This window comes from Nonomuraea sp. AD125B (assembly GCF_041402765.1).
GTDB lineage: Bacteria > Actinomycetota > Actinomycetes > Streptosporangiales > Streptosporangiaceae > Nonomuraea > Nonomuraea bangladeshensis.
In genome coordinates, this window is record NZ_JBGLOU010000015.1 from 1 (window position 1) to 53,818 (window position 53,818).

Annotated in this window: 62 protein-coding genes and 2 pseudogenes (1 of these 64 cut by a window edge); 45 read left to right on the forward strand and 19 right to left on the reverse strand. The window is 69.9% G+C overall.

Going from position 1 to position 53,818, the window contains the following annotated elements:
- Positions 1–127 precede the first annotated feature (127 nt).
- The 9 genes and pseudogenes from ACBR40_RS33905 to ACBR40_RS33945 all read left to right on the forward strand — a co-directional run bounded on the left by ACBR40_RS33905 (position 128) and on the right by ACBR40_RS33945 (position 5,500).
- Complete coding sequence (locus tag ACBR40_RS33905; RefSeq protein ID WP_371251347.1) at positions 128–325, forward strand: hypothetical protein; 198 nt, start codon at positions 128–130, stop codon at positions 323–325.
- Complete coding sequence (locus ACBR40_RS33910; RefSeq protein WP_371251348.1) at positions 322–738, forward strand: type II toxin-antitoxin system VapC family toxin; 417 nt, start codon at positions 322–324, stop codon at positions 736–738. The genes ACBR40_RS33905 and ACBR40_RS33910 overlap by 4 nt, the downstream gene beginning before the upstream one ends.
- 16 nt (positions 739–754) lie before the next feature.
- Positions 755–859 (forward strand): annotated as a pseudogene (locus ACBR40_RS33915) (peptide-methionine (S)-S-oxide reductase); the annotation flags it as partial.
- A 56-nt stretch (positions 860–915) separates the two neighbouring features.
- Positions 916–1,224, forward strand: a complete 309-nt coding sequence (locus ACBR40_RS33920) for a type II toxin-antitoxin system prevent-host-death family antitoxin (RefSeq protein WP_371251349.1) — start codon at positions 916–918, stop codon at positions 1,222–1,224.
- Between the two features lie 3 nt (positions 1,225–1,227).
- Positions 1,228–1,746 (forward strand): type II toxin-antitoxin system RelE/ParE family toxin, encoded by a 519-nt coding sequence (locus ACBR40_RS33925; RefSeq protein ID WP_344208256.1) that lies wholly within the window; start codon positions 1,228–1,230, stop codon positions 1,744–1,746.
- A gap of 247 nt (positions 1,747–1,993) precedes the next feature.
- On the forward strand, positions 1,994–2,590 hold the full coding sequence (locus ACBR40_RS33930; protein ID WP_371251350.1) for a hypothetical protein: 597 nt from the start codon (positions 1,994–1,996) through the stop codon (positions 2,588–2,590).
- Positions 2,587–3,051 carry a HEPN domain-containing protein gene (locus ACBR40_RS33935; protein ID WP_371251351.1) on the forward strand — a complete coding sequence of 155 codons (465 nt, stop codon included), beginning with the start codon at positions 2,587–2,589 and terminating at the stop codon, positions 3,049–3,051. The genes ACBR40_RS33930 and ACBR40_RS33935 overlap by 4 nt, the downstream gene beginning before the upstream one ends.
- A 415-nt stretch (positions 3,052–3,466) precedes the next feature.
- Positions 3,467–4,657 carry an IS256 family transposase gene (locus ACBR40_RS33940; protein ID WP_371251352.1) on the forward strand — a complete coding sequence of 397 codons (1,191 nt, stop codon included), beginning with the start codon at positions 3,467–3,469 and terminating at the stop codon, positions 4,655–4,657.
- A gap of 441 nt (positions 4,658–5,098) precedes the next feature.
- Positions 5,099–5,500: a DUF3592 domain-containing protein gene (locus ACBR40_RS33945; protein WP_371251353.1), complete on the forward strand. Its 402-nt coding sequence runs from the start codon at positions 5,099–5,101 to the stop codon at positions 5,498–5,500.
- Between the two features lie 26 nt (positions 5,501–5,526).
- Here ACBR40_RS33945 and ACBR40_RS33950 read toward each other — a convergent pair whose 3' ends face one another.
- Together ACBR40_RS33950 and ACBR40_RS33955 are read right to left on the reverse strand one after the other, a co-directional pair.
- The gene (locus tag ACBR40_RS33950) at positions 5,527–6,180 is read right to left on the reverse strand and encodes a response regulator transcription factor (protein ID WP_364459063.1); all 654 of its coding nucleotides are present in this window, start codon (positions 6,178–6,180) and stop codon (positions 5,527–5,529) included.
- Complete coding sequence (locus tag ACBR40_RS33955; protein WP_371251354.1) at positions 6,158–7,309, reverse strand: sensor histidine kinase; 1,152 nt, start codon at positions 7,307–7,309, stop codon at positions 6,158–6,160. Before ACBR40_RS33955 ends, ACBR40_RS33950 begins: the two co-directional genes overlap by 23 nt.
- A 165-nt stretch (positions 7,310–7,474) precedes the next feature.
- Here ACBR40_RS33955 and ACBR40_RS33960 point away from each other — a divergent pair, with 165 nt between their 5' ends.
- Complete coding sequence (locus tag ACBR40_RS33960) at positions 7,475–9,319, forward strand: serine hydrolase domain-containing protein (protein ID WP_371251355.1); 1,845 nt, start codon at positions 7,475–7,477, stop codon at positions 9,317–9,319.
- Positions 9,320–9,472: 153 nt separating this feature from the next.
- On the opposite strand, the gene ACBR40_RS33965 is transcribed toward ACBR40_RS33960, so the two are convergent.
- From ACBR40_RS33965 to ACBR40_RS33975, 3 genes are all read right to left on the reverse strand, one after another.
- Entirely contained in the window at positions 9,473–9,919 is a 447-nt protein-coding gene (locus tag ACBR40_RS33965) for an SRPBCC family protein (protein WP_364459072.1), read from the reverse strand.
- A gap of 41 nt (positions 9,920–9,960) precedes the next feature.
- Complete coding sequence (locus ACBR40_RS33970) at positions 9,961–10,365, reverse strand: DUF6069 family protein (protein ID WP_371251356.1); 405 nt, start codon at positions 10,363–10,365, stop codon at positions 9,961–9,963.
- A gap of 287 nt (positions 10,366–10,652) precedes the next feature.
- On the reverse strand, positions 10,653–11,963 hold the full coding sequence (locus tag ACBR40_RS33975) for an FAD-dependent monooxygenase (RefSeq protein WP_371251357.1): 1,311 nt from the start codon (positions 11,961–11,963) through the stop codon (positions 10,653–10,655).
- A 70-nt stretch (positions 11,964–12,033) separates the two neighbouring features.
- Here ACBR40_RS33975 and ACBR40_RS33980 point away from each other — a divergent pair, with 70 nt between their 5' ends.
- Both ACBR40_RS33980 and ACBR40_RS33985 read left to right on the forward strand, forming a co-directional pair.
- Positions 12,034–12,672 carry a TetR/AcrR family transcriptional regulator C-terminal domain-containing protein gene (locus tag ACBR40_RS33980; RefSeq protein WP_344208241.1) on the forward strand — a complete coding sequence of 213 codons (639 nt, stop codon included), beginning with the start codon at positions 12,034–12,036 and terminating at the stop codon, positions 12,670–12,672.
- Between the two features lie 390 nt (positions 12,673–13,062).
- On the forward strand, positions 13,063–14,055 hold the full coding sequence (locus ACBR40_RS33985) for a nuclear transport factor 2 family protein (protein WP_371251358.1): 993 nt from the start codon (positions 13,063–13,065) through the stop codon (positions 14,053–14,055).
- On the opposite strand, the gene ACBR40_RS33990 is transcribed toward ACBR40_RS33985, so the two are convergent.
- Positions 14,048–16,735, reverse strand: coding sequence for an AAA family ATPase (locus tag ACBR40_RS33990; protein ID WP_371251359.1), 2,688 nt, complete (start codon positions 16,733–16,735; stop codon positions 14,048–14,050). The genes ACBR40_RS33985 and ACBR40_RS33990 overlap by 8 nt on opposite strands.
- Before the next feature lie 161 nt (positions 16,736–16,896).
- On the opposite strand from ACBR40_RS33990, the gene ACBR40_RS33995 reads away from it, so the two are divergent.
- Positions 16,897–17,316 (forward strand): hypothetical protein, encoded by a 420-nt coding sequence (locus ACBR40_RS33995; protein ID WP_371251360.1) that lies wholly within the window; start codon positions 16,897–16,899, stop codon positions 17,314–17,316.
- A 31-nt stretch (positions 17,317–17,347) separates the two neighbouring features.
- Here the strand turns inward: ACBR40_RS33995 and ACBR40_RS34000 are convergent, their stop codons facing one another.
- Both ACBR40_RS34000 and ACBR40_RS34005 read right to left on the reverse strand, forming a co-directional pair.
- The gene (locus ACBR40_RS34000; protein WP_371251362.1) at positions 17,348–18,538 is read right to left on the reverse strand and encodes a CU044_5270 family protein; all 1,191 of its coding nucleotides are present in this window, start codon (positions 18,536–18,538) and stop codon (positions 17,348–17,350) included.
- Entirely contained in the window at positions 18,531–19,115 is a 585-nt protein-coding gene (locus ACBR40_RS34005) for an RNA polymerase sigma factor (protein ID WP_371251363.1), read from the reverse strand. The genes ACBR40_RS34000 and ACBR40_RS34005 overlap by 8 nt, the downstream gene beginning before the upstream one ends.
- Positions 19,116–19,574: 459 nt before the next feature.
- Between ACBR40_RS34005 and ACBR40_RS34010 the strand changes: the two genes are divergently transcribed.
- From ACBR40_RS34010 to ACBR40_RS34020, 3 genes are all read left to right on the forward strand, one after another.
- Positions 19,575–19,760 carry a hypothetical protein gene (locus ACBR40_RS34010; RefSeq protein WP_371251549.1) on the forward strand — a complete coding sequence of 62 codons (186 nt, stop codon included), beginning with the start codon at positions 19,575–19,577 and terminating at the stop codon, positions 19,758–19,760.
- Complete coding sequence (locus tag ACBR40_RS34015; protein ID WP_371251364.1) at positions 19,757–20,056, forward strand: multiprotein-bridging factor 1 family protein; 300 nt, start codon at positions 19,757–19,759, stop codon at positions 20,054–20,056. The genes ACBR40_RS34010 and ACBR40_RS34015 overlap by 4 nt, the downstream gene beginning before the upstream one ends.
- A gap of 597 nt (positions 20,057–20,653) precedes the next feature.
- Positions 20,654–21,598, forward strand: a complete 945-nt coding sequence (locus ACBR40_RS34020) for a hypothetical protein (RefSeq protein WP_371251365.1) — start codon at positions 20,654–20,656, stop codon at positions 21,596–21,598.
- On the opposite strand, the gene ACBR40_RS34025 is transcribed toward ACBR40_RS34020, so the two are convergent.
- Positions 21,599–22,207, reverse strand: a complete 609-nt coding sequence (locus ACBR40_RS34025) for a DUF1707 domain-containing protein (RefSeq protein WP_371251367.1) — start codon at positions 22,205–22,207, stop codon at positions 21,599–21,601.
- A gap of 21 nt (positions 22,208–22,228) precedes the next feature.
- Positions 22,229–22,435: a response regulator transcription factor gene (locus ACBR40_RS34030; RefSeq protein WP_371251550.1), complete on the reverse strand. Its 207-nt coding sequence runs from the start codon at positions 22,433–22,435 to the stop codon at positions 22,229–22,231.
- Between the two features lie 382 nt (positions 22,436–22,817).
- On the opposite strand from ACBR40_RS34030, the gene ACBR40_RS34035 reads away from it, so the two are divergent.
- From ACBR40_RS34035 to ACBR40_RS34055, 5 genes are all read left to right on the forward strand, one after another.
- Positions 22,818–23,420 carry a hypothetical protein gene (locus ACBR40_RS34035; RefSeq protein WP_371251368.1) on the forward strand — a complete coding sequence of 201 codons (603 nt, stop codon included), beginning with the start codon at positions 22,818–22,820 and terminating at the stop codon, positions 23,418–23,420.
- 54 nt (positions 23,421–23,474) lie between these two features.
- Positions 23,475–23,870 (forward strand): hypothetical protein, encoded by a 396-nt coding sequence (locus ACBR40_RS34040; protein WP_371251369.1) that lies wholly within the window; start codon positions 23,475–23,477, stop codon positions 23,868–23,870.
- 37 nt (positions 23,871–23,907) lie between these two features.
- Positions 23,908–25,011 carry a DUF6461 domain-containing protein gene (locus ACBR40_RS34045; RefSeq protein ID WP_371251370.1) on the forward strand — a complete coding sequence of 368 codons (1,104 nt, stop codon included), beginning with the start codon at positions 23,908–23,910 and terminating at the stop codon, positions 25,009–25,011.
- Positions 25,012–25,090: 79 nt separating this feature from the next.
- On the forward strand, positions 25,091–25,531 hold the full coding sequence (locus ACBR40_RS34050) for a MarR family winged helix-turn-helix transcriptional regulator (RefSeq protein ID WP_371251371.1): 441 nt from the start codon (positions 25,091–25,093) through the stop codon (positions 25,529–25,531).
- A 128-nt stretch (positions 25,532–25,659) separates the two neighbouring features.
- Positions 25,660–26,136: a hypothetical protein gene (locus ACBR40_RS34055; protein WP_371251372.1), complete on the forward strand. Its 477-nt coding sequence runs from the start codon at positions 25,660–25,662 to the stop codon at positions 26,134–26,136.
- A gap of 37 nt (positions 26,137–26,173) precedes the next feature.
- Here ACBR40_RS34055 and ACBR40_RS34060 read toward each other — a convergent pair whose 3' ends face one another.
- Complete coding sequence (locus ACBR40_RS34060; RefSeq protein ID WP_371251373.1) at positions 26,174–26,893, reverse strand: MerR family transcriptional regulator; 720 nt, start codon at positions 26,891–26,893, stop codon at positions 26,174–26,176.
- Positions 26,894–26,956: 63 nt separating this feature from the next.
- Between ACBR40_RS34060 and ACBR40_RS34065 the strand changes: the two genes are divergently transcribed.
- Positions 26,957–27,619, forward strand: coding sequence for a hypothetical protein (locus ACBR40_RS34065; protein WP_371251374.1), 663 nt, complete (start codon positions 26,957–26,959; stop codon positions 27,617–27,619).
- Here ACBR40_RS34065 and ACBR40_RS34070 read toward each other — a convergent pair.
- Positions 27,570–28,094: a hypothetical protein gene (locus tag ACBR40_RS34070; protein ID WP_371251375.1), complete on the reverse strand. Its 525-nt coding sequence runs from the start codon at positions 28,092–28,094 to the stop codon at positions 27,570–27,572. The two genes, ACBR40_RS34065 and ACBR40_RS34070, sit on opposite strands and share 50 nt — an antisense overlap.
- Positions 28,095–28,511: 417 nt before the next feature.
- Between ACBR40_RS34070 and ACBR40_RS34075 the strand changes: the two genes are divergently transcribed.
- Positions 28,512–29,609: a helix-turn-helix domain-containing protein gene (locus ACBR40_RS34075; protein ID WP_371251376.1), complete on the forward strand. Its 1,098-nt coding sequence runs from the start codon at positions 28,512–28,514 to the stop codon at positions 29,607–29,609.
- Between the two features lie 458 nt (positions 29,610–30,067).
- The gene (locus ACBR40_RS34080) at positions 30,068–30,445 is read left to right on the forward strand and encodes a VOC family protein (RefSeq protein WP_344208224.1); all 378 of its coding nucleotides are present in this window, start codon (positions 30,068–30,070) and stop codon (positions 30,443–30,445) included.
- A 15-nt stretch (positions 30,446–30,460) separates the two neighbouring features.
- Here ACBR40_RS34080 and cpt read toward each other — a convergent pair whose 3' ends face one another.
- From cpt to ACBR40_RS34095, 3 genes and pseudogenes are all read right to left on the reverse strand, one after another.
- A complete protein-coding gene (gene cpt, locus ACBR40_RS34085; RefSeq protein ID WP_371251377.1) occupies positions 30,461–30,994 on the reverse strand; it encodes a chloramphenicol phosphotransferase CPT in 534 nt (177 codons plus the stop codon).
- 27 nt (positions 30,995–31,021) lie between these two features.
- Positions 31,022–31,702 (reverse strand): NAD(P)-binding domain-containing protein, encoded by a 681-nt coding sequence (locus ACBR40_RS34090; RefSeq protein WP_344208222.1) that lies wholly within the window; start codon positions 31,700–31,702, stop codon positions 31,022–31,024.
- Between the two features lie 165 nt (positions 31,703–31,867).
- A pseudogene (locus tag ACBR40_RS34095) lies at positions 31,868–32,050 on the reverse strand (cellulose binding domain-containing protein); the annotation flags it as partial.
- Positions 32,051–32,544: 494 nt separating this feature from the next.
- Between ACBR40_RS34095 and ACBR40_RS34100 the strand changes: the two are divergent.
- Complete coding sequence (locus tag ACBR40_RS34100; protein WP_344208221.1) at positions 32,545–32,964, forward strand: VOC family protein; 420 nt, start codon at positions 32,545–32,547, stop codon at positions 32,962–32,964.
- Positions 32,965–33,153: 189 nt separating this feature from the next.
- Here ACBR40_RS34100 and ACBR40_RS34105 read toward each other — a convergent pair whose 3' ends face one another.
- A complete protein-coding gene (locus ACBR40_RS34105; protein ID WP_344208220.1) occupies positions 33,154–33,543 on the reverse strand; it encodes a hypothetical protein in 390 nt (129 codons plus the stop codon).
- Between the two features lie 175 nt (positions 33,544–33,718).
- Here ACBR40_RS34105 and ACBR40_RS34110 point away from each other — a divergent pair, with 175 nt between their 5' ends.
- The 9 genes from ACBR40_RS34110 to rfbD all read left to right on the forward strand — a co-directional run bounded on the left by ACBR40_RS34110 (position 33,719) and on the right by rfbD (position 41,114).
- Positions 33,719–34,060 carry an MmcQ/YjbR family DNA-binding protein gene (locus ACBR40_RS34110; RefSeq protein ID WP_371251551.1) on the forward strand — a complete coding sequence of 114 codons (342 nt, stop codon included), beginning with the start codon at positions 33,719–33,721 and terminating at the stop codon, positions 34,058–34,060.
- Between the two features lie 46 nt (positions 34,061–34,106).
- A complete protein-coding gene (locus tag ACBR40_RS34115; protein WP_371251378.1) occupies positions 34,107–34,502 on the forward strand; it encodes a hypothetical protein in 396 nt (131 codons plus the stop codon).
- A gap of 55 nt (positions 34,503–34,557) precedes the next feature.
- On the forward strand, positions 34,558–35,484 hold the full coding sequence (locus ACBR40_RS34120; protein ID WP_371251379.1) for a DMT family transporter: 927 nt from the start codon (positions 34,558–34,560) through the stop codon (positions 35,482–35,484).
- A 16-nt stretch (positions 35,485–35,500) separates the two neighbouring features.
- Positions 35,501–36,121, forward strand: coding sequence for a GntR family transcriptional regulator (locus tag ACBR40_RS34125; protein WP_344209077.1), 621 nt, complete (start codon positions 35,501–35,503; stop codon positions 36,119–36,121).
- Between the two features lie 76 nt (positions 36,122–36,197).
- Positions 36,198–36,548 carry a hypothetical protein gene (locus ACBR40_RS34130; RefSeq protein WP_344208216.1) on the forward strand — a complete coding sequence of 117 codons (351 nt, stop codon included), beginning with the start codon at positions 36,198–36,200 and terminating at the stop codon, positions 36,546–36,548.
- 267 nt (positions 36,549–36,815) lie between these two features.
- Entirely contained in the window at positions 36,816–38,273 is a 1,458-nt protein-coding gene (locus tag ACBR40_RS34135; RefSeq protein ID WP_344208214.1) for a sugar transferase, read from the forward strand.
- 2 nt (positions 38,274–38,275) lie between these two features.
- A complete protein-coding gene (locus ACBR40_RS34140) occupies positions 38,276–39,343 on the forward strand; it encodes a glucose-1-phosphate thymidylyltransferase (RefSeq protein ID WP_371251381.1) in 1,068 nt (355 codons plus the stop codon).
- Positions 39,340–40,266, forward strand: a complete 927-nt coding sequence (gene rfbB / locus ACBR40_RS34145) for a dTDP-glucose 4,6-dehydratase (protein WP_371251383.1) — start codon at positions 39,340–39,342, stop codon at positions 40,264–40,266. Before ACBR40_RS34140 ends, rfbB begins: the two co-directional genes overlap by 4 nt.
- The gene (rfbD, locus tag ACBR40_RS34150) at positions 40,263–41,114 is read left to right on the forward strand and encodes a dTDP-4-dehydrorhamnose reductase (RefSeq protein ID WP_344208210.1); all 852 of its coding nucleotides are present in this window, start codon (positions 40,263–40,265) and stop codon (positions 41,112–41,114) included. Before rfbB ends, rfbD begins: the two co-directional genes overlap by 4 nt.
- On the opposite strand, the gene ACBR40_RS34155 is transcribed toward rfbD, so the two are convergent.
- Positions 41,096–41,674 (reverse strand): dTDP-4-dehydrorhamnose 3,5-epimerase, encoded by a 579-nt coding sequence (locus tag ACBR40_RS34155; protein ID WP_344208209.1) that lies wholly within the window; start codon positions 41,672–41,674, stop codon positions 41,096–41,098. The two genes, rfbD and ACBR40_RS34155, sit on opposite strands and share 19 nt — an antisense overlap.
- 56 nt (positions 41,675–41,730) lie before the next feature.
- Here ACBR40_RS34155 and ACBR40_RS34160 point away from each other — a divergent pair, with 56 nt between their 5' ends.
- From ACBR40_RS34160 to ACBR40_RS34195, 8 genes are read left to right on the forward strand one after another with little or no spacing between them, the layout of a single operon-like run.
- The gene (locus ACBR40_RS34160; RefSeq protein WP_371251384.1) at positions 41,731–42,951 is read left to right on the forward strand and encodes a methyltransferase domain-containing protein; all 1,221 of its coding nucleotides are present in this window, start codon (positions 41,731–41,733) and stop codon (positions 42,949–42,951) included.
- A complete protein-coding gene (locus ACBR40_RS34165; protein ID WP_371251385.1) occupies positions 42,948–43,724 on the forward strand; it encodes a glucose-1-phosphate cytidylyltransferase in 777 nt (258 codons plus the stop codon). Before ACBR40_RS34160 ends, ACBR40_RS34165 begins: the two co-directional genes overlap by 4 nt.
- Positions 43,703–44,374 carry a PIG-L deacetylase family protein gene (locus ACBR40_RS34170; RefSeq protein ID WP_371251386.1) on the forward strand — a complete coding sequence of 224 codons (672 nt, stop codon included), beginning with the start codon at positions 43,703–43,705 and terminating at the stop codon, positions 44,372–44,374. Before ACBR40_RS34165 ends, ACBR40_RS34170 begins: the two co-directional genes overlap by 22 nt.
- Before the next feature lie 2 nt (positions 44,375–44,376).
- Complete coding sequence (locus tag ACBR40_RS34175) at positions 44,377–45,396, forward strand: SDR family oxidoreductase (RefSeq protein WP_344208205.1); 1,020 nt, start codon at positions 44,377–44,379, stop codon at positions 45,394–45,396.
- Positions 45,397–45,407: 11 nt separating this feature from the next.
- On the forward strand, positions 45,408–46,661 hold the full coding sequence (locus tag ACBR40_RS34180; RefSeq protein ID WP_371251387.1) for a DUF4910 domain-containing protein: 1,254 nt from the start codon (positions 45,408–45,410) through the stop codon (positions 46,659–46,661).
- Positions 46,661–47,605, forward strand: a complete 945-nt coding sequence (locus tag ACBR40_RS34185) for a hypothetical protein (protein ID WP_371251388.1) — start codon at positions 46,661–46,663, stop codon at positions 47,603–47,605. The genes ACBR40_RS34180 and ACBR40_RS34185 overlap by 1 nt, the downstream gene beginning before the upstream one ends.
- 19 nt (positions 47,606–47,624) lie before the next feature.
- Positions 47,625–49,073: an oligosaccharide flippase family protein gene (locus ACBR40_RS34190; protein WP_371251389.1), complete on the forward strand. Its 1,449-nt coding sequence runs from the start codon at positions 47,625–47,627 to the stop codon at positions 49,071–49,073.
- Positions 49,074–49,967, forward strand: a complete 894-nt coding sequence (locus tag ACBR40_RS34195; protein ID WP_371251390.1) for a glycosyltransferase family 2 protein — start codon at positions 49,074–49,076, stop codon at positions 49,965–49,967.
- Here the strand turns inward: ACBR40_RS34195 and ACBR40_RS34200 are convergent.
- Positions 49,930–51,072, reverse strand: a complete 1,143-nt coding sequence (locus ACBR40_RS34200) for an acyltransferase family protein (protein ID WP_371251391.1) — start codon at positions 51,070–51,072, stop codon at positions 49,930–49,932. The two genes, ACBR40_RS34195 and ACBR40_RS34200, sit on opposite strands and share 38 nt — an antisense overlap.
- 132 nt (positions 51,073–51,204) lie before the next feature.
- Between ACBR40_RS34200 and ACBR40_RS34205 the strand changes: the two genes are divergently transcribed.
- Positions 51,205–52,032, forward strand: a complete 828-nt coding sequence (locus ACBR40_RS34205; RefSeq protein WP_371251392.1) for a hypothetical protein — start codon at positions 51,205–51,207, stop codon at positions 52,030–52,032.
- 4 nt (positions 52,033–52,036) lie between these two features.
- On the opposite strand, the gene ACBR40_RS34210 is transcribed toward ACBR40_RS34205, so the two are convergent.
- A complete protein-coding gene (locus ACBR40_RS34210; protein WP_371251393.1) occupies positions 52,037–52,837 on the reverse strand; it encodes a 2OG-Fe(II) oxygenase in 801 nt (266 codons plus the stop codon).
- A 153-nt stretch (positions 52,838–52,990) separates the two neighbouring features.
- Between ACBR40_RS34210 and ACBR40_RS34215 the strand changes: the two genes are divergently transcribed.
- A complete protein-coding gene (locus ACBR40_RS34215; protein ID WP_371251394.1) occupies positions 52,991–53,704 on the forward strand; it encodes a hypothetical protein in 714 nt (237 codons plus the stop codon).
- On the forward strand, positions 53,701–53,818 hold the start of the coding sequence (locus tag ACBR40_RS34220; RefSeq protein ID WP_364459216.1) for an O-antigen ligase family protein. It continues 1,250 nt past the right edge of the window; the window shows 118 of its 1,368 coding nt (coding positions 1–118); it begins with the start codon at positions 53,701–53,703; the stop codon falls past the right edge of the window. Before ACBR40_RS34215 ends, ACBR40_RS34220 begins: the two co-directional genes overlap by 4 nt.

Here is a 53,818-nt window from a genome sequence, read left to right on the forward strand (position 1 = left end):
CCGCCTGCACTCAGCCATCGGACACCTCCCGCCCGACGAGTTCGAGGCCATCTACTACGCCCAGCACCACCCCAACGAAGCCCTAGCAATCAACCGCTGAGGTCTCCATCGAACCCGGGGCGATTCAATGCGCGAGGAGCTTCATCATCTGGTGGACCGGCTGCCTGAGGAGAAGGTCGCGCCTCTGCTTCGCCTGGTCCGGGATCAACTCGATGAGCCGCAAACTGTTCGCGACTTGCCGTTCATCGGCATGCTGGATGCGGAGCCCGATTTTGCGGAACGTGCCGAGGAGATCTTGCGGTCGGAGGACAATCACTCTTTGTGATCGTTCTTGACTCAGGGCCGCTGGTCGCGGCGCTCAACGGCCAAGACAAGCACCACGATGCGTGCGCACGGCTTCTGAGGACTTACCCTGGCTCGCTGCTCGTCCCCTCCACAGTTGTCACGGAGGTGTGCCAGTTGGTCGAGAGGCGACAGGGCAGCAAAGCGGAGGCGGCCTCCTTGCGGACCTTCGGGTCAGGTCTGACACTGGTCGATCTCACCGAGCAGGATGTGGACCGGATGAGCGACTTGGTTGAGCTGTACGCGAGTCTTCCTCTGGGCGCGGTCGACGCATCCGTGATCGCGGTTGCTGAACGGCTCAACGTTTCGGAGGTCGCAACGCTTGATCGCCGTCACTTCACAGTAGTCCGTCCGAGCCACACCAGCGCGCTTCTCCTCCTGCCAGAGACCTTGTGAATTGCGACCTGAAGTTGAGTGCTACCACCAGCAGTATCTGTACAAAGTGCCTAATGGGTACTGCGGGATCGGCGGCACGGGCGTGGCCTGTCCGGTCGGCTTGACCTCCGGCGAGGCATGAACCGATGCTCCGCCAAGACCGCTGCGGTTCTGAACAGAAACCTGTACAGTTGATGCATGACTGTTCTGCGCGACGCCACTGAACTGAGCGTCACAGAGGCGGCCCAGCGAGGCGTTGCCCGCCTGGTGGCTGATGCAGAGCAGGGGACCGATCTGGTGGTCACCCGTCGGCATCAGCCAGTGGCGGCGGTGGTGAGCATTCGCCGGCTCAATGAGTTGGAGGAGGCGGCGGCTGATCTTCGTGATCTGGCGCTGGTGCTCGCTCGGTCGGTCACGGATACGGGAGAGCGGGTCTCGTTCGACGAGGTGCTTGCCGCTTTCAGGCATACTCGAGAGTCGCTGTCCGCCCTCCCGGACGATGAGTGAACCGTGTCGGACGTCGTCTTCACCGCGCCGGCAGTCGACGACCTCCGGCGCATTGGCCCAGACGCGGTACCCAAAGTGCTCAAGAAGATCCTCCTCCTGGTGGACAATCCTGAAGCTGGTTACCCACTCGGCGGGGAGCTGACCAGCTTCCGGAAACTGGTTGTCGGTCGCAACACCTGGCGTGTCGTCTATCGCGTCACTGAGGACAAGTCAGTGGAGATCTGCGAGGTGTGGGCTGTCGGTGAGCGTGCCGACGCGGAGGTGTACGCGGAGGCGACGGCGAGGGTCCGCGAGGTGGGTGCAGGCCGTCCCGAGATCATCCAGCTCGGTCAGGTGATCGAACGCCTTGGCAGGCTGGCCGATCACATGAGGGTGGAGAACGCACCTCCTAGAGAACCGGTTCCGGATTGGCTCGCGGACCGGTTGATCTTCACGGCCGGGATGGCGCGTGAGGCCGTTGCCGCTCTTGACCTTCAAGAGGCGGTCGACAGGTGGGCTGAGTACCGGTCCAAGGCTCATTAGGTCGTGCATCTATTGCCTGAAGCGAAGCGCCACCGCCAGCAGTACCTGTACAAAGTGCCCAATGGGTACTGCGGGATCGGGGGCACCAACGTCAAGCTGGGTGACCCGTCCACGGATGTCTGCCAGATGGAGTTTGCAACCCGCATCTGAACTCCGCTGAGACCGTTCGCGCGGCACGCGGACGCGGATGTCGATTCCGGCGCGCGGACGCTGGGACTTGCGTAAGCTGCAAGCTATGTTTCAGGTTATGAAACAGCCGCCATCCGTCTTGCTTCCGCTGCTGCGCTCTCCATTTCAGGGGGAGCTCCTGGCCTGGCTCTTTCTGCACCCAGGTGAGGAGTACCCCCTAATTGAGCTGGCGAAGAGGTTCGGCGTCTCGGCCCCTACGGTGACTCGCGAAGTCGATCGTCTCGCTGCTGCGGGTTTGCTCATCGAGCGCAGGATCGGCAACCTGCGGATGGTCCAGGCGGACACCGACGTGGTCGTGGCCCGCCCGCTGACCGAGTTGCTCGCCTTGACGTATGGCCCGGTGGCGGTGCTCGGTGAGCGGCTCTCCGAAATCGCTGCTGTTGAGGAGGCGTACATCTACGGCTCCTGGGCCGCGCGCTACTCGGGCGAGCCGGGAAGAGTACCGAAGGATGTGGACGTCCTGGTTGTCGGAGCCGCCGATGAGGACGATCTTTACGAGGCCGCCAGGGCCGCGGAGCGGCAACTCGGCAGAGAGGTGAACATACGTCGGCTCAGCCGCGACGACTGGGAGGCATCTGGCGGCGACCCCTTCCTGGAAACGGTCAGATCTCGGCCGCTTGTCCGACTCAAGATTGAGAAGAGGGAGAGCCGGTGAGATGGGAGCAGGGGCGCGCTGCCCTTGAAGGCATGCTCGGCCGTGGTGAGATCGAAAAAGTGGCGGCGAGCCGCGCACAGGCGGAGGAACTGCTGACTCAGGCCCGCAAACACATGGCGACGGCTCGCCTTGCAATGGAATCGGATCCGATCGGCGCCTACCAACTGCTCTACGACGCGGCTCGCAAGGCTCTGTGCGCCGTACTGGAGAACCAAGGTCTTCGGGCCAGTAGCCGAGGCGGGCACATCGCCGTGTATGAGGCGGTCAGTGCACAGCTTGATCCACCGCTGGGGCAGAGTCTGCGGTCTTTCGACCGGATGCGGCGGCGACGGAACGAAGCAGAGTACCCGCGCCTGGGCTCCCCCCGTTTCAGTGCCGATGACGTCAGAGCCGACTTGGCCAAGGTCGAGGTGATCGTGGAGATCTCGACGAAGGTGATCGATCAGATGCAGCCTTTCTGACGGCGGTTTCTCGCTACACCAGCAAAGCGCTGCCATCGGCCACGGTTCTGAGGCAGGAACGGGTACTGCGGGATCGGGGGCACCGACGGCAAACTAGGTGACCCATTCGAGTGGGGCGCCTGCCAGACGGGCCTGATCCCGGCCGAGGAGTAGCTCCGCACCTCTCGCTGTACGGCTCCTCCCCAGCCATGGGAACGAGCCGTCCCGCTGCCCGGACTTCATTCGGTTCCTACAGTCCGGCGGCGGATCAGCCGGTGGTCCAGATGCCTGCCGTCGGACAGTTCCACATCCGCCGGTTGCGTCCACGGGAGTAGTGTACGAGTTTGGCCTGGTCACAGGCGTGGCGTCGTGAAATGAAGACGGCCATCGAGTGATCCTTCGAGTAGCAAGTTCAAGATCGAAGGAGAACCAGACGATGGCCGTCGACAACAGTGTGACGCCCGCCCAGTGGCTGGCGCGGCAGATCGAGACCGACGACCCGGATCTGTTGCGATCCATGGTGAAGACCATGGCTGAAGCGTTGATGTCGGCCGAGGCCGACGGCCTGTGCGGGGCCTCTTACGGACAGCGCAGCAGCGAGCGGACCAACTCCCGCAACGGCTACCGGGCGCGCGAGTGGGACACCCGCGCCGGCACCATCGAGCTGGCCATCCCAAAGCTCCGGTCCGGCTCGTACTACCCTGACTGGCTGCTGGAACGCCGGCGGCGAGCCGAGCAGGCGCTGATCAGCGTCGTCGCCACCAGCTACCTCCTCGGGGTCTCCACGCGCAGAGTCGACAAGCTCATCGAGCAGCTCGGCATCAAACACATCTCTAAAAGCCAAGTCAGCCAGATGGCCGGCCCGTATACGTTCGTCTGGCTGGACGCGCTGACGCAGAAGGTGCGCGAGGGCGGGCGCACCATCAACGTCCACGCCCTGGTCGCCACCGGCGTGAACGCCAACGGTCAGCGCGAGGTGCTCGGCTTGGAGGTCACCTCCGCTGAGGACGGCGCCGGCTGGCTCGCTTTCCTGCGCAGCCTCGTCGCACGCGGCTTGTCCGGCGTCCAGTTGGTCATCTCGGACGCCCACCGCGGCCTGGTCGAGGCGATCGGCGCCAGCCTGCCCGGCGCGGCCTGGCAGCGCTGCCGCACGCACTACCTGCGCAACCTGCTCACCTGCGTCCCGAAGTCAGCGCAGCCGTGGGTGGCCACGTTGGTGCGCACCATCTTCGATCAGCCCACCTCCGAGCAGGTCCGTGCCCAGCACGCCTGGGTCATCGACGCTCTGGAGGCCAAGTATCCAGCCGCGTGCGAGCATCTGGACGCCGCCCGGGAGGACCTGCTGGCCTTCGCTGCCTTCCCCCGTGAGACCTGGCGGCAGATCTGGTCGAATAATCCGCAGGAGCGGCTGAACAAAGAGATCCGCCGTCGCACCGACGTGGTCGGCATCTTCCCCGACCGGGCCGCGATCATCCGCCTGGTCGGTGCGGTGCTGGCCGAGCAGACCGATGAATGGACCGAAGCCCGCCGCTACATGGGCCTGGACGTCCTCGCCAAAGCCCGGGTCCGACTCATCACCAGCGACACACCGACCGCCAACCCGATTCCGCAGACACTTACCGCTTAACCTGCAGAAACAGGATCACTCGAAGATCGATTCATACACCACGTTCGTGGACGTGACCCATCCGCCACCCGGATGTCGAGCCACGGGCCGGTGCAGAGGCGTAGACCTCTGTACGGCGAGCCACTCGGCGAAGGCGGCGCGTCCCGCCGCCGCGAAACGGTCAGGCATCCTGCAGCAAGATCCAAGCCGTTTGCAATCGTGGCCCGGAATCCTACTGCCGTGAATCACACCGGGCCGTCGCGGAGAAGCGTGATGCGCCGGGACATGAGAGCACCAGTGCGGTCCATGCCGGGGAATCGCAAGGACCACAAGGCGTCCGGCAAGCTGCCGCGATCCCATCGCTCCTTCTGATGGCTTCCGGTGACGCTGTCACCGGCAGGTGATCGACCGGGTCGGGCTTCGGCGGTGCAGGCCCTCGGACGAGATGGGGAGGCAGTGGACATGAGCATCGTGCCATTGTTCGGGATCGTGTTCGGAGCGGTGTTCATCGGGACGAGCGTCCGTGTCATCACCGTCGGGCAGTGGCTGCGGCGGCACGGGACGCGGGTGCCGGGCGTCGTCGTGAGACTGCGCCGGTCCGGCGGCCACCGCGTGTACTACCCCACACTGCGGTTCCGGACGTTGCAGGGCTTCGTGGTGGAGACCGAGTCGGACCTGGGCTTCAACCCGTCGCCGGTTCGCGTGGGCCAGCAAGTCATGGTGGTCTACGACCCTGGGCGACCCCAGCGTGTCCGTCTGGACGGGGCGGTCGGCAGTGGCGTGCTTCACAGCGTGCTGTTCCTGATCGTTGGAGCGGTCGTCCTGGTGGTCTCCCTTGTCTTCACGGCCAGTTCCTGGTTGTGAGGACGGCTACTGCGGCATCGGAGTGGTCAGTCGACCAGGCCGGCGCGGTAGGCGGCGATGGCCACTTGTACGCGGTTCGTGACGGCGAGCTTGACGAACAGGTGGGAGATGTGGCTCTTGACCGTGGCCTCGCTCATGTTCAGGCGGGCTGCGATCTCGGTGTTGGAGTGGCCGAGCCCGACCTCGACGAGCACCTCGCGCTCGCGTCCGGTCAGGGTCTCCAGCCGGGCGAGCGCGTCACGGCGGCGCCGGATGGGTTGGTCGGTGGTGAGCCGGTGGATCAGCCGCCGAGTGATCCGCGGAGACAGCATCGAGTCGCCGCCGTGCGCGAGACGGATGGCCTGGATCAGGTCGTGCGGCGAGGTGTCCTTGAGCAGGAACCCGCAGGCCCCCGCCTCCAGGGCGGTGAAGACGTGCTCGTCGCTGTCGAACGTGGAGAGGATGATCACCGCGGGTGTCCGTGCGAGCCGGCGGATGGCCCCGGTGGCGGCGAGGCCGTCGTACCGGGGCATCCTGACGTCCATCAGGACGACGTCGGGCCCCAGGCGGCGGACCGCGTCGACGGCCTGGTTGCCGTCCTCGGCCTCGCCCACGACCTCCACGTCGGGTGCGGACTCGATGATGAACCGCAGTCCCGCGCGGATCAGCGGCTCGTCGTCAACCAGCAGTGTCCTGATCATGTGATTCCCTCGGCGATGCGTCCGTGGCGTGCCACGGCAGCCGGCCCTCCAGACGCCAGCCTCCCGCATCGTCCGGCCCGCCGCGCACCGTTCCGCCGATCAGCCGGAAGCGCTCCGCCAGGCCCACCAGACCGACCCCGGCGCCGGTCTCCAGACTCGGCTGGAGCGATGGTCCGTTGGTGACCGCGATCGTGACGCCGTCTTCCCTGCTCCCGGTCGCCGTGACCGTGACCGGGGCCCCGTGGGCGTGCTTGTGCGCATTGGTCAGGCCCTCCTGGACGAGGCGATGCGCGGCTCTGGCCGTTTCCGATGGCCACGTGCCGATGTCGCCGTGCAGGGTGACGGTCCCGCCGGCCGATCGCCAGGAGTCCACCAGCCGCCGCAGGTCGGGGAAGCCGTCGTCGTCATCGTCGGGCCCGGCGCGCAGCACGCCAAGGATCTTGCGCAGCTCTTCGAGGGCCTCCTGCGCGCTGACCCTGATCAGCGCCGCCTCCCGCTCGATGCGCTCCGGCCCTGCGCTCGCGTTCACCTCGAGGCCGCCGGCATGCAGCGAGATGAGCGTGACCTTGTGCGCGAGCACGTCGTGCATCTCCCGGGCGATCCGGCCGCGCTCGGCGGACCTCGCCTGTTCGTTGCGCAGACGCTGTTCGGCCTCGGCGCGTTCGGCGCGCTCGCGCAGCGATCGGGTCAGCTCGCGGCGGGTGGTGGCGTACGCCCCTGCCGCCAGCGTGACCCCGGTCGCGGTCGCCGCCGAGATCAGCGCGTCCGGGCCCAACCGGCCGCCGTCCACCCACTGCTGGGCCAGGAACCCCGCCATGCCGATCGCCGCCAGCGCCGCGAAACGCCTGCCCGCGCCGGAGAACAGGCTGATCAGCAGCGGCCCCGGATTGCCCGACAGCACGTACGCGCCCGCCCCGGTGACGGCCACCGCCACCGGCCAGCGGCCCCGGAACCAGACCGCACCCGTGCCCGCCAGCCCGGCGACGGCGATGACGGGTCGCGGCAGCGGCGCCCACGGCGTCTTGACCGCCAGGACGGTGAGGAACAGGCAGAGCGCCACGGAGGCCGCGTTGATCGCGTGTGGCCCGAGCGCGGACATCCGCCGCAGCGCCGCGCGTAACGACAGCATCGGTCCAGCGTAGCCAGGGCGGCGGCGCACCACCTCATACCGGCGTCGGCGCTGGACGCCGGGCGTCTCCGACTTTCGTCGGAGACGCCCATGGCCGCGATGGCGATGCGGCCGCGCCCTCGCCGGCCGCATCGTGGATGGCCTCGACAAGGTCAGGAGCCGCCCGTGTATGTCTTCCGTTCGATGCTCGTCGCGGTGTGCGCGGCGCTGATGATCCTCGTGCCGCGTCCCGCCGCGGCAGCTGCCGAGATTCCGGACGAACGCGCTCTGGCCGCCTTCTTCGACGCCGCGGTGGCGGACGGGCTGGCGGCCGACCACGTGCCGGGCGCGGTCGTCTCTGTGGTGGGCGGCGGGAAGCTGCTCTTCAGCAAGGGGTACGGGCTGGCCGACGTCGAGAACCGCAGGCCCTTCGACCCGGCCACCTCCATGGTCCGGATCGCCTCGATCACCAAGCTTTTCACCTGGACCGCGGTGATGCAGCAGGTTCAGCAGGGCAAGCTGGACCTGAAGGCGGACCTGAACCGCTACCTCACCGCGTTCCGGATCCCTGTGACCTACCCCCGGCCGATCACGCTGCAGGACCTGATGGACCACACGGCCGGGTTCGAGGACCGCACGATCGGCGTGGGGTCGCGGAGCAAGGACGACGTGCCGCCCTTGGCGGACTATCTCGCCGACAACATGCCCGCGCGGGTGCGTCCGCCCGGCGAGGTGTCGGCGTACTCGAACTATGGGGCGGCGCTGGCCGGACACATCGTGGCGCGGGTGAGCGGGCAGCCGTATGACGAGTACGTGCGCGACCACATCCTCGACCCGCTCGCGATGCGGCACAGCACGGCCGCCGAGCCCGTTCCCGCCCCCTTGGCCGCGGATCTGGCGCGCAGCTACGACTACGAGGACGGGGCGTATCGGCGCAAGCCGTTCGTCTTCGACAACCTCGCCCCCGACGGGTCGATCAGTGCCACCGCGAACGACATGGCCCACTTCATGATCGCTCACCTGCTGGACGGACGCTTCGGCGACCGGCGCATCCTCGACGAGCCGACGGCCCGGCTCATGCACCGGCGGACGTTCGCGGCCGATCCGCGCATCGACGGGTACGCCCACGGGTTCAAGGAGCAGACACTCAACGGGCATCGCGTGCTCATGCACGACGGCGGCTGGGAGGGCTTCCAGAGCGCGTTGCTGCTGGTGCCCGACGCCGGCCTCGGCCTGTTCGTCTCCACGAACAGTCTCGGCGGGGCCGACGCCATGACCAAGATCATTCCTGCCTTCTTCGACCGTTTCCTGCCTGGGGAGCGCGCCGTGCCCGACGGCGGTGCTCCCGTCGTGCCTGTCGAGGGCTTCTACAAGCTCACCAGGTCCGCGGAGTCCAGCATCGAGAAGGTGGTCGCCCTGACCAGTTCCACCCGGCTGCGGGTGGAAGGCGGGAAGCTCATCTTCGGAGGCTCGACGTGGAGCCCGCTGGGGCCTGGGCTCTACCAGCAGAACGGCGGCACGCAGCGGCTGGCGCTGGTGACCGGCGGGAGCGGTGTCGCGTACGTGGCCACGGACGGCCCCGCCTACCAGCGCGTCCCCTGGTGGGACACCCCGCCGGTCAATGCCGTCGTCGTCCTGCTGTTCGCCGTCACCGCACTGACCGCCGTGCTCGGCCTGCCGGTGGCCGCTGTGGTCCGTCCGGCCAGGAAGCGTGCCGTTTCGCGGGTCTGGCGCGCCGGGCGTGTCCTGACTGGGCTCGCCGCCGCGGCCGGGCTGGTGTTCGTGGTGCTGTTCACGCTGGTTCTGACCGGCGACACGAGCATCCTGTACGGCGTGCCGACCAACGTCCAGGTCCTGCTGGTGCTGCCGCTGCTGGTCCTCGCCCTCACCGTCGCCGCGGTCGCCATGACCGTGAGGGCTTGGCGGCGCGCGGGCGTCCTGGCCCGCGGCCATCAGGTGCTCGTACTGGCTGGGCTGCTGGCCCTCCTTTGGTTCTGCCAGCACTGGAACTTGCTCGGCTGGCACCTGTGATCACTCAACCGCCTGGGGCGGTGAGCTGCCCGGCCGGGCTGACCGCCGGCGCAGCCGGATCAGGCGCCCGGCAGCCCGCCGTGCAGATCGAGGGAGGCGCGATGCCTCCGGAGAGCAGCGTCAGCGACTCTCCGCTCTCCACGATCGCTGTCGTCACGTACGGCTGTTCTGCTGGCCGGCGTGCGCGGCGAGGTCGTCGGCCAGCCGCTGTACGAGGCGCTGCAAGAAGCGCTGCGCGAACCAGCGCGACCACCACGACGTGGTGTACTGACCCTGCCAATGGATGAGAGTCCCACCGTCAGTGGGCTTCAGTTCGACCCGGGCCCGGTAGTCACGGATGATCGGCAGGAACTCTGCCTCGTAGGCGAACAAGGCCGGCTCCTGCAGTTCCGTGATCTGCTCCCGGCTGACGTTCTTGCCCTTGCGGAATGCGCGAACCGCTCCCACCTGATCACGGCCGGCCGGATCGAGGTCTGCCGAGCGCTCTCGATCCAGGTCGCCCAGTGACGACCACCTCGGCCACGACTCGGCATCGACAAGTAGCGCCCAAATCGCTTCCCGGGGCGCTGCGGAGAAGGCAGAAACGGCGTAGTGAAGCATGGTGTCCTCTTGTTCATCACGTAGGTTGCGGGGAGCCGACGTCACCGGGTCTCGGGCAGGGGCAGGAAGCGCCGGAAGGTCGCAAGAGCGACGAAGAGGACCGCGAAATGCATGAGGCCCAAGGCGATGCCGCCGACCGAATCCAGGGACAGCGCGATCAGCACATCGGGGATCAGCGAGATGACCATGACCAGCGGCACCAGCCAGGACAGGATCCTGGCGGGGTCTTCGGCGAAGCGGCGCACGATCGTCCATCCCGTAGCACCCAGGATGACGCCGATCAGGGTCAACGAAAGGTAGGCAGGTGGGGTCAGACCTGGAACGACAGCAGAGTCCGCACCGAGAGCCTGCGCGGCGAGCGCGATCAGGGCGTTGAGTAGGCCGGCACCGCCGGTGGCGGTCAGCACGGCAAAGCCGAATCCGCGGGCGATGGACTTGGTGATCACGAAGGTTCCTTCGGGTCAGCGGCTGACGGCCGCAACGGGTAGCGATCCGATGGCCGATCCCCGCCGACGAGTGACGGCTGTTCCCCGATCAGGAAGCCTCGGTCGCTGGCCGGACAACTGGCTGCTGACCGGACTTCTTCGCCGGCAAGGCGTCGTCGACGCCCACGGCCAGACCCCGCCCAGCCAGACGCAGATGAAATGCGACTACTGCGATCAACGTGAGGATGCGGAACATCAGCCGTCGCCGTGGCTGCCTCTCCGGGACCGGCCTCCCGCAGTGGATGTCGTCACCGAGCCGTGCCGGACACGATCGGAGCCGGACGTTCAGACGACTCGGCGACGAGCCGCCGGTGAACGATCCTGCGGGCAACACCGAGGACGAGCGCGCGCAGCGCCGCTGCCGGCTTGCTCGAAGGGACGAACCTCTGCTGCTTGATTTTCGCGGTGCGCTGTTGCTCGGTGATGAACGGACGAAGCCCGGCCTCCCACGCGTTCAGAGCGTCGTCGAGATCGTCGGGGTGCTCCTGCACGGCCTTGCCGAGAGCAGCGCCGCCACACAGCGAGGCCGAAGCGCCCATACCCGAGTAGGTGGTCAGGCACCACGCCGCATCACCGAGCAGGACCACCCGGCCCGAACTCCACCGCGGCATCTTCACCTGGTGAACGGAGTCGAACAGGACGTCGGGGGCATCCTCCAGGGAGTCCAGGATGTGGCGCACCACCGGGTCGTCCATTCCCGAGTAGACCGACCGCAGCTGCTCGATCCGCGGCCCGCTGAACTGCTTCTGGATGTCATCGGTCCGGTACGTCAGCAGCGTCGTGGGCGCGTGATCAGCGAACCCGAACACCCACGCCGCGCGCCCGGCGCGCGGGACGACGACGGTGTCGGTCGGAGCGAACGAGGGCACGTGCTCCTTGAGTTGGAAGGCGCACACCATCGCGTTCCAATCCATCATGTAATCCTCGTCCGGGCCGAACACCATCCGGCGCACGGTCGAGCGCAGCCCGTCCGCTCCGACCACAAGATCGAACGTTTCGCGGTGCTGCGCGCCGGAACCGGCGTCTTCGAGCAGGACCTGTATTCCGTCGACGCCCTGGATGATCTCGATCGGGGTGGTGGCGAACCGCACCTCGACCGGGTCCTCAACGCCATCGTCGGTGATGCTCTGCCACAGCGCGGCCTCGATGTCGCCACGTAACACCGCCGCCGGACCAGGCTGGTCCAGGAACCCCAGTTCCGGCTTCGGATTGCCGCGACGATCCAGCGCCCAGGTGTTCCCGCCCTCCTTCCATGCCGGGTTGCGGGTGTGCAGGTGGTCGGCGATGCCCAGGTCGGCAGCGGCCTGTCGGCCCTCCGGGAACAGGAAGATGAAGTAGCCCCCAGTTCGACGCTCGGCAGCCCGCTCGATGATCACGGGCGTCCATCCCGCTCGGCGCAGCCCGATCGCCGCGGACATTCCCGCGATTCCCAGACCGACGACCAACGCACGCTTCTGCATGGTGTTCCCCTCTTCCTGATCTGGCTGGTTGTTCCGATGACGGAGGCGAGGCTCATGACGCTTGGCAGGCAGCCGCTCCGTCGCCTCCGGGAGCCGCATGGCCGCAGTTCCTTAACTAAGTTCAACTCGCCTGGAGCAAGCGTGCCTGAACTTTGTTAAGGTGTCAACCGTGGCAAAGGGCATCAACAAGGAGCGGATCGTGGCGGCAGCGCTCGAGCTGCTCGACGAGAAGGGCATGGACGCACTCACCGTCCGTGCGCTCGCTGCGCGGCTCGATGTGCAAGCACCCGCGCTGTACTGGCACGTCCGCAACAAACAGGAACTGCTCGACGAGATGAGCACGTTCGTGATGCGCCGCGTGACGGACGCGCTGTCGGAGATCCCGCCCGGCGCCGGCTGGCGGGCCAACCTCGCCGACTACGGCCGCATTCTGCGCATGGAATACCTGCGCCATCGGGACGGGGCTCGCATCTTCAGCGGCACGCGCTTGTCGGACCCGGACGTGGTGAAAGCAAAGGAAACCTGGCTCGCGCGCTTCGTGGCGGCCGGATTCACCCTCGTCGATGCCGACGATGCCATCGACGTGGTCACCGCGTTCGTCGTCGGGTTCGTCATCGAGGAACAGGAGCGAGTGCAGTCGGACGAGGCTTCCCCAGGTCGATACTCAGCCGCCGGTCGCGATGCTTGGCTGGGCGAGGGGGCCGACCTGATCAAAGCCGTGGGTCGCCTGCCCGACGACCGCCACGCACGGTTCGCGCGGCACCTCGACATCGTCCTCGACGGACTCGCAGCGCGGCTGCACCGCTGATCGCCATGCCTCGACCTGCGCGAGTACGTGATGGAGCGCGCGTTACAGGCAGGGGTGTCGGTGTCATGGGTCACCGCGGATGAGGCCTACGGCCTGGACTTCAAGTTCCGGCGTTCCTTGGAGGAACACCGTCTCAGCCGAATCCGGCTGGTGGGAGGTCGTATTGGCTCGCAGACCGACTGATCCCCACGGGCGGGACGGCGCGCGAGGACCGGCTTCCGTGAGGGCGAAGACAGTCGGACCCGATGGCGCTTCCATGACCTACCTGGTGCGGTGCGTCTGACTACCGTCACGTTGACAGATTTGCCGTGAAGAGGATCGGCCTAATTTCGGTGGCACCTGAAAGAACATCGAAAGGGGCAGGTCATGAAGGCGACGCGGGTTGCGGGGATGGGCCTCGCAGTCGGGGCGGTGCTGGCGCTCTGCACGATCACGGGGCCGGCGCAGGCGACCGGGGGAGGCTGGGACAGAACGGTGGGCTGCGCGGAGGCGCGGCCGGAGGTCACCTCCATCAGCGGCTGGGTCTCGCCCAACGCCTGCACCTTCATCAAGCGGCAGATCACGTTCGGCAAGGTCACCACCCCCGACCGGGTGGATGCCTACGCCGAGATCTGGGCCAAGGACGCGACGCTGTGGGAGCCGGCGAAGGCGAGCGCGCCGCTGATCCAAGGTGAGGAGGCCATCAGAAAGTCGATGAGCGGATCGCTCAGCCTGGTCCCCGACTTCCGCTTCCGTGGCACGCGCATCGCCGTGAACGGTCCCGCCGTCATGTTCGAAGCGCACAACGAGGCCACGATCAAGGGACACGAGGTCACCTATCCTGCGGTCTACCGGGTCCAGCTGACCGACGGTGGCAAGGTCGACCAGGGCCGTCGCTACTACGACCGGCACACCTGGTTCAAGCCGCTCGACCCCGGGTTGCCCGACCTGTTCGCCGGCATCGCCGACGGCAGCACCCCCGACCAGGGCCGTAAGCCGGTCCTCAGCCCCGATGAGCTCGTCGCCCGGGCCGAGGCATGGAACGGCGAGAACGCGGAGGCGCTGGTGGAACGCCTCACTGGCGCGCCGCTGTCCGCCCCTGGCCTGAACGGTGGCACGCTGCGCACCAGGCAGGGCAAGCTCGCCTACCTGAAGAGGTTCTTCGACCAGGTCAGCGATGTCCAGCTGCAGCCGGGTCAGGCCGTCAAGGTCGACGGCGCGACGTACCTGGAATGGTACGGAACGCTCCTGCCCAAGGGTCAGACCGACCTGGTCAGCTTCGGCATCATCGAGCGGGTCGGCGACAACGGTGACATCTCGAACGAGTGGGCCCTGACCTTCGACCAGCTGCCGCTTGTCGCCGACGAAGCCAAGATCACCGAGCTGTACGGCAGGCTCAGGTAGCGATCGCGGCCAGCTCCGCCCGCGAGGAGATCCCCAGCTTGGGGAAGGCCTTGTAGAGGTGGTAGCCGACGGTGCGTGGGCTGAGGTACAGCTGGGCCGCGATGTCGCGGTTGGACGCGCCCGCGGCGGCCAGCCGTACCACCTGCCTCTCCTGCGTGGTGAGGACGCTGAGCGGATCGTCCGCCTGGCGCGGGGCCGCGGGGACGTCGCCGGTGGCGCGTAGCTCGGCGCGGGCGCGCTCGGCCCACAGCATCATGCCGAGCCGGTCGAAGGTCTCCAGGGCGGCGCGCAGCTGGGCGCGGGCGGCGGCCCGCTTGCGCGCCCGCCGTAGCCACTCGCCGTAGAGCAGCCGGGTGCGGGCCTGCTCGTGTGGTTGCTCGCCCTGCTCGTGCGCCCGCAGGGCCTCCTCGTACAGGTCCTCGTCGTTCTCGACGAGGGCGCGGCAGCGCAGGACGACCGCGTCGGCGGACGGCACGCCGACGCCGGCCGCCCAGTTCAGGTAGTACGCCAGGGGCTCGCGCGCCCGCTCGGGCTCCCTGGCCTTGACGGCGGCCTCGATCCGGTCAGGGGCCACGAAGACGGACACCGGCGCGTTGGCGGCCGAAATCCTCTCCAGGAGCTCCAGCGACGCCTTCGGACGGCCCAGCGCGAGCTCCAGCCGCCCGAGCCCGGCCAACGCGACCGCCTCGGCCGTGCGGAGCCCGCGCATTTCCGCCTGTTCGAAGACGGCCGCGGCCGCCGTCCGGCAACCCTGCTCGTCGCCCAGCTCGCCGCGCGCCAGGGCGAGCAGCGCGGTGAGCGCCACCGCTCCGTTCCGCTGCCCCAGGTCGCCGGTCACGGGGATGATCTCCTCAAGCCTGGTCGCCGCCTCGCGATACCTGCCGAGCAGCATCTGCGCCTGCAGCCGGGTCTCCACGGCGGTGGTCAGCCAGCCGCCCATGTCGTGGGCCCTGCACTCGGCCTCGACGCGCGCCGCGGCGGCCTCGCCCTGACCGTAGCGCCCGACGGGCGCGCACAGCTGGGCCATGAAGAGCATGCCTGGCACCTGGAGCGCGGACAGATCCGGAGCGAGCACCAGCTCCTGCATGAGCGTGACCGCATCCTTCAGGTCGCCGTTGACCAGCGCGGCCAGCCCGAGCGCGCCGCTCACCAGCGGAGAGCCGATCTCGGGCAGGGCCCTGAGCAGTCCTGCCGCCTGCTCCGCCAGGCCCGGGTCACCGGCGTACCATCCGCAGCGCACCGCCTCCACGATCAGGTAGGCCGCCCGCTCGGCGTCCAGCCTGGCGACCCGCTCCGCGCCGGCGATGATGAGCTCGCCGGCCGCGGCCTGGCTGCCCTGCTCGAACTCCCGATGGGCGCGCACCTGGATCAGGTGAGCGAGGGCCAGCGGGTCCTGGATCTCCTCGCTGGCCCGGTCGGCCAGCGAGCCCGCGCGGGTCGGCTGGCCCGCGTCGCTGGCCGCCACGGCCGCGGCGGCCAGCCGTACCGACCGCTTGGCGGTGTCGGGGGTGAGTTCGGCGGCCCGCTCGTAGGCCGCGGCCATGGCCGCGAAGCCGGAACGGGTGCGCGCCCGCTCCGCGGCCAGCTCAAGCTCGCGCGCGACGTCCTCGTCAGGCGTGGTCGTCGCCGCGGCCAGATGCCAGGCCCTGCGGTCGGCGTGCTCGCCGCCGTCGAGCACCTCGGCGAGCGCACGCCGTACGGCCAGCCGCGACGTCAACGGCAGGTTCTGGTAGGCGGCGGCCCTGATGAGCGGGTGCCTGAAGGCCACCACGGCCCCGTTCACCGTGACCAGCTTGGCCTGCTCGGCCGCTTCCAGGTCCGCCACCCCGGCGGAGAAGGACTCCGCGGCGCGCAGCACGATGCCGAGATCACCTGTGTCGTCGGCGGCGAGCACCGCGAGCAGGGCCTGAGCCCTGTCGGGCAGCGCCCTGATCTGCTGCTGGAAGGCCTGCTGCACCCGGTTGGCGACCGGAATGGTGGTGAACGGGTTCAGCTGCCCGGCCCGCTGCTCCGAGGTGAGCGTGGACGGCAGCTCGATGAGCGCGAGGGGATTGCCGCCCGCCTCGTCCAGGACGCGGTCACGCACCTTCGGCGCCAGATCCCTGGCCGACTCGGCCAGCAGCGCGACGGCGGCGTCGCGGTCCACACCGTCCAGCCACAGCTCGGGCAGCCCCTGTGGGTGGAACTCCTCCCTGCCCGCGAACACCAGCGCGATGCCTTCCGCGTCCAGCCGCCGCGCCACGAACACCAGCGCGTCGATGGACGCCCGATCGAACCACTGCGCATCGTCGACCAGGCAGAGCAGCGCCCCGTCGCCCGCGACCTCGGCCAGCAGGCTGAGCACGGCCAGCCCGACGAGGAACCGGTTCTCCGGAGCCGCCGCCCCCAGCCCCAGCGCGCCCTGCAGCGCCGCCGCCTGTGCCTCGGGCAGCATGTCGATCCGGTGAAGCTCGGAACGCAGGAGCAGATGCAGGGCGGCGTACGGCAACTCCGCCTCGGACTCGATGCCGACCCCGTGGAGCACCCGCACCCCCGCGGCCCGCTCCGTCAGGTGGCCGAGCAACGCGGTCTTCCCGATGCCCGGCTGGCCGCGTACCACCAATGCGCCACTGCGCCCGGAACGCGCGTTCGCCAGCAGCCGATCCACCTGAGCCTGCTCCGCAGCCCGCCCGTACAGCATGGCCGAAATCTAGCGGAACGCGGACATAGCTCCGGCCTGGCGGTGCGAGCGGGAGAGCGTGACCGGACACTACCGTCACGATGACAGATTCGGCGCGGCGTCGGCCTGCGTAATTTCGTCAGCACAGGGACGACAGCGTCCCGCACCGAAAGGATCTGATCATGGCCGCTCACGCCACCGCGCCCACTACTGCCGCCGACTCCGACACCGGGGCCAAGCTGCTGCGGTTCGCGCTCAAGCAGGACGCCATCGGGTCGGGCGCCAACGGCCTCGTCTTCCTGGCGGTCGCAGCGATCTTCGGCTCGATGTTCGGCCTGCCCGCCGCGTTCCTCGTGCCGGTCGGCGCGTTCCTGGTCGCCTTCGCCGCGACCCTCCTCCACCTTGCGGCGCGTCCGGTGGTGAACAGGGCGGCGGTGATCGCGGTGATGGTGGTCAACGTGGCCTGGGTGGCGGCCAGTGCGGAGATGCTGATCGCCGGATGGTTCCCGCTGACCGGTCTGGGCACGGCCTTCGTGGTCGTCCAGGCGGCAGTGGTGGCGGGCTTCACCGGCCTGCAGTTCGCCGGGCTCCGCAAGGCCTGAACGAGCTGCGGACTGTGAGACTCCGGATATTTCAGCTCGGCGCCTCGTCGGCCCATTCGGCGACCTCATAAGTTTCGTACTCCGACACCTCGCCGGGCTCGTGAAAACGGTCTGGCTGACTCTCGGTCGTCAGGCGGCGGGGCTTGCCGTCGTCTCCCGGGGGGAGATCGCGGGAGCCGTGCGGCGGCGTCGCCACGAGATCGCGCATGGCCAGCAGTGTTCCGTTGTCAGGGTCGATGATCCACTGGCGTCGGTAGGTACCGAGCTGCTTGGGTGCGGTGAAGAGGCCGAGGGGGACGGTCGTCTCCAATGGCAGGGCAATCACCACTCCAGGACGGCCCAACGGGTCGGTCGTCCTGCTCTCGACCTTGACGCCGGGCAGGGTGGCGAGCATCCGGAACGCGGCCGCCCGTACCGCCGGCGGGACGAGCGCCTCGGCCAGCAAGGTGCCGGCCACATCACTCAGCGCTCGGACGCGCTTCTCACCGTGCAGGGCCCGCATCGGCTGCCTCGTGACGACCGGAGCGTACGCCTCCCAATTGCCTTTGAGATCCAGCAGCGCGTTCTCCAACTGTTCGGGCTGGGTCGGCAGCGCGGCCAGCTGTTGCGGTGTCATGCCGAAGAATCGTCGATCGTCCACCCTGCGGCACGGTTGCCTGCTTTTCGGAGTTTCGAAGAACAGGGTGCCCGGCCCGTCCGCGGTCGCCACCTGCACCTTCATGGGAGCTCCCGCTTTCCGCCATTTCTGCCTGTCGCGGGCGGTCCACGGGCGGGCAGGCAAGTCCTGGACGGCGAAGCATGACTTGCCGCGCTGATCGGTCCAGTCGTCGTACTGCATCCTCGACTCGACCTTGTAGTGGTCCGCCGCGTTCTCGCCGACCGCGTAGATCTTCCCGGCGATACGGGTGGTGTGCCAGTACTTGCCGGTCGGCCCTTCCTGAACGTTGGCGGCGGCCACCAGCAGGGCGTTGCCCGGGGCCTGAGGGCTTCCGTTCTCGCCGAAACGGACCGGCTGGTCCCGGTCCGACGTCAGAGAGATGGTGGCCAGGGCCGCCGCGACCAGTGCGGTCGTCGCCATCATGCTCATCATCGGAACTCTGAAGCTGCGGCGGGAACGTCGGGGAGGATCAGAGCGCCAGTTGGCACGCAGGGCGAGCTGGTCCGGGGCCTCCTCCTGGGCCAGCGTCGTCCGCATCTGCCGGAGTGCGTCGAGTTCATCCATCGTTGTTCTCCCCCGGGAGGGCTTTGCGGAGTTTCGTCCGAGCCCGGTGAATTTTGGCCTTGACGGTGCCGAGGGGCAGATCCAGAATCGCCGCGATCTCGGCGTACGACAGCTGGCCCCAGGCCAGCAACAGAATGGCGCTGCGATCCTGGGAGCTCAGTGCGGCGAGGGCCTTCGCCAGATGAGGGCCCTGCGCCGCGGCGGTCATGCGATCGCTGACCAGCTCGGCGATGCCGTCCTCGGCCGGGTCCACGCCTGTTCGGGCGAACGCCCTGAACATACGGGTTTCCTGCCGATGGTGCTTGGCGGTCAGATTGCTGGCGATGCCCCATAGCCACGCGGCGAATTCTGCTCGCCCGTCGAATCGCTCCCGCTGCCGGAACGCGGTGGCGAAAGCCTCCGCCACGATGTCATCGGCGAGAGTGCGCCCGAGGCGACGTTTGATGTAGGCGTGAAGTCGCGGGGCGTGACGGTGGAACAGTTCGCCGAATGCCTCGGGGTCTTCCGAAGAGGCGGCGACCAGTTCCGCATCGCCGAGCTTCTCCGTAGGCCGACTCACCACTCTGGCCGTAGCCACGGGGCGGTGTGTCGCTTCATGATCGGGTCCTCCGGGTCCAAGGTGCTTGCTGTACCCCCTCTATCCCGAAGGCCGCTCCCAGGTTGCAGGTTCCTTGGGCACACTGTGGCGGGGTAGGGCTGCGCTGGCGAAAGCTCGAGTCACGCCTGGCGCGGGCCCAGCGCGATCTTCCTCATCGACCTGTCGCCCTTTCTGCCCACCGGAGTGGCGAAGGGTAGTGGATGAATCGCTTTGCGTGGTCAAATTCTGGCGATCGCCTGATCGGGGAGTTCTCTTGGCCATAGCATCGTTGCTATGGCCTGGGGTAGGTGGAACTGGAACCGGAAGTTCGGGAGTGGCTGGAGAAGCTGTCGGCGGAGTCGTTCGCGCGGGCGGCCTTCTACATAGATCTGCTGGCAGCGGAAGGCCCCGTTACTGGGAGAACCGTACACGCGACAGCTCGATGGCAAGCTGCGCGAGCTGCGGTTCTACCTTGATGACCTGACAATGCGAGTCAGCTACTGGATCACGTCGGATCGGCGGATCATCCTCCTGACGGTTTTCCACAAAACGCGAATGAGGGAAGATCGAGAAGTGGACCGGGCGCGGCGGGCACTGATCCGCTGCAAGGACGGGGCGCACTCGGTGGACGAGGAGTGGCGATGACCGAGCGGACCGATTGGGCTGATCTCCGTGACCGACGACTGTCCGAGCCCGGGGCGGCCGAGGCTTACGATGCGGCTCGTCTCGCCTTCGAACTCGGTAGGGCAGTACGACAGATGCGGGAATCTCGCGGGTGGAGCCAGAGTGAGCTGGCTCGCGCGGCTGACATGACGCAGTCGGCAGTGGCTCGTTTTGAAGGAGGAGGCACCGTGCCGACGCTGCCGGTCCTCGAGCGACTGGCCAAGGCTCTGGACGCCGATCTGGAGGTGCGGATCAACCCGCGTGCTCCCGTAGCCTGAGCCTGATGACCGCGCCTCACAGCGCGCGTAGTGAGAGTGAGGCGGAGGCTCTGGCCGGGAGTCTCACTCCCGACGATCGCCAAATGATCCGTACCGCTGAGCTTGCGCGGTACTGGCGGCCCTCGCGGAGGGGAACGGGGACCGATGGTGGTGGAATCGGAGGCCGAACGATCTGCATCAGGGCTGGTAGTCACTAGAGCTGCGGTGACAGTAGACGTGGCCGGCAAAGCTTCGGCGTGCGAGACTCCCGGCATGAGAGCGGCGGGTCGGGTGCTGGCCGTGCTGGTGGTGGTCGTAGCCGCCGGTTGTGCGTGGAGTCCCGATGCGGGCCCTGTCGGGCGTACGCACTCGCCTGACCGCGTCGGCGACGTGATCTCGCCGCGTCCGGTCGGGGTTGCGGAGCTTCAGGCGTTGCCGGCTCGGCCGGCGAGGTGCGGGTTGCCGCCGGAGGGGCGCGATGATCTGCGTGCGTCCGAGGTCGCGACGGCGTGGCGTACGCTCTGGGTCGATCGGGCCCGCGGATCCATGGGCCTGCTCGCCGTGGCCGCGGACGGTGCGCTCTGGACCACCTTCTGGGGAGAGAAGGAGCGCGGAGGGGTGCGTCGTCGGGATGGCGGCGCGTGGCAGGCGTTCGAGGTTCCTTCCCTTCCCCGTCGTGGTGGGCAGTCGATCGTGGCGCTCGCCGCGGCCTCGGCGGATCGCGCCTGGGTGTTCGGTCAGTCCAGTGACAGGAAGGGGGCGGACACGATCGGGTTCATCGGCACGTACGAGGGCGGCCGGTGGCGTTCGGAGGCGCTGGCGAAGCCGGCGGCCGATGCGATCGGGTGGGCCTACACCTCCGCGCGATCCCTCGGAGCGGACCGTACGTGGGCGGTGAACGGGCAGGTGGGGCTGCTGTGGACGGGGCGGGAATGGCACCACCATCAGCTGCCCGCGCGGGCGGGCGCGCTCGGCGCGGAGGGCGAGCAGGTCTGGGCGGTGACCGGGGAGCACAGCGGGCAGCCGGTGGCGATGCGCTGGGAGCAGGCGGGGTGGCGCCTGATCGGGGTGCCCGTGCTCGAGACGCCGGACCACGAGGTGTCGGGCAGCGTGCTCCGGGACGTCGCCGTGATCGGTCCCGATGACGTCTGGGCCGTGGGCGGGGTCTCGTGGCTGATGGAGCACGAGTACGACGACGAGGGCGAGCCACTGGAAAGGGGCCGCCCGGTGGCCCTGCACTGGGACGGGAGGTCGTGGACCTGCCACTGGGGCCCGCTGGGGTCGACCGCGGGGCGTCCTGCTGGGCGGATGGCCAGGTTCGGCCAGGCGGAGCCCGACGGCAGGGGCGGCCTGTGGGTGCTCGGCCGCGGCGACCTGCTCTGGCATCTGTCCGACGGGCGCTGGACCCGGCACCGGGTGCCCGCGCCGGCCGGGTACGCGGCGAAGGTCAGCTCTCTGGCCCGGCGGCCCGGTACGAGCCAGGTCTACGCCGTGGGCTCGGTGACCTCGGAGGAGAAGGACGCCTTCGAGGTCTCCCACGCCGCCCTCTGGCGGGCGGGCTGATCAGCGCTTGCGCCGGTGGCGTGGCTTGCCGCTCACCCCGCCGAACAGTGCCAGGCCCTTCACCACCAGCACCGGCGCCGACGGATCGACGTCCGCGCTGCCGTGCACGTCGAAGCCGCCGAAGATCCCGATGCCCTCGCTGCGCACCTCCATCCCCTCGGGAACGATGATCTCGGCCCCGCCGAAGATCGCGTTGATCCTGATCTCGATCTCCCTCGCCTCGAACTCGGCGTCGGTCAGATCGAGCCGCACGCCACCGAAGAGGGCCAGCCCCGTGGTCCGGCGCCGTACGCGCCAGCGACCCTTGCGCTCGCTGCCGCCGAAGACGGCGACGACGTTCTCGGGCGCGGACTCCGTGGCCGGCGGGTTGGAGACCAGGCTGGGGGCCACCGGGTGGCGCTGGTCGGCCTGGAGGTCATGGGTGAGGAGCTGGAGCTCTCCCACGGTCTTGGCCAGGTAGACCTTGTCCAGGCGTTCGGAGTACTCCTCGTGGCTCAGCTGGCCGGTGCTCATGGCTTCGCCGAGCACGGCGGCGATCTGCTCCCGGTTGTTGTCCGAGGCGCGGAGGTGTGACGGCTGAGGGTCCCTGGGCGAGGGGAGGTTTTCCATAGCAGTCACGATAGTACGCGTTCAGGGGCGGTTGAGGTAGAGGAGGACGGCCAGGACGCGGCGGTGGTCCTCCTCCGAGTTGGCCAGGCCGAGCTTGGCGAGGATCGAGCTGACATGGGTCGCCACCGTCCGGTCGGTCAGCCGGAGGCGCCGGGCGATGCCGGCGTTCGTACGGCCCTCCGCCATCAGCGCCAGCACCTCGCGCTCCCGCGCGCTGAGCGAGGCCAGAGGGTCGCCGGCCCGGCGGAAGCGACAGCAGCGGCGCGGAGGCGCTGGCCCTGGCCGCGGCCCACCCCGGCCTGTACCGCCTCGCCACCGTCGCCGCGATGCTGGCGAGCATGCTCATGGTCCCGGCGGCTCTCGGCGTCAAGCGGCTCGTGGCGGACCGGAGTCCGGGACTCGCTTTCATCGGTACGGTGCTGACGGCCGGTGGATACATCTGCTACTTCGGGATCGCCCTCAGCGGGATCCTTCCGGCGGGGGCCGGGCGTCTCGGAGATCCGTGTGAGCGGAGCCTGCGTCCGTCAGGCCTGCCCAGGGGTCCCGTTCGTTCCGGTGAGCCGCTGCTTCACAGGGAGCCCAGTCGAGGTGCTGTCGCTAGGCTGCGATCGTGATCAGCCGAGACGGGGAACTCCTGGGCATGCGGGCCGCACACAGATTGGCTGAACTGGGCACCTGTGAGATCGAGCCGGGATTGAGCGAGGCGGAGTTCGACCGCGTCGAGCGCGACTTCGGCTTCGAGTTCGCTGATGATCACAGGGCGTTCCTCGCAGCCGGACTGCCCGTGAGGGAGGAACCACAACCCGGGGCCACTTGGGAACACCCATGGCCGGACTGGCGCGGCGGTGACCCTGACCGCCTACGCGACCAACTCGCCTGGCCCGTCGAGGGGATTCTGTTCGATGTCGAGCGCAGCGCCTTCTGGCATGGCACCTGGGGCGACCGACCCGATGACCTGACAGCGGCGCTCGCTGCGGCGCGCAACCGACTGCACCTTGTGCCGACCCTCATCCCGGTCTACGGACACCGGTATCTGCCCGCGGGCCGCGGTACGTACGGGCATCCGGTGTTGTCGGTCTACCAAACAGACATCATCTTCTACGGCACCGATCTGGCGGACTACATCACGACCGAGTTCAGCGGAACAGACCGGTCGATAAGCGAAGACTGGATCGCGCCACCGCTGGTTCCCTTTTGGGGAGACCTCCTGTGAGGCCGTGTGGGGCAGGTCGTCGTACATGGGCGGGGCCTCAACTAGGGTTTTCCCATGCCCCCCGGCAAGGCTTTCCTCGTTCTGGTGTGCGCCGCCTTGACACTGTCCGGTTGTGCGACCTCCTCCTGGGAGGACATTGGCAGCGCGAAGCTGTCGGCGGACGAGCGTACGTTGACGGTTGATTTGATATTCGGCGCTCCCGAGGGATCCTCGAGGCTTTGTGAGAGGGTGACGGACACCGAACTGGACGAGTCCTCCTCACAAGTGGCCATCGGGGTCCTGGTGGAGAAGGACTGCCCCCGGCAATGGCCCTGGGAGGAGCCCGTCTTCACCAACCTGATCGGCTACCGGCATCCGGTGAAGTTCACCCTGAAGCGATCCCTCGCTGGAAGAACCGTCATCAACAGCACCGACGGTCAGCGTGTGTGGATCTATCCCGAGGAGAGCTAGTCAGGAAAACCGCAGGCTCCCCGAATTGGAAGCCACCATGGACGTTTCACTCAGCGCCTACGAACGCGCCCAGCACCTGTTCCCCGATCACGGCTGCCTGACCTGGATCAGAACCGGTACGTCCGACGAGGCGTTCGCCGGCCTGGTACGTGGTTTCGGCGGCGACCCGGCCACCGCCCATCGCGCCACCTGGGAGGACGCCGAAGGCGAAGCCTACGACGACCTGGCCGAGGACGCCGACGGCATCATGCTGGCCGCTCGGCACGGAGCGTGGACAGTCGTCATGGAGCTCTTCAACGCGCGGGGCATGAGCCTGCGGACGCTGCGCGACCTGGCGGCCGGCGGCGAGGCGTACAGCGTGGGGTGGACCGTGAACGGCCTGGCGAGCGTCACGTACGTGGTCCGGGGCGAGCTGGTCGCCACCTTCGAGCCCGCCGACCTGGCAGGCGTCGCCCCCGCGTCCGGCCGTGACTGGCTGGCCGGGCTCCCGGTGTCGGAGGAGCAGTGGCGGCGGCACTGGTTCGGCGCGGCGCTGGCCGTCGGGGAGGAACTGTCCGGAGCGCGCGTGGACGGCTCCTGGCTGCGGCGGGAACACCTGTGCGTCCAGTTGCGCCCGCTGCCGCCCCGCCCCGTGACGCCCGCGGACCTGCTGGACGCGGACATGCGGGCCGTCGCCGACCGCGATCCGCGCATCGGGGCGATCGCCGCCGACCCGACGCCCGCCAGGCTGCCGCAGATCATCCTTCTCGCCGCCGAACTGGCCGTCGTCACCACCGGACTGGAGGGCCCGTCGATCGCGGAGGCTATGCGCTTCATCGCCGCCGGCGACCGAGGCGACACGGCCCAGGAGACCCGCACTCGCCTCTTCCGCCTGCGCGACCGGTACCGCTCCGAAGCTCGCGGCGTTCCCGGTGCGACTCCGGGGCACGACACCGAGCACGGCCGCCTGCTGCTGAAGGAACGGGCCGTGCAGGCGCTGATCCACGCGCTCCGGCCCGGCGCCGACCTCGCCGAGGTCGCGCGAGAGACCGTCGAGGCCGCCGGAGAGACCCATCTCCGCGAGGACAACGGCGACCGCGAGCGGGAACGCATCCTGAGCGTCGTCACCTACTACCTGCGCACCGGGATGAGCCCGTGGTGACCGGTCCCGAGTAGGTGGCGGGACTCGTCGGCCTTCCCGGAGCTCGCGGGGTGGGGTGGGCGTACGGGAGACTGGGCAGGTGACCGACGACCGTCCCGACGCGCCCGTGACCAGCCCCTCCATCATCCTGCTCACGCTGGCCCGCCGGATCGAGACCGAGCTCAATGCCGCGCTCTCCCCGCTCGACCTCACGGTGAGCAGGCTGGGGCTGCTCGGACACATCGCCGGTGTGCCGGGCGTCTCGTTCAGCGATCTGGCGCGCATGTCCGGGACCACGGTTCAGAGCGTTCACGCGGCCGTCAAGACGCTGGCCGGGGCCGGGCTGGTGCGCGACAACACCGCCCGGGCCGGCTCGGCGTCCGCGATCGAGGTGACGCCGGAGGGCGCGCGGCTGCTCAACGCGGCGAAGGAGGCGGTGAGCGGCGTCGACGAGCGGCTGTTCGGCCCGGACGCGGACCCGATCCAGCGGCAGATCGCCGACGCCGTCCGCGCCGCCTTCTCCGGCGGCGACCCCGCCTGATTCCTGGGCCGGTCGCGGCCCGCCCCTGGTCCGCATCCAGGCCTGGCCCGAGGCTGCCCGCACGACCTTCAAGGAGCCTGAAGGATGCGGTAGGCTTCAGGCTGCCTGAAGGTCGGGGAGGAGAGCTTGTGGAAGCGCTTTTGTTGTCGGTGCATGTGCTGGCGGGCATCGTGTTCGTCGGAGGTTCGGCCGTCGCGGCCAGCCTGTTCCCCCGTTACGCGCCCATCGCGGCCGGAGTTCCCGCCGGAGGCGTGCCTGAGGCCGCGTCGCCTCAGGTCGAGCCGGACCGCAGTCGGGCCGTGGCTCTGGCGATGCACCGCATCACCCGCGGCTACAGCCTCTTCGGCATCGTCGTACCCGTCGTCGGCGTCGTGCTGGCCCTGGTCCAGGGGCGGATGGGCGAGATCTGGGTCAATGTCTCCATGCTCCTGACCGCCGCCGCGGGCGGTCTGCTCGCCCTGCAGATCTACCCCCGGCAGCGGGCCGCGCTGGCCGAGCCGGGCGACGCCGGGTCTCTGCGCAGGCTGTCCATGCTCGCCGGGATCTACAACCTGCTCTGGGCCGCCGTCGTCGTCTTGATGATCGTCCGCCCGGGTGCTGACTGAGCACGGATCCGTCGAGGAGGCGCTTGGGCCAGAGCGCTCAGGACGGCGAGGGCCGGCGTACGGATACCTCAAGGACCACGGCGTGGGCGCCGTCGGCGTCGACGAGGTGTTCTTCCACCGTAGGGCCGGTGATGGCGAGGTGGTGGCGGCGCAGCCAGCCGAACAGGTCCCGCCCGGCCCGGACCACGTCCGTCGAGGGCGGGACGACGGCCCGTACGGCGGCGCGCGCGGGCAGGGTGAGCTGCTCGCCGCCGTCGCGATCGGTGCTCACCGCCGCCGTGAACCCGCCGGTCGGCTCCCCGCGCAGCCAGGTCAGCAGGGTCGCCGGCGGCGCCGGGCACAGCGCGGCCAGCTCGGACGGGTGGTCGAGACGCACGCGGCGTACCCGCAGGCGGCGTGAGCCCAGCGTGGTTTCCTGGGGCAGGATCGACATCGGGGTGGTCAGGCGGTCCTCGGCATGAGCCGCGGCGGCGGTGAGGGCGGCGATGTCGTGCCTGATGCTCGTCACGATCTCGGCCAGGGCCTGTCGCAGCTGCGCCTCGGGCGCGTCCAGCAGGTCGGCGATCTGGCGTAACGGCAGGCCGAGGCGCTGCAGGCCGCGGATGCGTTCCAATCGCGACAGCTCGGCCACGCCATAGCGGCGGTAGCCGGTGGATCGGTCTACGGCGGCGGGCGGCAGGAGTCCGATCTTGTCGTAGTGGCGCAGGGTTCGTTCGGACACGCCGACCATGCGCGCCAGTTGCCCGATCCGCCACATCCCTGGCTCCTCTCCGCGGCAGGTTGACTTTGTCCCTGCGGCAAGGTCCTACCGTCACCGTCCATGACCGATGCGAACCCTCGGAACCGGCTCACCGGTGTCCTGCTGTTGACCTCGTTGGTGGCCATGATCGCCGGTGCGGCCATCGTGGTGCCATCGGGGTTGACCCTGAATTCGGCCGACCCCGGCGCCGCGCTGGCCGCCGTGGGCGAGCAGCCCGGGCTGCACCTGACCGAGCTGGCCTTCGACGTACTGGGCTGGCTGGCGCTGACCGCGGCCGGGCTCGTGATGTCCGCCCGCTCCGCCCAGGCACCGGAACCGCACCTGGTGACGCTGGCCGGCGGGCTGCTGGCCGCCGCCGGGCTGGCCGGTCTGCTTCACGACGCGGGGAACCTGGCGCTGACCCAGCTGGCCGCCCGCCCCACCGCCCCGGCGGTCGCCACCGTGGCCTGGGCGGTGCTGCTCACCGCCAAATGGGCGGTCAACCTGGCCGGACTGCTGTGGGCCGCCGCGACCGCCGCGGCGGCGGCCGGCCTCCCGATGCCGGCCGGGCTCCGCGTCGCCGGTGCGGCCGCCGCGCTCTCGGGCGCGGCCGCGGTCGTCCTTCCGTGGACGACCGGGACGGACGGGCCGACGGTGGCGCTGGAGCAGCTCGGGTACGCACTCCACCTGCCGGTCATGATCTGGTACGGGGTGCTGGGCGGACGCTACCTGCGTCACCGGTAAGTCGGAAGTGTCGCCAGAACTGAAGTCGGTAAATGTCCACCTGGTACATGTCGCGAGGAAAATCCGGCTCCCTGTCGTTGTCCAGACGCTTGTGTTGCACGCGAGCCGCCCACACGGAGTCGGGTTGCCCCAGGTCGAAAACCTGCTGTTCGTAGCCTTCCTCGTAGTAGTCCTGAAGGGTGATCCTGCCTGACCGCAGATAGATCTCCCCGGTCCACGCGTCTTCCCAGACCGGTTCCGGCAAAGGAGGCTCGCCGGTCCACAGTTCGAAGCGGATGTACGCCGGGGTACGCCGCACCGTCTCCAGCACCAGGCCATTACGGCCGATGGCGGCCCCTGGAATGGTCGCCGTCGACCTCCAGGCGCCATCCCACGGAGCCTGGTCCTGTCCGTGCAGAGCGGCCAGGTCTGCCACGAGGCACCACCCGAGATCGGTTTCGATGGCGTCCACCAGGCTCTTGATCAGCTCCGTCACGAAAGACTCCCTCTCGTCTTCGTTCCAGGACGCGCCCGTCCTCGTCGAGGAGATGGAACCAGCCGAGTGAGACAGTTTCTGATCACAATCCTCGCCGTTCAGCCGCCCCCAACGCCACCAAGGGCATGGCGCCCGAGGTCGCTGCGCAGGCGAAGAGATGGGGGAGGGCTGTTCCGGGGACCGCGAGGCCCTCGGACGGCCAGGATCGAATTCGCTGGCGCTCCAGATGGCATCGACGAGCGCGATACCGGCAGCCCCTCTCGGATGGGCGCGAGATCAGAGGGTGGTGGACTCGCAGACCGAATGTCCCATGCAGGGGCGTAGGCATGGCAAGGGGACGGAAGGTGGTCACCGTGACAATGGTCAAGATTCGGCTTTCCGCCTCGCCTGCTCCTGGTGCTCGTGCGATATCGCACTATGAAGGATCCGGGAGAGTGGCTGGACATCGGTGAGCGGGTGCGGGAATGCCGTATGGCTGCCGACATGTCCCAGGAGGAGCTGGCGTCGGCGCTGAAGCTCGACCGGACCATGATTGCGAAGATCGAGCGAGGCATTCGCCGTGTCGACGCGCTCGAACTCGCCAAGCTGTCAGCGGTTCTTCAGGTGCCTCTGGGATATTTCCTCGATTCGCCGCCATCGGTCGTATCTCGCCGAGCAGAGCTGGCCGACGACACCGTGACGGATGCGACGCGCCAATCTCATCGGCTGGAAGTGGCTCTCTCGGCGTGGCTGGCCGATATCCGGCAGCTCGTCGAGCTGGGAGTGTTCGATCCTCCTCCGATCGAACGCTGCCCGGAGGACGTCCGGGACACGCTGGGCGCCAGGCGCGCCGCCGCCTGGGTACGCGAGCGCCTCGGTCACGGCAACGAGCCCATCGATTCGCTCATGGGTGTCTGCGAACGGCTCGGGCAACTGGTCGCGGTGGTCGAGGTGCCCGGTGAAGGCGCCTCTCTCATCGAGGACGATCTCGCCGTGGCAGTCGTCAGCAGGCATGGCGATCCTGGCCGCCGACGCGCGACCGCGGCTCACGAGCTGGGGCATCTGGTCGTCGGGGACGAGTACTCCACGGACATAGGCATCCATGTTTCTCGTGACGAAAGAGAAGCGATCATCGATGCGTTCGCCGCGGAGCTTCTTCTTCCGGCCGCGGCAGTGCGCAGCGTTGCTGCCTCGGGTGAGAGGGCGAAGCGCGAGGATTTGGTGATCTTGGCCGCGCGTTTCAGGACCTCCTGGTCATTGACGGTGCGGCAAGCCGTCGTAGCCGAAGTCATCGACAGGAGCGCCGCCAGAGAGCTACGCCGGCGAAACCCGACACGCGGAGAACTGATGGAAGCGGTGGGATGGACGCCTCAACCCGACCTGGAAACGGTTCGGGTGCCTCCGCGCTTCGCGCACGCGGTGATGGAGTGCTACAAGAGATCGCTCATCACGGAGTCTCGGGCGGTCGAACTCATGCGAGGCCAGATCGTGGCCGCCGATCTGCCGGCGCGTGATGATGGGGACCTCGACCTGTGAGCAGCGCTGAGCCGGACCCCTCTTGGTGTTCGACGCCATGTGCCTGAATCATTTCGCTCGCGCGGAGCGCTTGGACGTACTGCGTGATCTATCGCCATCACCGACGATCGGGGAGCCGTGGCGGTGGGGCGGGCGCATGGACTGGAGGTCCACGGCACCGTATGGCTTCTTGCCTGTGCGGTTCAGGACGGAAAGCTGAGCGAAGTCGCTGCCGGAAACATCGTGGATGCTTTGAGTGGGACAGGAATGCGTCTGCCGTGCACCGGCTCGACTTTCGGGCCCTACCTTCGTCGCAACGGTGGCACCTGATCCTCCAAGAGGGCGGCGCGGGGGTTGCGGCGATGGGGGTGCTCGCGCTCAGTTCGTGCAGGACCGCGATCCCTCGGGGATGAGGTTGAGCGGTCTTCGAAAGACGGGCGGAGCGATGATTTTCGGGGTGGAAGTCGGTCTAAGAGGGCATGAGTACTCAGCCGAGCACGTACGCCATCCAGCCCATCCTGTGCACCGCCGACCTTGAGCGGTCGAAGTCCTTCTACGTCGAGCTGTTCGGCGCGGAGGAGCACATGCGGGTGCCGGGCGACGACGGGCCGTTCTCCGTGGAGCTCCGCTTCGGCGACGTCCGCCTGGGGCTGCTCGCCTACATGCCGGGGGTCGAGGTTCCGCCGGGCCGGGTCATCGTGGCGGTGTTCGTGCCCGACGTCGACAAGCTGCTGCCGCTGGTCGAGCCGGCCGGAGGGAAGGTGCGGGGTCCGGCCAACGACATGCCGTGGGGCCACCGGGTCGCCCACATCACCGATCCGGACGGCAACCTGATCAACCTCACCCAGCAGCTCTGAGCAGGTCCTGCCAGGTCACGCGAGGTGGGCGGCGACGGCTCGGGCACAGTCCAGCGGGTCCGTCTGGGAGGTGTCGATCTCCAGGTCGTACGACACGCCCTCGTGGACCGTCGTCGCCTGGGACGCGGCCATGCCCGCAGGGCGGTCGCCGCGGGCCGCCTCGCGGGCCGCGGCGACCGCGGGGTCGCAGCGTACGCCGACCCACAGCACGCCGAGCCCGGCGAGGGCCTGCCGCCACCGCTCCTGGGAGTCCGGGCCGCCGATGAACACGTCGTCCACGACGACCCGGGCGCCCGCGCGGGCCATCGCGGCGATGCCCGCCGTCCACGCGCCGTCGATGATCTTGAACTCCGGTCCGACGACCACGCTGCCGTCGGGGGCGAAAGAGACGCCCGCGTCGGAGTCCCGCAGGGCGGGGGGCAGCGCCTCGACCATGGTGTCGACCGAGAAGAAGAGCCACGGGTCCGGCAGGACCGTCTGAAGGGACCGCGCGATCGTGGTCTTGCCCGAGCTGGAGCCGCCGTTGAGAACGATCACCTGAATGGTCATCGCGCCATCGTACGTGCTGCCGGGGCCTCAGCGGCCGGCGGCGGCGAGGCCGGATCGGATGGTCTCGGCGGAGGCCGGCACGCCGGGCGACTCCCAGAAGTCGGCGGCGTCACCCGCGTACGGGCCGCCGTAGACGGGGGTGCCCGGCTGGAACCGCCGCCCCTCCGCCAGGGCCCCCGCGTCCACGGCGTCGTAGCCGATCGCGTCGAGGAACGCGGCCGCCTCCTCCTTCGCCGCCGCGTCGTCGCCGGCGATCGCCAGGGCGCTGCGGTCGGCGGCCCCGGCGGGCCGGGCCAGCGCCCCGAGGTGCCGGAAGAAGATGTTGTTGAAGACCTTGACCACCCGCGACTCCGGCAGGTGCCGCTGGAGCAGCTCGCTCGACGTGGTCGAGTCGTCGTCGAGCTCGGGGAAGTGCCCGTCGCGCTCCGGGTAGTAGTTGTTGGTGTCGAGGACGGTCTTGCCGGCGAGCGGCTCCACCGGCACCTCGCGGTACGCCTTCAGCGGGATGCTCACCACCACCAGGTCGCCGGCCGCCGCGGCCTCGGCCGCCGTGGCCGCCCGCGCCTTCGGGCCGAGCTCCCCGACGAGGTCGCCCAACGTCTCGGGGCCGCGTGAATTGCTGAGCACCACGTCGTATCCGGCCGCGACGGCGAGCCGGGCGACGGTGCCGCCGATGTGTCCGCTGCCGATGAAAGCGATAGTCGTCATGCATGCTCTATCACCGGGAGAAGCCTTGGCATTCCCGGTGACAGGGCAGGCGGGGGTCAGGAGCAGGTGTAGCCGGAGGGATGGGCGGCGCCGTTCGGCCGGGTGGCCTGGAAGCCGAACGTGGCGGCGGCCCCCGGGGGCGAGGGCGCCGTTGTGGGCGGCGTTCCGCACCGTGACGGTCCGGCCGGAGACGGTGACGGCGCCGTTCCACGAGCCGGTCAGGGTGTGGCCGGCGGGCAGGATGAAGGTGACCGTCCAGCCGGTCATGGCCGAGGCGCCGGTGTTGCTGAACGGATTGGGAAGCCGGGAGACGGCAGGCAGGGAGCCCGCGTCGGGGAGGCTGGGCATCGCGCAGCCGGCGCCCTCGTCCTCAACCCCGCGGCGGCGAGGGACGTGCCGGCGACCGCCGCGCGGAGCCTGGCGCGACCCGAAGAGATGGCCACCGTGCTCTCCTTCCGGGTGGACCGACGGTCAGTGTGCGAAGCGGTACGAAATGTGTCAATTATTGTCTGAAATATTTCGGAACACACGAGGCCGGCCTGGCCGGTTCCGGGGCTGGTAGATGAAAGTTTCCTCGTCCATACTGAGGTCAGCGGGCAGGCAGAGGACGACCGCCGCCCGACCGAAACTTTCGAAAGCCACATCTGGCTGGAAATAGGCGGCCATATTGGTCAGGACATATCGACGTGTGTTCACGGCCGCCGGTAATTGCTTCATCGGGCGGCTTCCGTGGCAATTTTCTTCGTCATTCCCGTGAACGCCGTGTTAAGCCGCCATTTTCACGCCGCGCAGGTGGACAGGGTGAATAAGGAAGACGATATTGGGAGCAAGGAGGTTCATTCATGGAGGCACGCCTGGACCATCTCGTCTGCTGGGTCGCCGACCCGGCCGCCTCGCTGCGCTTCTACGAGCGGGTGGTCGGATTGCCCGGGGTCCGGGCCGAGGAGTTCCGAGAAGGCAGGGCGGGGTTCCCGAGCGTCCGGGTCGCGTCCGAGACGATCCTCGACCTCATGCCGTACGAGAGCGCCAGGGGCGTGGACGAGGGCACCGGGGTGCGGGGCACGGCGGGGCACCCGCTCAACCACTTCTGCCTGGCCGTGAATCGCGATGATTTCGACGCGCTCCAGGTGCGGCTCAAACAGAACGAGGTCGAGGTCACCGGGACCGGAACGAACTCGTTCGGCGCGCGCGGAATCGCGCCCGAGACGATTTATTTCGCCGACCCCGACGGCAATGTCATCGAGGTCCGATATTACGAGTGAACCTTTTCCGACCTGATCGCGCTGGTCAGCAGGTGCGGCGCCGGCACCCGATCTCACCCGCCGGACTCCGACAACGTGGAGTGCCTCCCCGACCCTGCGCGGGTCGGGGAGGCAGGCGGGGAAACCCTCTCGATCCGGGGCCACCGTTCCACGGGGCGGGTCACTCAGGTGGACCCGCTCGGTCGACTGTCAGCACTTCAGCGTGAGCATGCAGTAGAGACCCCGTGCGTGCTTGCCGACGTACCTCTTGACCGTCGGGTGGTTCCTGAAGTGGTTCCAGCCCTTCTTCGCGATCTTTTCGAGCTGGTTCCACAGCCACATGCCGCCGGCCTTCATGATGCCCTGGCAGATCAGCCACTTCTTCAAGTTGCTCTTGAACCTCTTGCAAGGGTTGGGCTTGCCCTGGACGGCCGCCGTCAGGGCGACGGTCTCCACCGAGGCGGCGGTGTGCCCGAACGTCGACTGCGCCGCTGCGCCGCGCAGGGCGGGACCGGCCGGGGCGGCCTGGGCGAGGGCCGGGACCGCGAGAATCCCGATGGTGGTCAGGATCGCCACCACCAGCGTCTTGAGGGATCGCATCCGTTGTTCTCCTTTCCTTCGGAAGGCCCGTGAGATCACGAGAGGAAGGTAGGAGCGATCATGTTGAGGGTCTGTTGAGGCCCGGTTGAGCCGCCCCGGTTCGCCGGCCACCGGAGTTGTCGGCGGGCTCTGGTAGACAGGCGGCATGGCTGTGAGCGTCGATGAGTTCCTGCAGATGCTGGACGAGCTGCCCGGGGTCAAGTTGAGCCACGGCGGCGAGTGGATCGGCGTCAAGGTGCGCGACAAGGGCTTCGGCTACCTGTGGGAGAAGACCGAGACGGTCGGGCTCAAGGCCACCGTCGAGGAGCAGCTCGCGCTGGTGGCCGAGCGGCCCGAGGTGTTCGAGGTGCAGTTCACCGCGGGGCGCTTCGGATGGGTGGTCGTGCATCTCGACCGCATCGACGCCGACGAGCTGTTCGAGCTCGTGACCGAGGCGTGGTGCCTGACCGCGTCCCAGCAGATGGTGGCCGACTTCCTGGCGACCCACCCCATCGGGCAACGGGTGCAGTCCGGGTGATCTCCGTCGGTCGCGGGGGAAGGGGCCGCTGATCTACCCTTTTCTGGTGGACAGCGAGAGTCTGGCCGCGGCCGGCCTCCTGGCGGCGCTGAGCCGGACGGTGGAGATCTTCGCCGACTTACGGCACCCCTTCGTCCGGCACGAGCACATCTCCACCTTCTTCCCGCCGGCCGGCGTCCGCGTCGGCATCGCCTTCGTGCTGCCCGACGGCCGCGAGGTGCGCTTCGAGGTCTCCGTCGCAGCCGACGGCGACGTCTTCCACGTCCAGGGCTCGATCACCGCCGACGGCTCGATGACCGCCCACAGCGAGACGCTGCTCGACCTGCCGCGTAAGACCCTGCCCGACGTCGGGGCCGCGCTCGACGCGCTCGACGACTACGCGGGCGACGTCGCCGAGGCCGCGAACCGCACGATCGACCGGCTGCTGGAGGAGATCGCCTGAACCCCGTCCCATGATTCATTGGACTTCATTGTCTGATTGTCTGACAATGTAGGACATGAGGAACGGACCTTTCGCCGTGGTCGCCGCCGCCGTGCTCTGGGGGACGGCGGGCACCGCGGGCCTGCTCGTCTCGGCCGACAGCGTCGCGCTCGCCGCCGCCAGGCTCGTCGTCGGCGGCGCGGCCCTGGCGCTGATGGCCGGGTCCGGGATGCGGCGGGTGCTGAGCCCGGGACTGCTGCTCGGGGCCGTGGCGGTGGCGGCGTACCAGCTCTGTTTCTTCGCCGCCGTGGCGCGGACGGGCGTCGCGATCGGCACCGTGGTGGCGATCGGCAGCGGGCCCGTCTTCACGGGGCTGCTGTCCTGGCTGCTGCACAGGCGGCGGCCGAGCCGCCGCTGGGCGACGGCCACGGCCGCGGCGATCTGCGGCTGCGCGGCTCTGATCGTCGGCGGCGGCGTGGGCTCGTCGGGCGGCTCGGCGGGCGGGCCGGCCTCCGGACAGGTGGTGTCCGGGGTGCTGTTCGCGCTGCTCGGCGGCCTGCTCTACGCCTTCTACGCGGTCATGGCGGCCCGCGCCATCGGCGACGGCGGCGAGTCGAACGCGGTCATGGGCGTCATGTTCGGCGGCGCGGCGCTCATCATGCTGCCGGTGCTCGTCGTCCACGGCGGCGTCGGCTGGGAGCCGCGCGGCCTGCTCGCGGTGCTCTACCTGGGCCTGGGGACGACGGCGCTGTCCTACTTCCTGTACGGGCGGGGGCTGCGCAGCACGCCGGTCGCCACGGCGGCCACGCTCGCCCTCGCCGAGCCCGCCGTGGCCGCGCTGCTCGGGGTGGTGGTGCTCGGCGAGCGCCTCGCGCCGGTGTCGGTCGCCGGGCTCGTGCTGCTCGCGTTCAGCCTGGCCGCGGTGGCGATCCCCGAGAGGGCGGCGCGGTCCGAGGTCCGCGTACCGGCGGAAGTGGGAGCCCCAGGCGTGGGGGAGCGTTAGAGTCGCAGGCGTGACGATGCCCCTCAAACCCGTCTCCACCGTGGGGGCGCTCGCCGACGCCCTGCGCAGCAGGGTGCTCTCGGGTGAGATCGCGCCCGGCACCCCGCTCCCCGAGCAGGAGCTGGCCGCCTCCTACGGGGTCGCGCGGCCCACCGTCCGCGAGGCGCTGGCCGTCCTGGTGCACGAGGGGCTGCTCAGGCGGGAGCGCAACCGCAGCGCCTACGTCCCCGAGGTGACGCTCGCGGACCTCGACGACCTCATGTACGTACGCCGCCCGCTGGAGGACCTGATGGCGCGGGCGATGGCCGGCCGGCGGGTGCCCGCGGCGGAGGCCGCGCTGCGGCGCATGGCGGCGCTGCCCGCCGAGGCGCTCTGGTCGGAGAGCGTGGCCGAGCACATGGCGCTGCACGAGGCGCTGATCGAGGCCGTCGGCAGCCCGCGGCTCGAACGGCTCTACGGCGTGCTGGCGGCCGAGACCCGGCTCGGGCTGGTCCGCCTGCGCGAGGTGTACGAGGACCGGGACGTGCTCGTCCGCGAGCACCAAGCCCTGCTGGACGCCATCGCCGGCGGCACCGCCGAGGAGGCGAGGGCGGCGGTGGCCGCGCACCTCAGCCACTCCTGGGGCGGCGGCGCCTGACGCCGGGAAATCGCTCCATGCGCCAATGCGCGCGAACCCTTGCGGGACGGCCATGGAACTCGCAAGAATCGCGGCCATGCACGGCAATCCGATGCCGGACTCTTACGTGTATGTCACGGAAGAGGGCGTCACCCGTCACTACGCGGACGGGAGCGTCGAGGCCCTCGCGTGGGAGGACGTCGTCGAGGTTCGTGTCGTCACCGAGCCCGGTGAGGACGTCCTTTTCGTTTTGCTCGATCGCGACGGCGAGGGTTGTGTCGTGCCCCGCTCCGCCACTGATGCGACGTTTCTTGCCCGCCTGCGCTATTTGCCGGATTTCGACCTCGACCGGCTGACGCTCGCGGCCGACTCCGCGCACGACGGGGTCGTGGTGGTGTGGCGCAGCCCGGATCCGCCGTCGGCGCTGCCCGACCTCGAATACGACTAGCGCGTTCGCTAAACCGGCCATCTGCCGAAATGTCGCCGTAAACCTCCTAAATCTCTCTTGTGGACCGCTGCGCCAAATGGAGCGTTCCGTCAACCCCTCGGCGTCCCCATCAAACGTCCGATTGTGGACGTTTGATGCCATTCCCCATGTCGGAGCCGATCTTTAATCTTTAGTGGGGGCCGCCGCCCTTAAGAGGGGGTTTTGTCAACCCATGTGGTGATTGGTGCGTCGGGTTATCAGGGAGCACGAAGTTCACAGGGTGGTGTTATGAGGGTGGGGACCGGGGAGTCCGCTGTCGTGCTCCTCAAAGCCGCGCCACGCCGCGCGTCCAGCATCTGGACCCGGGCGTACCTGCGGCTGCTGCTGTACGGGGACACGACGTGCGCGCTGCTCGCCTGCGTCTGCGTGCTGGGCGCACGGCTGCTGGGCGGGGCGTTCGTCCCCTGGGTGGAGTATCTGCTCGGGTTCGGCCTGGTCGCCGGCTGGCCCCTCGCGCTCGCGATGGGCGGCGCCTACCGCCAGCGCGCCAACGGCGAGGGCACCGAGGAGTTCAAGTCCGTCTTCAACGGCGGCGTCGGGCTGATGGCCACCGTCGCCATCATGGCCTACGCCACGCAGACCGTGATCGCCCGCAGCTTCGTGATGGCGATGCTGCCGCTGGCCCTCGCCGCCACGCTGGGCTTCCGCTTCCGCATGCGCAAACGCCTGCACCGCAAGCGGGCCGTCGGCGACTACATGCGCCAGGTCATCGCGGTCGGGCACCGCGAGTCGATCATCGATCTGGTCATCCAGTTCAGGCGGCAGCCGTACCACGGCATGCGGGTCGTGGGCGCCTGCCTGCCGCCCGACCACGACCTCGACGCCGACCTCGACGGCGTGCCGGTGCTCGGCACGTTCGGGGACGTGGCGCGGGTGGCCGAGCGGGAGCGCGCCGACGCCGTGGCCGTGCTGGCCTGCCCCGAGCTGGACGGCGCGGCGCTGCGCCGGCTCGCGTGGAGCCTGGAGACCGCGCGTACCGACCTGTTCGTCGCGCCGGCGCTGCTCGACGTGGCGGGGCCGCGCATCAGCATCAGGCCGGTCGCGGGGATGCCGCTGCTGCACGTGGAGCACCCCGAGTTCGACGGCACCAAGCAGCTCGTCAAGACCGTCTTCGACCGGCTGGTGGCGGCGCTCGCGCTGCTGCTGCTCGCCCTGCCGCTGCTCGGCATCGCGCTGCTGATCCGCCTCACCAGCCCCGGCCCGGCGTTCTTCCACCAGACGCGGGTGGGCAAGGGCGGCGCGGAGTTCCGCCTGGTGAAGTTCCGGACGATGGTCGTGGACGCCGAGCGGCTGAAGGACACGCTGCTCGGCGCGAACGACTTCGACGGCGTGCTGTTCAAGATGCGGAACGATCCAAGGATCACCGCCGTGGGGGCCTTTCTCCGGAAATACTCCCTCGACGAGCTGCCCCAGCTCCTCAATGTCCTGCGCGGCGAGATGTCGCTCGTCGGCCCGCGCCCGCCGCTGCCGCGCGAGGTCGCCGAGTACGGCACCGACGTGCGCCGCCGCCTCGTCGTCAAGCCGGGTATGACCGGGCTCTGGCAGGTCAGCGGCCGTTCCGACCTGACGTGGGAGGAGTCCGTACGGCTCGACCTGCGTTATGTCGAGAACTGGTCGCTCATCCTCGACCTGCAGATCCTGTGGAAGACCTGGTCCGTCGTCACCCGTGGAGAAGGGGCGTACTAGCGGTGAAAGCACTCGTGCTCGCCGGGGGGTCGGGCACACGGCTTCGGCCGATCACGCACACCTCGGCCAAGCAGCTCGTGCCGGTCGCCAACAAACCGGTGCTGTTCTACGGCCTGGAGGCCATCGCGGCCGCCGGGATCACCGAGGCGGGCCTGGTGGTCGGCGACACCCACGCCGAGATCGAGGCGGCCGTGGGCGACGGGTCGGCGTTCGGGCTGGAGGTGACGTACCTGCGGCAGGAGGCGCCGCTCGGGCTGGCGCACGGCGTGCTGATCGCCCGCGACTACCTGGGCGACGACGACTTCGTGATGTACCTGGGCGACAACTTCGTGGTGGGCGGCATCAACGGCCTGGTGGAGCGCTTCGCGCGGGAGCGGCCATCCGCCCAGATCATGCTCACCCGGGTCGGCGACCCCCGCCAGTTCGGCGTGGCCGAGCTGGACGCCGCCGGCCGGGTGATCGGGCTGGAGGAGAAACCCGAGCGGCCGAAGAGTGACCTCGCGCTGGTGGGCGTCTACCTGTTCAGCCCGGCGGTGCACGCGGCCGTGGCCGAGCTGAAGCCGTCCTGGCGGGGCGAGCTGGAGATCACCGACGCCATCCAGTGGCTCATCGAGGCAGGGCTGCGGGTGGACTCCTCGGTGATCTCCGGCTACTGGAAGGACACCGGCAACGTCACCGACATGCTGGAGGTCAACCGGCTGGTCCTGGAGTCGGTCGAGCCGCGCGTGGACGGCTATGTGGACGCGGCCAGCGAGCTGGTCGGCCGGGTCGTCGTCGAGCGCGGCGCGACGGTCGAGCGCTCCCGCGTGGTCGGCCCGGCGATCATCGGCGAGCGCGCCCGCGTCCGCGACAGCTACGTCGGCCCCTCCACCTCGCTCGGGGCCGACTGCGTGCTCGCCGACGCCGAGATCGCCTACTCCATCGTCATGCCCCGCGCCTCGATCTCGGGGGTGGGCCGCGTGGAGTTCTCGCTCATCGGCCACGACGCCGAGGTCACCCCCGCGCCCAACACGCCCCGAGCTCACCGTCTGGTGCTCGGCGATCACAGCAAGGTACAGATCTCCTCATGACCAGAGTCCTGGTGACGGGGGGTGCGGGGTTCATCGGCTCGCACTTCGCCCGAAGCCTCCACGACATGGACGTCACCGTCCTCGACAAGCTCACCTACGCCGGCGACCGGGCCAACCTCGAGGGCGTCAGGCACGAGTTCGTCCACGGCGACATCTGCGACGCCGGCCTGCTCGCGCGGGTCGTGCCCGGCCACGACCTGGTGGTCAACTTCGCCGCCGAGTCCCACGTGGACCGCTCGATCGCGGGCGCCGCCGAGTTCATGCGCACCAACGCGCTCGGCACCCAGACGCTGCTCCAGGCGTGCCTGGAGGCCGGGGTGCCGAAGGTGGTGCAGGTGTCCACCGACGAGGTCTACGGCTCCATCGACGTCGGCTCGTGGGACGAGTCCGCGCCGGTCCGGCCGCGCTCGCCGTACGCGGCCTCGAAGGCGGCCGGCGACCTCATCGCGCACGCGTACGCGGTCACGTACGGGATGGACGTCTCGATCACCCGCTGCGGCAACAACTACGGCCCCCGCCAGTACCCGGAGAAGATCATCCCGCTGTTCGTGACGCGGCTGCTGCGCGGCGAGAAGGTGCCGCTCTACGGCGACGGCGGCAACGTACGGGACTGGATCCACGTCAGCGACCACTGCGCCGGCATCCGCCTGGTGGCCGAGAAGGGCGCGCCCGGCGAGGTCTACCACATCGCGGGCACGGCCGAGCTGACCAACAGGGAGCTGACCGGCCGCCTGCTGGAGGCGTGCGGCCGCGGCTGGGACCTGGTCGAGCACGTGGCCGACCGCAAGGGCCACGACCGCAGGTACTCGCTGGACGACCGCAAGCTGCGGGCGCTCGGCTACCGTCCCGAGGTCCCGTTCGAGCAGGGGCTCAAGGACACCGTCCGCTGGTACGCCGAGCACCGGGACTGGTGGGACCGATGAGATGGCTGATCACGGGTGCGGGCGGCATGCTGGCCGCCGACGTCCTCGACCGGCTGACCAGCACCGGCGAACCGGTGCTCGCGCTCGGCCGCGCCGAGCTGGACGTGCGCGACCGGCGCGCGGTGCGCGAGTTCGTGGCCGCCTACCGGCCCGGCGCCGTGATCAACTGCGCGGGCTGGACCGCCGTGGACGACGCCGAGACCCACGAGGCCGAGGCGCTGGCGGTCAACGGCCACGCGGTGCGCTGGCTGGCCGAGGCGTGCGAGGGCGCCGGCGCGCGGCTGCTGCAGGTGTCGACCGACTACGTCTTCGACGGGGCGGCGGCGGGGCCGTACGGGGAGGACGACCCGACGGGCCCGCTCAACGCCTACGGCCGCACGAAGCTGGCGGGCGAGCGCGCCGCCCTGGACCACGGCCAGTACGTCGTCCGCACCGCCTGGCTCTACGGCGCGCGCGGCACCAACTTCGTCCGCACGATGATCCGCCTGGCCGGGGAGCGGCCCTGCGTGGACGTCGTGGACGACCAGCGCGGCCAGCCGACGTGGGCCGCCGACCTGGCGGTGAGCCTCGTCCGGCTGGCCCGCGCGGATATGCCGCCCGGCGTCTACCACGCGACCAGCGCGGGCGAGACGAGCTGGCACGGCTTCGCCAGGGAGATCTTCGCGCTGCTCGGCGCGGACCCCGAGCGGGTGCGCCCGGTGCCGACCGCCGACTTCCCGAGGCCCGCCCGCCGCCCGGCCAACAGCGTGCTCGCCTGCCGCAGGGGCGAGCCGATCCGCCACTGGCGCGAGGCGCTGCACGCCGCCTGGCCGGTGCTGGTGGGGAGCCGTCAGTGCAACGTGGCGTAGAACTCCCGGCAGGCGCCGTAGTCGGGGAGCAGCCCGGCCGCCAGCGCCTCGGCGAGGGACGGCGCCGCGGCGTCCTGCTCCGACAGCACCGGCTCCAGCCCCGCCGGCCACTCGATGCCGAGGTCCGGGTCGAGCGGGTTGACCCCGTGCTCCCCGGCCGGGTTGTAGGTCGCCGAGCACAGGTAGACGACCGTGGCCTGCTCGCTGAGCGCCATGAACGCGTGCCCCAGCCCTTCGGCGACGAGCATCGCCCGGCGCGTCTCGTCGTCCAGCACCGCCGACTCCCAGCGGCCGAAGGTGGGGGAGCCGGCGCGCAGGTCCACGACCACGTCGAGGACGGCGCCGGACACGCAGGTGACGTATTTGGCCTGGCCGGGTGGCACGTCCGCGAAGTGCACCCCGCGCAGCACGCCGGCGCGCGAGACGGAGCAGTTGACCTGGGCCACGCCGAGCGGGTGCGGCAGCTCCGCGGCCTTGAACGCCTCCAGGAAGGCGCCGCGCGGGTCGGCGTGCACGCGAGGGGTGAAGAGCCACGAGCCTTCGATCGAGAGCTGATCCACGAACGCAGCATGCCAGACCACCGCTCCGGCGCACGAGCCCTGGGAGGGATCTTCAGATGACGACCGAGGTGACGACCTGCCGTCTGTGCGGCGCGGACGAGCTCGCGGGGGTGGTGGACCTCGGCGCGACCCCGCCGTGCGAGCTGTTCCTCACCGCCGACCGGCTCGCCGCGCCGGAGCCGACGTACCCGCTGCACCTGCGGGTCTGCACGAGCTGCTGGCTGGCCCAGCTCCCGCCGCTGATCACGCCGGAGGAGACGTTCACCGAGTACGCCTACTTCTCCTCCTACTCGACCTCCTGGGTGGAGCACGCGCGCCGCTTCGTCGAGGGTGCCGGGCTCCAGCCGGGCGACTTCGTGGTGGAGGTGGCCAGCAACGACGGCTACCTGCTCCAGCACGTGGTCGAGCGGGGCGTGCGCTGCCTCGGCATCGAGCCGTCGGCCAACGTCGGCCGGGCCGCCACGGAGAAGGGCGTGCCGACGCTCACCGGCTTCCTCACCCCCGAGACCGGGCGGCAGGTGCGGGCCGGGCACGGGCCGGCCGACCTGGTGGTGGCCAACAACGTCTACGCGCACGTCCCCGACGTGGCCGGCTTCACGGAGGGGCTGCGGGCGCTGGTGGCCGACGGCGGCCGGGTCTCGATCGAGGTGCAGCACCTGCTGACGCTGGTGGAGCTCAACCAGTTCGACACGATCTACCACGAGCACTTCCAGTACTACACGGTCGCCTCCGCCCAGCGTGCCCTGGCGAGCGGCGGGCTGCACCTGGTGGACGTGGAGCTGCTGCCGACGCACGGCGGCTCGATCAGGCTGTGGGCGCAGCCGGAGGAGGCGCCCGTGTCGCAGCGGGTGGTGGACGTGCTCGCCAGGGAGAAGGCGGCCGGGCTGCACGAGCTGTCCGGGTACGCCGACTTCGCCGCCCGCGTGGCCAAGGTCCGGCGCGACCTGCTGCGCTTCCTCATCGACGCCGCCGACGCGGGGAAGACGGTGATCGGCTACGGGGCTCCCGGCAAGGGCAACACGCTGCTCAACTACTGCGGGGTCCGGCCGGACCTGCTGGCGTACACGGTGGACCGCAACCCGTACAAGCACGGCAGGTTCACGCCCGGCTCGCGCATCCCGGTCCACCCGCCGGAGCGCATCGCCGCCGACCGGCCGGACTACGTGCTGGTGCTGCCGTGGAACCTGCGCGAGGAGCTGGTCGAGCAGCTCTCGTACGTCCGCGAGTGGGGCGGCCGGCTGGTCTTCCCCATCCCGAGCCTGGAGGTCGTGGGATGAAGGTCGTGCTGTTCTGCGGCGGGCGCGGCACCCGCATGCGCAGCGACTTACCCGGGGGCACCATGCCGAAGCCGATGCAGCTCGTCGGCCCGCGCCCGCTCGTCTGGCACGTGATGCGCTACTACGCGCACTTCGGGCACAAGGAGTTCATCCTGTGCCTCGGCCATGGGGCCCAGCACATCAAGGACTTCTTCCTGACTTATCAGGAGACCGGCTCGAACGACTTCGTGCTGCGGGACGGGCAGGTCGAGCTGCTGTCGACCGACATCTCCGACTGGCGGATCTCGCTGATCGACACCGGTCTCGACGCCACCATCGGCGAGCGGCTGCGCCGGGTGCGCCCGTCCCTGGGCGACGACGAGATGTTCCTCGCCAACTACGCGGACGTGCTCACCGACGCCCCGCTGCCGGACATCATCGCCCGCTTCGCCGCCGCCGACGCCGGGGCGTCGATGATGGTCGTGCCGCCCACCAACACCTTCCACGTCGTGGACGTCGGCGAGAGCGGGCAGGTCGGGGCCATCACGCCGGTGGCCGAGCTGCCGCTCTGGGTCAACGGCGGCTTCTTCGTGCTGCGCCAGGAGGTCTTCGAGCACCTTCCGCGCGACGGCGACCTGGTCGCGGACGCCTGCGCCGAGCTGGCCAAGCGGGGCCGGCTGATCGCGTACCCGCACCGGGGCTACTGGCGGCCGAGCGACACCGTGAACCAGCGCCTGGAGCTGGACAGCGCCTGGGCGAGGGGCGAACGCCCGTGGGCGCTGTGGGAGAGATGACGGGCCTGCGCCCGGCCCGGCTCGACGCGGTCGTGGCGCTCGGCGCGCACTGCGACGACCTCGCGATCGGCGCGGGCGGCACCCTGCTCACGCTCTGCGCCGGCCGCCCCGGGTTGCGGGTGGACGCGCTGGTGCTGTCCGGCGGCGGCACCGGGCGGGAGGACGAGGAGCGGGCCGCGCTGGCGGCGTTCTGCCCGGGGGCCGACCTCGCCGTCACGGTGCTCAAGCTGCCCGACGGCCGGCTGCCCGCCCACTGGGACGAGGCCAAGAACGCCCTGGAGGACCTGCGCGCCCGCACCGCGCCCGGCCTGATCCTCGCCCCCTGGCGGGGCGACGCCCACCAGGACCACCGCGGCCTCGCCGAGCTCGTGCCGACCGTCTGGCGGGGCTGCCTCGCGCTCGGCTACGAGATCGTCAAATGGGACGGCGACCTCGGCCGCCCCTCGGTCTACCAGCCGCTCGACCCCGAGACGGCCGAGGCGAAAGTGCGGCTGCTCCAGCAGCACTACCCCTCCCAGCGGCACCGCCCCTGGTACGACCGGGAGACCTTCCTCGGCCTGGCCCGCGTCCGCGGCGTCGAGTGCGGCGCCAGGTACGCCGAGGCGTTCCACACCAACAAGATCGTCATCGACCTGGCCTCCGGAGGCTGACCTTGCGGATTCTGTTGACCGGCCACCAGGGCTACCTGGGCAGCGTGCTGGCCCCGGTGCTGGCCGAGGCGGGGCACGAGGTGATCGGCCTCGACTCCGGCCTGTTCGCCGACTGCCTGCTCGGGCCGGCTCCCGCCGACCCCCCGGGACACGCCGTGGACCTGCGGGACGTCCCCGCCGAGGCGCTGACCGGCATCGACGCCGTCGCGCACCTGGCGGCGCTGTCGAACGACCCGCTCGGCTCGCTCGCGCCCGACCTGACCTACGACATCAACCACCACGCCTCGGTCCGGCTGGCCCGGCTGGCGCGCGAGGCGGGGGTGCGCAGGTTCGTCTACGCCTCCACCTGCTCGGTCTACGGCGCCTCGGGCGGGGACGCGCTGGTGGACGAGGACGCGCCGCTGCGGCCGGTGACGCCGTACGCCGAGTCGAAGGTCCGGGTGGAGGACGACCTCGCGGAGCTGGCCGACGACGACTTCTCGCCGGTGTTCATGCGCAACGCCACCGCGTTCGGGTTCTCGCCCCGGCTGCGGGCCGACATCGTGCTCAACAACCTGGCCGGGCACGCCGTGCTGACCGGTGAGGTGCGGGTGCTGTCCGACGGCACGCCGTGGCGGCCCCTGGTGCACGCCCGCGACATCGCCGAGGCGTTCCTGCGGGCGATCGAGGCGCCGCGCGAGGCCGTGCACGCCCGCGCGTTCAACGTGGGCACCGAGGCCAACAACGTGACCGTCAGGCAGATCGCCGACGAGGTGGCGGCGGCGGTGCCGGGCGCGGAGCTGACGATCACCGGCGAGAGCGGCGGCGACCCGCGCTCCTACCGGGTGGACTTCTCGCGCATCCGGCGGGCGCTGCCCGGCTACGAGGCCGGCTGGTCGGTCAAGGCCGGGGCGGAGGAGCTGGTGACGGCGTACCGGACGTACGGGCTGACCAAGCACGACTTCGAGCGGCGCTACACCCGGCTGGCCCGGCTGTCGGACCGGCGCGCGGCGGGCACGATCGACGCCGGGCTCCGGCCGTGACCGGCGAGGAGATGCACGAGCTCGTCCGCCGGCTCTACCCCCTGTGCCGCAGCATCACCGGCGACGGCGTCAGGAGCACCCTGGCGATCATCGGCGAGCGCCTGCCGCTGGCCGTCCGGGAGATGCCGACCGGGAGCGAGGTCCTGGACTGGACGGTGCCGAAGGAGTGGAACATCCGCGACGCCTACGTCAAGGACGCCTCCGGGCGGCGGGTGATCGACTTCCGGGAGTCGAACCTGCACGTCGTGGGCTACAGCGTGCCGGTGTCGGGGACGTACTCGCTGGCCGAGCTGCGCCCGCGGCTGCACACGCTGCCCGAGCAGCCGGGGCTGGTGCCGTACCGGACCAGCTACTACGCCGAGACGTGGGGCTTCTGCCTCAGCCAGGACGCCCTCGACCGGCTCCGCGACGAGGACGGCCCCTTCGAGGTGCGCATCGACTCGACCCTCGCGCCCGGGGCGCTGACCTACGGCGAGTACGTCGTCCCCGGCCGGCTCCCCGAGGAGGTGATGATCTCCTGCCACGTGTGCCACCCGTCGCTCGCCAACGACAACCTGGCGGGCATCGCGGTGGCCGTGGCGCTCGCGCTGCGGCTGCGCGAGCCCCGCTACACCTACCGGTTCCTGTTCGCGCCCGGCACGATCGGGGCGATCACCTGGCTGGCGCGCAACCGGTCGCGCCTGCACCGCGTGGCGGCCGGGCTGACGCTGGCCTGCGCGGGGGATCCGGGGGCGCTGACGTACAAGCGGAGCCGGCGGGGCGAGGCGCTCATCGACCGGGCGGTCACGCACGTGCTGCGCGGCCGGCCGCACGAGGTGCTGGAGTTCTCCCCGTACGGCTACGACGAGCGCCAGTTCTGCTCGCCGGGCTTCGACCTGCCGTTCGGCAGCCTGACCAGGACGCCGTACGCGGGATACCCGGAATATCACACCTCGGGAGACAACCCGGATTTCGTGACTCCGCAGGCCATGAAGGACACCCTCGACGCCCTCACGCGGGTCGTCGAGGTGCTGGAGCACGAGCGCACGTACGTGAACCTCAGCCCGTACGGCGAGCCGCAGCTCGGCCGCCGCGGGCTCTACGGATCTCTGGGCGGCCGGAGTGACACGAAACAGGCCCAGATGGCGATGTTATGGGTGTTGAACCTGTCAGACGGGGAGCATGGCCTGCTCGACATCGCCGATCGTTCCGGACTGCCGTTCGCCGCCGTGAACGCGGCGGCCGATTCACTGCTGGACGCCGGACTGCTGAAGGAGAAGGCCTGATGGACCTCAAGGTCGGTGACGTGGTGGAAGTGCGGAGCGAGGCCGAGATCCGCGCCACCCTGGACGAGCGCGGCGAGCTCGACGGCCTGCCTTTCATGCCGGAGATGGCGGCCTACTGCGGCAGGCGCCTCACCGTGCACAAGGTCGCGCACAAGCTGTGCGACACCCAGACCAGGACCGGGCTGCGCCGGATGGAGCGGGCCGTGCACCTGACGGGGGCGCGCTGCGACGGCTCGGCCCACGGCGGCTGCCAGACGAACTGCTCGATGTACTGGAAGGACGCCTGGATCAGACGGGTCGGCGAGACGCCCGCGCGGAACGCCGCGGACCCGCGCCTGCTGCCCCTGCTGGAGGTGAGCACCCGCAAGCCGGACCGGCCCGACCACTACTCCTGCCAGGCCACCGAGCTGCTGCGGGCCGCGCCTGCCTGCCTGCCGGTGCGCAGCATGGGCCAGTACGTCGCCGACGTGCGCACCGGCAACGCCGGCCTGCTCCGCACCCTCCACGCCCTGCTGATCGGCGGCTTCAACCGGCTCCAGGCGGTCAGCACGCGGGTGCTGCCCCCGCGGCTGCGGCTGAAGGAAGGACGCCGCTGGGGCTTCCTCAAGCCCGGCCTGCTCGGCCGGACGCCGACGGCGACGCTCGACCTGAAGCCCGGCGAGCTGGTCCGCGTCCGGTCCAAGGACGAGATCATGGCCACGCTCAACGAGCGCATGGAGAACCGCGGCCTCGGCTTCGAGGAGGAGATGGCCCGCTACTGCGGCACCGTCACCCGCGTCCAGTCGGTGGTGGAGCGCTGCGTCGACGAGCGCACCGGCGAGCTGCTCACCATGAAGACGCCCTGCGTGACGCTGGAGAACGTGGTCTGCCAGGGCCTGCACAGCCTCAACTGCCCGCGCGAGTTCGTGCCGTTCTGGCGGGAGATCTGGCTCGAACGGGTGTGACCGCACAGGAAAGGAACGCATGGAGGAGACGGAACGTGTCGAGGAGGTAGGCGTCCGGGCGGGCCGTGGGCTGCGCTGGACCGTACTCGGCAGCCTGGTGACCCGGGCCGGCTCCTTCGCCATGGGGCTGGTGCTGGCCCGGCTGCTCGCCGCCGACGACTTCGGCGTCTACGCGGTGGCGCTGGCGGCGACGCAGATCGTCATGCACGTCAAGGACATCGGCATCCAGGCGGCGATCATCCACTGGCGGGGGCGCGTGGAGGACATCGCGCCCACCGCCAGCGTGCTCAACTTCGCCGTCACCACCCTGGCCTACGGCGCGTTCTGGCTGTTCGCGCCGGTCTTCGCGCGGCTGTCCGGCAACGAGGAGGCCACCGGCGTGGTGCGCCTGCTCACCGCGGTCGTCCTCATCGAGGCGTTCACCGCCGTGCGCAGCGCCACCCTCCTGGTGCGCTTCCAGCAGGACCGGCTCACGCTCGCCATCATGATCGGCTTCGTGGCGAACGCGGCGGTGGCGGTCAGCCTGGCCTTCGCCGGCGCGGGCGCGTACGCCTTCGCCTGGGGCCAGGTCACCGCCTCGCTGGTCACCGGCGTGCTCATCTTCTTCTGGGGCTGGCTGCCGATCAGGGTCGGCTGGGACCGCGCGACCGCCGGCAAGCTGCTGCGGATCGGCATCCCTTCGGCGGTCGGGTTCGGGCTGGAGGCCCTGCTCATGAACGCCGACTACGTCATCGTCGGCAACGTGCTCGGGGCCGAGCAGCTCGGCTACTACCTGCTGGCGTTCAACGTGTCGAGCTGGGTGCCGGGGATCATCGGCACCGCGCTCCGCTACGTGTCGCTGCCCAGCTTCTCCCGGCTGTCGGAGGACCCGGCGGCGCTGTCGGAGGGGGTGCGCAGGTCGGTGCCGGTGATGGTGGCGTTCGTGCTGCCGCCCGCTCTGGTGATGGCCTTCCTCGCGCATCCGCTCATCACGTTCCTGTACGGCGAGCGGTGGGACTTCTCGGCCGGGGTGCTGCGCTGGCTGGCGGTCCTGATGGTGGTGCGGATGCTCATCTCGTACCTGGCGGTGGACATCCTGACCGGGCTCGGCGCGACCAGGACCACCGTCTGGCTCAACCTCGGCTGGGCGGTCGTCCTGCTGCCGGCCCTGCTCGCCGGGGCGCACCTCGGCGGGATTCGTGGCGCGGCCGTCTCGCACGCCCTGGTCGCGGTGCTGGTCGCGGTGCCGATGGCGGTGTTCGTCCTGCACCGCGTGGGGGTGCGGCTCGCGCCCGTGCTGCCCGGCCTGGTGCGCCCGGCCCTGGGCGCGGTCGCGGCGGGGACGGCGATGGCCGTCCTGGAGAGCGTCACCCGGGGCGGGCACGCGCTCGTGCAGCTCGGCGTGGCGGGCGGAGCGGGGCTGCTGGTCTTCGTGCTGGTCGTGGTGCCGGGCGCCGCGCTGAGGAAACTCGTCACTAGGAGCGCTTGAATGTCCTTCGCCGACTCGCTGGTCTCCGTGGGGCTGCCCGTCTACAACGGGGCCGCCCGCATCGAGGGGACGATCCGCTCGGTGCTCGCCCAGGACCACCAGAACCTTGAGCTGGTCGTCTGCGACAACGCCTCGACCGACCGCACCGAGGAGATCTGCCGCGACTGGGCCGCGAGCGACCCCCGCGTGGTCTACCACCGGCAGCCGGAGAACATCGGGCAGTTCCCCAACTTCGCCGACGCCATCAGGCGGGCGCGGGGCGAGTTCTACCGGTGGGCGGGCGACGACAACTGGCTGGCCCCCACGTACGTCTCCCGCTGCCTGGAGGTCTTCGCCGCCGACGAGCGCCTGCTGCTGGTCACCACGCAGCAGGCGTACGCGTGCCCGGACGGCTCGACCAGGACCGCCCCCTACACCGGCACCGGCTACCTCGCCGACGACCCGGTGGACCGCTTCGCCGAGTGCCTGCGCGTGCTCAACGAGGACCCCCTCGTCATGGACCCCCTCTACGCCCTCATGCGCCGCGAGCGGATCATGCGGGTGGACCGGGGCCGGGCCATGCTGCGCGAGGACGAGATCTACGCGGCCCGCATGGCCCTCGCCGGGCCGTGGGGCCACGTGCCCGAGATCCTGGCCGGGCGGGAGTGGGAGGTCCAGCAGCAGGGCGACATCGCGCGCAAGCTCGGGGTGCCCGCCTGGCAGGTCCGCGTGGCCCTGCTGCTGCAGTGCAGGGAGCTGTTGCGCGCCCTCGGCGAGGTCGGGCTGACGCCCGCGCAGCGGCGGCGGGGGCGGGCGCTGGTGGCCGGGATGTACCTGCGCAGGCACGGGGTGACGGCCGTGCGCAGGGGCCGCAAGCTCATGGCGACGACCCGGCTGCTGGGGGCGGGCCGGTAGCGGGCGTGCGCGTCCTCCCCGTGAATCGGGCGCGCAACGCGGCCGCGCTGCGGTAGCGCTGGAACGGCAGCTCGAACGCCGCGGCGAAGCCCCACGCGAACAGCACCGACGCCGGCGCGGCCACCGCCAGCAGCGCGAGCAGCCGGCCCGTGCCCGGCGCCAGCAGCGGGGCCACGAGGAAGTGGTTCACGGCGACCACGATCGGCGCGTGGACCAGGTAGAGGCTGTAGGAGAAGGAGCCGAGCGTGCGCACCGGCCGCGTGTCGAGCAGGCGCACCAGGGGCCGGGGCCGTCCCAGGGCGACCGCGGCGAGCAGCAGCCCGGCGGCGGGCGCGAGCGCGAGGTCCACCCAGAAGAACCTGGCGACCGTCCACTCCGAGCCCTGGACCACGATGAGGACGAGCACCGGGAGCGCCGCCCCGGCCGCCGCCCAGTGCAGCGGGAGCCGGGTCCGCGCCCGGAGCACGCCGGCCGCCAGCACGCCCGCCGCGAACAGCACCGCGAACTGGGGGGTCAGCCGCATGAGCAGCCCCACGGCCGGCACGTACGCGGCCAGCACCCCCACCGCCACCACCACGAGCGCGACCACGCCCGCCATCGCCCACGCGCCGAGCCGCCGCACCAGGAGCAGCAGGAGCGGGAAGACGAAGTAGAGCTGCGCCTCGACGGCGATCGACCAGAGTGCCCCGTTGGGGCTGGGCGAGCCGATCACGTCCTGGAGCAGCAGCCCGTACACGACGACCGTCTTCGCGGTCGGGACGGGCTGGCCGGGCTGCGGCACCAGCAGCCAGGCGACCGCCAGGCTGAACAGCAGCGCCGCCCAGTACGGCGGCAGGATGCGCCAGGCGCGGCGGCGGGCGAAGCGGCGCAGGCCGCCGAGCCGCCAGCCGGAGCGGGCGGGGGAGACCGCGAGCGAGAAGCCCGACAGGGCGATGAAGACGACGACGGCGAAGTGGCCGTAGAGCAGCCAGCCCGCCCAGCCGGGCCCGGTGTCGGCGGGGAAGCCGGGGAAGGACAGCAGCCAGCAGTGGTGCAGGACCACGAAGAGCGCGGCGAGGCCGCGAATCCCGTCCAGCCCGCCGAGCCGCGTCCCGCCCCCGTCCATGCCCACTCGGATATATCGCGATCTGACCGGCTTACGTAACAAGCAAGTCGAAAGGCGCGATGTCCTGATTGGAACGGTATTTCTGGGGGGATGAACGACGTCCCGTTGCGCTGCAAATCGGGCTGGGGATATATGGAATTCTGGACGGCCATTCTGGGTCTCGCCCGCAACAAGTTCGTCGCCGTACCGGTGGCCGTCCTCACCGCGGCGCTGGCCGTCACGGGATATCTCGTCCTGCCCGAGCGGTACGTCGCCAGCGCCTCCATGGTCCTGGTGACCCCGTCGGGCGGCGGCTCGATCGACCGGACCAAGCCGCTGGCCCAGACCAACCCGCTGCTGCAGTTCTCCGACGACCTCAGGACCACCGCCAGCATCCTCATCCTGGCCATGAACTCGCCCGACGTCTTCAGGTCCGTCGGCGCCCCCGAGGACGGCCCGGTTCAGCTCACCATCGACGACGGGCGGACGAACCCGACCCTGCTCGGCGTCGGCACCACGGGCCCGTTCGTCTACGTCGAGGTCGAGGCCGCCTCCAGGGCCGAGGTGACGAAGGTGCTGGCGGCGGCACAGGAACGGCTCCGCGAGGAGCTGGAGGACCGGCAGAACGAGCTCAAGGCGCACCCCGTCACGTTCGTCCAGCTCGACGACGTGGTGCGGCTCGGGCCCGACGCGGACCTCGCGCCCAAGCTCCAAGGGGCGGTCGGCGGCGCGCTGCTCGGCCTGGTGGCGGGTTTCGGCGCGGCCTACGCGGCCGTGCGCGGGAAACTGCGCCTGCCCGCCCGCCTCGCCCCCGAACCCCCTGCTCAGGAGAACACGGAGAACAGGGAGAACGGGGAGAACAAGGAGAACGGGACCCTCCAGAAGACCGGCAGCCTGAACGGCCGGACCCCGCACGACCCGGCCGTCGACGACGCCGAGACCGGTCCCATCGACGTCATCAGCGGCGGCGGTGACCGCTAAAGCCCTACTTGCGCGGCCCGACCAGGTCGGCCAGCGCGGGCGGCACCCACCGCCTGGCCACCTGGCGGAAGCTGCTCTTCCACTCCTCGCCCGGCCGCTGCTTGAACTGGGTGTCGTGCTCGTCCAGCGTCTCTTCCTCCGGCCGCCCGTTCGTGTAGTAGTAGAGCGCCATCGAGCGCCGGGCCCGGTCCTCCGGGCAGGTCAGCGGCTCGGGGTGGCCGTGGTTGGCGTCGTCGGTGGTGGCGAAGACCACGAAACGGTTGAACACCGGCAGGATTTTGTGCTCGCAGCGGGTCATGTCCTTGTTCCAGAGCTGCAGGTGCCCGCCGTAGGACTCCTCCCAGTCCTTGTTGAGGTAGAGCAGGCCGTTGAGCCTGCGGTCGAGGTTGAGCCTGCGGTGCCGGTTGAAGTCGACGTGCACCTTCAGGTAGCCGCCCGGCCTGATCTGGTGCAGGCCGCCGCCGTCGTAGTGCGGGTCGGACACCAGGTGCTCGATGCCGGTGAGCCGTTCGAGGAAGTCGACGAACACCTGCCCGTTGAACTCCGACAGCAGGTGCCGGGTGGCCGGCCCCATCTTCTCGGTGTCGGCGAGGGCGAGCTTGATCTCGCGGGCGTTGTCGAAGCGCTGCCACTCGACGTCGCGCGGCTCGGGGAACTCGGCGAGCACCGGCTCCAGCGCCTCGGGAGGCAGGAAGTCGTCGATCACCACGTGCCGGAAGGGACTGGCCTTGAGGAACGACTCCCGCAGGCTGTCCGCCAGCGGAAGGAGATTGTCACGTTTGAAGGTGAAGTCGGAAATCGGCATCGATGCTCCCCACCCTACGGAAATGGCGTGAAATGCCCCGGGTGTGACATCGTGAAATAAGGTGATCTCGTTACGGATTTCCCAGTAACACCGGATACGTCCGAGGCCGATGTCCGTATCGAGGGTTTCATCCGGTTCGGGAGGGAAAACGCCTTGGACTTCTGGGGGACGGTCCTGGTCGTGTTCCGGCGCTGGTACGTCACCGTACCGGCGTTGCTGCTGGCCCTCGGCGGCTCGTTCGCCGTCTACCGCACCGTCCCGACCGTCTACCAGTCGGGCGCGGTCCTCGTGCTCACCATCCCCGTGACCGGCGGGAGCGTTCCAAACGATCCCGCCTACCCGAACCCCCGTACGAACCCGCTGCTCAACTACAACGGCTCGCTCAACGTCGCGGCCTCGATCCTGCTCCAGGCGCTGAGCGCGCCGGAGACCGCCGCCCGGCTGGGGGCGCCGCCCGGCGGCGAGACCACGTACGTCGTCCACAACGGCAGCCCCAACCCCGAGCTGCTGGCCAGCGGGCCGTTCGTGATCATCAACGCCAGGTCGCCGTCCGCCGAGACCGCGCACACGCTGGTCTCCCGGCTCGTCGAGCAGGCGCGGAGCGAGCTCGCCGCCCGCCAGGCCGTGCTGGGCGCGCCCGTGAGCACCTACATCCAGCTCACGCCGATGGTGCCGCCCACCGAGCCGCAGGAGCAGCGCGGCGGCAAGAGCCGCACGGCCGTGGCGGTGCTGGCGCTCGGCCTGTTCGCCGCGCTGACCGCCGGCTACGCGATGGAGAGCCTCGCCGCGGCGCGACGCCGCAGGCGGGCCGGGCCTGCCCCCGTCGAGCCCGCGGAGCGCGCCGAGCCGCTGGCGCTGCGCCCGTGAAGGCGATCGCCCTCACCAGGACGGAGCCCGTGGCCGGGCTGCCCAGGCCGCACCCGGCCGACGGGGCCACGCTGGGCGTCGTCTTCGTGGTCATCCTGATGATCGTCCCGGCCC

Excerpts from the sequence above, each read along its gene's own strand:
- ACBR40_RS33905 (WP_371251347.1), top strand. The coding sequence starts at position 128 with ATGCGCGAGGAGCTTCATCATCTGGTGGACCGGCTGCCTGAGGAGAAG.
- ACBR40_RS33920 (WP_371251349.1), top strand. The coding sequence starts at position 916 with ATGACTGTTCTGCGCGACGCCACTGAACTGAGCGTCACAGAGGCGGCC.
- ACBR40_RS33930 (WP_371251350.1), top strand. The coding sequence starts at position 1,994 with ATGAAACAGCCGCCATCCGTCTTGCTTCCGCTGCTGCGCTCTCCATTT.
- ACBR40_RS33940 (WP_371251352.1), top strand. The coding sequence starts at position 3,467 with ATGGCCGTCGACAACAGTGTGACGCCCGCCCAGTGGCTGGCGCGGCAG.
- ACBR40_RS33945 (WP_371251353.1), top strand. The coding sequence starts at position 5,099 with ATGAGCATCGTGCCATTGTTCGGGATCGTGTTCGGAGCGGTGTTCATC.
- ACBR40_RS33950 (WP_364459063.1), bottom strand. The coding sequence starts at position 6,180 with ATGATCAGGACACTGCTGGTTGACGACGAGCCGCTGATCCGCGCGGGA.
- ACBR40_RS33955 (WP_371251354.1), bottom strand. The coding sequence starts at position 7,309 with ATGCTGTCGTTACGCGCGGCGCTGCGGCGGATGTCCGCGCTCGGGCCA.
- ACBR40_RS33965 (WP_364459072.1), bottom strand. The coding sequence starts at position 9,919 with ATGCTTCACTACGCCGTTTCTGCCTTCTCCGCAGCGCCCCGGGAAGCG.
- ACBR40_RS33975 (WP_371251357.1), bottom strand. The coding sequence starts at position 11,963 with ATGCGGCTCCCGGAGGCGACGGAGCGGCTGCCTGCCAAGCGTCATGAG.
- ACBR40_RS33985 (WP_371251358.1), top strand. The coding sequence starts at position 13,063 with ATGGGCCTCGCAGTCGGGGCGGTGCTGGCGCTCTGCACGATCACGGGG.
- ACBR40_RS33990 (WP_371251359.1), bottom strand. The coding sequence starts at position 16,735 with ATGCTGTACGGGCGGGCTGCGGAGCAGGCTCAGGTGGATCGGCTGCTG.
- ACBR40_RS33995 (WP_371251360.1), top strand. The coding sequence starts at position 16,897 with ATGGCCGCTCACGCCACCGCGCCCACTACTGCCGCCGACTCCGACACC.
- ACBR40_RS34000 (WP_371251362.1), bottom strand. The coding sequence starts at position 18,538 with ATGGATGAACTCGACGCACTCCGGCAGATGCGGACGACGCTGGCCCAG.
- ACBR40_RS34015 (WP_371251364.1), top strand. The coding sequence starts at position 19,757 with ATGACCGAGCGGACCGATTGGGCTGATCTCCGTGACCGACGACTGTCC.
- ACBR40_RS34025 (WP_371251367.1), bottom strand. The coding sequence starts at position 22,207 with ATGGAAAACCTCCCCTCGCCCAGGGACCCTCAGCCGTCACACCTCCGC.
- ACBR40_RS34040 (WP_371251369.1), top strand. The coding sequence starts at position 23,475 with ATGCCCCCCGGCAAGGCTTTCCTCGTTCTGGTGTGCGCCGCCTTGACA.
- ACBR40_RS34045 (WP_371251370.1), top strand. The coding sequence starts at position 23,908 with ATGGACGTTTCACTCAGCGCCTACGAACGCGCCCAGCACCTGTTCCCC.
- ACBR40_RS34060 (WP_371251373.1), bottom strand. The coding sequence starts at position 26,893 with ATGTGGCGGATCGGGCAACTGGCGCGCATGGTCGGCGTGTCCGAACGA.
- ACBR40_RS34065 (WP_371251374.1), top strand. The coding sequence starts at position 26,957 with ATGACCGATGCGAACCCTCGGAACCGGCTCACCGGTGTCCTGCTGTTG.
- ACBR40_RS34075 (WP_371251376.1), top strand. The coding sequence starts at position 28,512 with ATGAAGGATCCGGGAGAGTGGCTGGACATCGGTGAGCGGGTGCGGGAA.
- ACBR40_RS34080 (WP_344208224.1), top strand. The coding sequence starts at position 30,068 with ATGAGTACTCAGCCGAGCACGTACGCCATCCAGCCCATCCTGTGCACC.
- cpt (WP_371251377.1), bottom strand. The coding sequence starts at position 30,994 with ATGACCATTCAGGTGATCGTTCTCAACGGCGGCTCCAGCTCGGGCAAG.
- ACBR40_RS34090 (WP_344208222.1), bottom strand. The coding sequence starts at position 31,702 with ATGACGACTATCGCTTTCATCGGCAGCGGACACATCGGCGGCACCGTC.
- ACBR40_RS34100 (WP_344208221.1), top strand. The coding sequence starts at position 32,545 with ATGGAGGCACGCCTGGACCATCTCGTCTGCTGGGTCGCCGACCCGGCC.
- ACBR40_RS34105 (WP_344208220.1), bottom strand. The coding sequence starts at position 33,543 with ATGCGATCCCTCAAGACGCTGGTGGTGGCGATCCTGACCACCATCGGG.
- ACBR40_RS34110 (WP_371251551.1), top strand. The coding sequence starts at position 33,719 with ATGCTGGACGAGCTGCCCGGGGTCAAGTTGAGCCACGGCGGCGAGTGG.
- ACBR40_RS34120 (WP_371251379.1), top strand. The coding sequence starts at position 34,558 with ATGAGGAACGGACCTTTCGCCGTGGTCGCCGCCGCCGTGCTCTGGGGG.
- ACBR40_RS34125 (WP_344209077.1), top strand. The coding sequence starts at position 35,501 with ATGCCCCTCAAACCCGTCTCCACCGTGGGGGCGCTCGCCGACGCCCTG.
- ACBR40_RS34130 (WP_344208216.1), top strand. The coding sequence starts at position 36,198 with ATGCACGGCAATCCGATGCCGGACTCTTACGTGTATGTCACGGAAGAG.
- ACBR40_RS34135 (WP_344208214.1), top strand. The coding sequence starts at position 36,816 with ATGAGGGTGGGGACCGGGGAGTCCGCTGTCGTGCTCCTCAAAGCCGCG.
- rfbB (WP_371251383.1), top strand. The coding sequence starts at position 39,340 with ATGACCAGAGTCCTGGTGACGGGGGGTGCGGGGTTCATCGGCTCGCAC.
- rfbD (WP_344208210.1), top strand. The coding sequence starts at position 40,263 with ATGAGATGGCTGATCACGGGTGCGGGCGGCATGCTGGCCGCCGACGTC.
- ACBR40_RS34160 (WP_371251384.1), top strand. The coding sequence starts at position 41,731 with ATGACGACCGAGGTGACGACCTGCCGTCTGTGCGGCGCGGACGAGCTC.
- ACBR40_RS34165 (WP_371251385.1), top strand. The coding sequence starts at position 42,948 with ATGAAGGTCGTGCTGTTCTGCGGCGGGCGCGGCACCCGCATGCGCAGC.
- ACBR40_RS34180 (WP_371251387.1), top strand. The coding sequence starts at position 45,408 with ATGCACGAGCTCGTCCGCCGGCTCTACCCCCTGTGCCGCAGCATCACC.
- ACBR40_RS34185 (WP_371251388.1), top strand. The coding sequence starts at position 46,661 with ATGGACCTCAAGGTCGGTGACGTGGTGGAAGTGCGGAGCGAGGCCGAG.
- ACBR40_RS34190 (WP_371251389.1), top strand. The coding sequence starts at position 47,625 with ATGGAGGAGACGGAACGTGTCGAGGAGGTAGGCGTCCGGGCGGGCCGT.
- ACBR40_RS34195 (WP_371251390.1), top strand. The coding sequence starts at position 49,074 with ATGTCCTTCGCCGACTCGCTGGTCTCCGTGGGGCTGCCCGTCTACAAC.
- ACBR40_RS34200 (WP_371251391.1), bottom strand. The coding sequence starts at position 51,072 with ATGGACGGGGGCGGGACGCGGCTCGGCGGGCTGGACGGGATTCGCGGC.
- ACBR40_RS34205 (WP_371251392.1), top strand. The coding sequence starts at position 51,205 with ATGGAATTCTGGACGGCCATTCTGGGTCTCGCCCGCAACAAGTTCGTC.
- ACBR40_RS34210 (WP_371251393.1), bottom strand. The coding sequence starts at position 52,837 with ATGCCGATTTCCGACTTCACCTTCAAACGTGACAATCTCCTTCCGCTG.